Source organism: Lentilactobacillus buchneri (assembly GCF_018314255.1).
Taxonomy (GTDB): Bacteria; Bacillota; Bacilli; order Lactobacillales; family Lactobacillaceae; genus Lentilactobacillus; species Lentilactobacillus buchneri.
The window spans coordinates 1,384,113-1,441,783 of the sequence record NZ_CP073066.1 but is presented as its reverse complement, the minus strand read 5'-3'; the positions used below and the strand labels follow the sequence as shown (position 1 = coordinate 1,441,783).

Annotated in this window: 51 protein-coding genes (2 of these 51 cut by a window edge); 14 read left to right on the top strand and 37 right to left on the bottom strand. The window is 45.4% G+C overall.

Annotated features, from left to right (window positions below):
• The 4 genes from addA to KE627_RS06870 form a co-directional block, all read right to left on the bottom strand.
• Nucleotides 1-943 carry the 5' portion of a helicase-exonuclease AddAB subunit AddA gene (gene addA / locus KE627_RS06885; RefSeq protein WP_146971953.1) on the bottom strand. The gene continues 2,816 nt to the left of window position 1, outside the view, so only the first 943 of its 3,759 coding nucleotides appear in the window; it begins with the start codon at nucleotides 941-943; the stop codon falls past the left edge of the window.
• Nucleotides 933-4,493: a PD-(D/E)XK nuclease family protein gene (locus KE627_RS06880; protein ID WP_056938925.1), complete on the bottom strand. Its 3,561-nt coding sequence runs from the start codon at nucleotides 4,491-4,493 to the stop codon at nucleotides 933-935. Before KE627_RS06880 ends, addA begins: the two co-directional genes overlap by 11 nt.
• A gap of 713 nt (nucleotides 4,494-5,206) precedes the next feature.
• Complete coding sequence (locus tag KE627_RS06875; RefSeq protein ID WP_013728954.1) at nucleotides 5,207-5,560, bottom strand: hypothetical protein; 354 nt, start codon at nucleotides 5,558-5,560, stop codon at nucleotides 5,207-5,209.
• A 1-nt stretch (nucleotide 5,561) separates the two neighbouring features.
• The gene (locus KE627_RS06870) at nucleotides 5,562-6,137 is read right to left on the bottom strand and encodes an SDR family oxidoreductase (RefSeq protein ID WP_013728955.1); all 576 of its coding nucleotides are present in this window, start codon (nucleotides 6,135-6,137) and stop codon (nucleotides 5,562-5,564) included.
• Nucleotides 6,138-6,237: 100 nt separating this feature from the next.
• On the opposite strand from KE627_RS06870, the gene KE627_RS06865 reads away from it, so the two are divergent.
• The 5 genes from KE627_RS06865 to KE627_RS06845 all read left to right on the top strand — a co-directional run bounded on the left by KE627_RS06865 (nucleotide 6,238) and on the right by KE627_RS06845 (nucleotide 11,604).
• Entirely contained in the window at nucleotides 6,238-7,179 is a 942-nt protein-coding gene (locus KE627_RS06865) for an aldo/keto reductase (protein WP_013728956.1), read from the top strand.
• A gap of 185 nt (nucleotides 7,180-7,364) precedes the next feature.
• Nucleotides 7,365-8,105, top strand: a complete 741-nt coding sequence (locus KE627_RS06860; RefSeq protein WP_056938924.1) for a glucose 1-dehydrogenase — start codon at nucleotides 7,365-7,367, stop codon at nucleotides 8,103-8,105.
• Between the two features lie 278 nt (nucleotides 8,106-8,383).
• Nucleotides 8,384-9,694 (top strand): NCS2 family permease, encoded by a 1,311-nt coding sequence (locus tag KE627_RS06855; protein ID WP_013728958.1) that lies wholly within the window; start codon nucleotides 8,384-8,386, stop codon nucleotides 9,692-9,694.
• 163 nt (nucleotides 9,695-9,857) lie between these two features.
• Entirely contained in the window at nucleotides 9,858-10,376 is a 519-nt protein-coding gene (locus KE627_RS06850) for a QueT transporter family protein (protein ID WP_013728959.1), read from the top strand.
• Nucleotides 10,377-10,503: 127 nt separating this feature from the next.
• Nucleotides 10,504-11,604 (top strand): glycerol dehydrogenase, encoded by a 1,101-nt coding sequence (locus tag KE627_RS06845; protein ID WP_056938922.1) that lies wholly within the window; start codon nucleotides 10,504-10,506, stop codon nucleotides 11,602-11,604.
• Nucleotides 11,605-11,723: 119 nt separating this feature from the next.
• Here KE627_RS06845 and KE627_RS06840 read toward each other — a convergent pair whose 3' ends face one another.
• The 12 genes from KE627_RS06840 to KE627_RS06790 form a co-directional block, all read right to left on the bottom strand.
• Complete coding sequence (locus KE627_RS06840) at nucleotides 11,724-12,647, bottom strand: NADP-dependent oxidoreductase (RefSeq protein WP_013728961.1); 924 nt, start codon at nucleotides 12,645-12,647, stop codon at nucleotides 11,724-11,726.
• Between the two features lie 396 nt (nucleotides 12,648-13,043).
• Nucleotides 13,044-13,730 (bottom strand): GTP pyrophosphokinase, encoded by a 687-nt coding sequence (locus KE627_RS06835; protein WP_013728962.1) that lies wholly within the window; start codon nucleotides 13,728-13,730, stop codon nucleotides 13,044-13,046.
• A gap of 29 nt (nucleotides 13,731-13,759) precedes the next feature.
• On the bottom strand, nucleotides 13,760-15,220 hold the full coding sequence (gene cls / locus KE627_RS06830; RefSeq protein WP_013728963.1) for a cardiolipin synthase: 1,461 nt from the start codon (nucleotides 15,218-15,220) through the stop codon (nucleotides 13,760-13,762).
• Between the two features lie 515 nt (nucleotides 15,221-15,735).
• Complete coding sequence (locus KE627_RS06825) at nucleotides 15,736-16,518, bottom strand: AraC family transcriptional regulator (RefSeq protein WP_225427173.1); 783 nt, start codon at nucleotides 16,516-16,518, stop codon at nucleotides 15,736-15,738.
• A 37-nt stretch (nucleotides 16,519-16,555) separates the two neighbouring features.
• On the bottom strand, nucleotides 16,556-16,921 hold the full coding sequence (locus KE627_RS12325) for a hypothetical protein (protein ID WP_249291324.1): 366 nt from the start codon (nucleotides 16,919-16,921) through the stop codon (nucleotides 16,556-16,558).
• Between the two features lie 4 nt (nucleotides 16,922-16,925).
• Nucleotides 16,926-19,571, bottom strand: a complete 2,646-nt coding sequence (locus tag KE627_RS06820) for a family 78 glycoside hydrolase catalytic domain (RefSeq protein WP_056938921.1) — start codon at nucleotides 19,569-19,571, stop codon at nucleotides 16,926-16,928.
• Between the two features lie 52 nt (nucleotides 19,572-19,623).
• Nucleotides 19,624-20,874, bottom strand: a complete 1,251-nt coding sequence (locus tag KE627_RS06815) for an MFS transporter (protein WP_056938920.1) — start codon at nucleotides 20,872-20,874, stop codon at nucleotides 19,624-19,626.
• A 2-nt stretch (nucleotides 20,875-20,876) separates the two neighbouring features.
• Nucleotides 20,877-22,160, bottom strand: a complete 1,284-nt coding sequence (locus KE627_RS06810) for an MFS transporter (RefSeq protein ID WP_249291322.1) — start codon at nucleotides 22,158-22,160, stop codon at nucleotides 20,877-20,879.
• A gap of 284 nt (nucleotides 22,161-22,444) precedes the next feature.
• Nucleotides 22,445-23,176 (bottom strand): class I SAM-dependent methyltransferase, encoded by a 732-nt coding sequence (locus KE627_RS06805; protein WP_013728969.1) that lies wholly within the window; start codon nucleotides 23,174-23,176, stop codon nucleotides 22,445-22,447.
• Nucleotides 23,177-23,190: 14 nt separating this feature from the next.
• Nucleotides 23,191-23,976: a carbon-nitrogen family hydrolase gene (locus tag KE627_RS06800; protein ID WP_013728970.1), complete on the bottom strand. Its 786-nt coding sequence runs from the start codon at nucleotides 23,974-23,976 to the stop codon at nucleotides 23,191-23,193.
• An 80-nt stretch (nucleotides 23,977-24,056) separates the two neighbouring features.
• The gene (locus KE627_RS06795) at nucleotides 24,057-24,368 is read right to left on the bottom strand and encodes a SemiSWEET family transporter (RefSeq protein ID WP_014940727.1); all 312 of its coding nucleotides are present in this window, start codon (nucleotides 24,366-24,368) and stop codon (nucleotides 24,057-24,059) included.
• A gap of 54 nt (nucleotides 24,369-24,422) precedes the next feature.
• Nucleotides 24,423-24,761: an iron chaperone gene (locus tag KE627_RS06790; RefSeq protein WP_013728972.1), complete on the bottom strand. Its 339-nt coding sequence runs from the start codon at nucleotides 24,759-24,761 to the stop codon at nucleotides 24,423-24,425.
• Between the two features lie 522 nt (nucleotides 24,762-25,283).
• On the opposite strand from KE627_RS06790, the gene trpD reads away from it, so the two are divergent.
• The 8 genes from trpD (at nucleotide 25,284) to KE627_RS06750 (ending at nucleotide 31,770) form a co-directional block, all read left to right on the top strand.
• A complete protein-coding gene (trpD, locus tag KE627_RS06785; RefSeq protein ID WP_013728973.1) occupies nucleotides 25,284-26,309 on the top strand; it encodes an anthranilate phosphoribosyltransferase in 1,026 nt (341 codons plus the stop codon).
• The gene (trpC, locus tag KE627_RS06780; RefSeq protein ID WP_056938919.1) at nucleotides 26,306-27,094 is read left to right on the top strand and encodes an indole-3-glycerol phosphate synthase TrpC; all 789 of its coding nucleotides are present in this window, start codon (nucleotides 26,306-26,308) and stop codon (nucleotides 27,092-27,094) included. Before trpD ends, trpC begins: the two co-directional genes overlap by 4 nt.
• An 18-nt stretch (nucleotides 27,095-27,112) precedes the next feature.
• A complete protein-coding gene (locus KE627_RS06775) occupies nucleotides 27,113-27,700 on the top strand; it encodes a phosphoribosylanthranilate isomerase (RefSeq protein WP_056938918.1) in 588 nt (195 codons plus the stop codon).
• The gene (gene trpB, locus KE627_RS06770) at nucleotides 27,697-28,914 is read left to right on the top strand and encodes a tryptophan synthase subunit beta (RefSeq protein ID WP_056938917.1); all 1,218 of its coding nucleotides are present in this window, start codon (nucleotides 27,697-27,699) and stop codon (nucleotides 28,912-28,914) included. Before KE627_RS06775 ends, trpB begins: the two co-directional genes overlap by 4 nt.
• Nucleotides 28,907-29,704 carry a tryptophan synthase subunit alpha gene (trpA, locus tag KE627_RS06765; protein ID WP_013728977.1) on the top strand — a complete coding sequence of 266 codons (798 nt, stop codon included), beginning with the start codon at nucleotides 28,907-28,909 and terminating at the stop codon, nucleotides 29,702-29,704. The genes trpB and trpA overlap by 8 nt, the downstream gene beginning before the upstream one ends.
• A 115-nt stretch (nucleotides 29,705-29,819) precedes the next feature.
• Entirely contained in the window at nucleotides 29,820-30,008 is a 189-nt protein-coding gene (locus tag KE627_RS12475; protein ID WP_081464589.1) for a putative holin-like toxin, read from the top strand.
• Between the two features lie 314 nt (nucleotides 30,009-30,322).
• The gene (locus KE627_RS06755) at nucleotides 30,323-30,907 is read left to right on the top strand and encodes an NADPH-dependent FMN reductase (protein WP_013728979.1); all 585 of its coding nucleotides are present in this window, start codon (nucleotides 30,323-30,325) and stop codon (nucleotides 30,905-30,907) included.
• Nucleotides 30,908-30,921: 14 nt separating this feature from the next.
• Nucleotides 30,922-31,770: a hypothetical protein gene (locus tag KE627_RS06750; RefSeq protein ID WP_056938916.1), complete on the top strand. Its 849-nt coding sequence runs from the start codon at nucleotides 30,922-30,924 to the stop codon at nucleotides 31,768-31,770.
• Nucleotides 31,771-31,838: 68 nt separating this feature from the next.
• Here the strand turns inward: KE627_RS06750 and KE627_RS06745 are convergent, their stop codons facing one another.
• The 7 genes from KE627_RS06745 to KE627_RS06715 form a co-directional block, all read right to left on the bottom strand.
• Entirely contained in the window at nucleotides 31,839-32,285 is a 447-nt protein-coding gene (locus KE627_RS06745) for a helix-turn-helix domain-containing protein (RefSeq protein WP_013728981.1), read from the bottom strand.
• Nucleotide 32,286: 1 nt separating this feature from the next.
• Entirely contained in the window at nucleotides 32,287-32,715 is a 429-nt protein-coding gene (locus tag KE627_RS06740) for a GNAT family N-acetyltransferase (RefSeq protein ID WP_013728982.1), read from the bottom strand.
• Between the two features lie 94 nt (nucleotides 32,716-32,809).
• Nucleotides 32,810-34,417, bottom strand: coding sequence for a putative polysaccharide biosynthesis protein (locus KE627_RS06735; protein ID WP_013728983.1), 1,608 nt, complete (start codon nucleotides 34,415-34,417; stop codon nucleotides 32,810-32,812).
• Nucleotides 34,418-34,727: 310 nt separating this feature from the next.
• Nucleotides 34,728-34,991: a hypothetical protein gene (locus KE627_RS06730; protein WP_013728984.1), complete on the bottom strand. Its 264-nt coding sequence runs from the start codon at nucleotides 34,989-34,991 to the stop codon at nucleotides 34,728-34,730.
• Between the two features lie 214 nt (nucleotides 34,992-35,205).
• The gene (locus tag KE627_RS06725) at nucleotides 35,206-35,673 is read right to left on the bottom strand and encodes a hypothetical protein (RefSeq protein WP_013728985.1); all 468 of its coding nucleotides are present in this window, start codon (nucleotides 35,671-35,673) and stop codon (nucleotides 35,206-35,208) included.
• A 198-nt stretch (nucleotides 35,674-35,871) separates the two neighbouring features.
• Nucleotides 35,872-36,333 carry a hypothetical protein gene (locus KE627_RS06720; RefSeq protein ID WP_013728986.1) on the bottom strand — a complete coding sequence of 154 codons (462 nt, stop codon included), beginning with the start codon at nucleotides 36,331-36,333 and terminating at the stop codon, nucleotides 35,872-35,874.
• A 284-nt stretch (nucleotides 36,334-36,617) separates the two neighbouring features.
• Entirely contained in the window at nucleotides 36,618-37,889 is a 1,272-nt protein-coding gene (locus KE627_RS06715; RefSeq protein WP_056938915.1) for an MFS transporter, read from the bottom strand.
• A gap of 98 nt (nucleotides 37,890-37,987) precedes the next feature.
• Between KE627_RS06715 and KE627_RS06710 the strand changes: the two genes are divergently transcribed.
• Nucleotides 37,988-38,980 (top strand): helix-turn-helix domain-containing protein, encoded by a 993-nt coding sequence (locus tag KE627_RS06710; protein WP_056938914.1) that lies wholly within the window; start codon nucleotides 37,988-37,990, stop codon nucleotides 38,978-38,980.
• A gap of 7 nt (nucleotides 38,981-38,987) precedes the next feature.
• Here the strand turns inward: KE627_RS06710 and KE627_RS06705 are convergent, their stop codons facing one another.
• The 14 genes from KE627_RS06705 to KE627_RS06645 all read right to left on the bottom strand — a co-directional run.
• Complete coding sequence (locus KE627_RS06705; protein WP_013728989.1) at nucleotides 38,988-39,911, bottom strand: glutathione S-transferase C-terminal domain-containing protein; 924 nt, start codon at nucleotides 39,909-39,911, stop codon at nucleotides 38,988-38,990.
• 109 nt (nucleotides 39,912-40,020) lie between these two features.
• Complete coding sequence (locus tag KE627_RS06700) at nucleotides 40,021-41,910, bottom strand: S53 family peptidase (protein ID WP_056938913.1); 1,890 nt, start codon at nucleotides 41,908-41,910, stop codon at nucleotides 40,021-40,023.
• A 482-nt stretch (nucleotides 41,911-42,392) separates the two neighbouring features.
• Nucleotides 42,393-44,192: an oligopeptide ABC transporter substrate-binding protein gene (locus KE627_RS06695; protein WP_056938912.1), complete on the bottom strand. Its 1,800-nt coding sequence runs from the start codon at nucleotides 44,190-44,192 to the stop codon at nucleotides 42,393-42,395.
• A 94-nt stretch (nucleotides 44,193-44,286) separates the two neighbouring features.
• Nucleotides 44,287-45,240 (bottom strand): ABC transporter permease, encoded by a 954-nt coding sequence (locus tag KE627_RS06690; protein WP_013728992.1) that lies wholly within the window; start codon nucleotides 45,238-45,240, stop codon nucleotides 44,287-44,289.
• A 12-nt stretch (nucleotides 45,241-45,252) separates the two neighbouring features.
• On the bottom strand, nucleotides 45,253-46,212 hold the full coding sequence (locus tag KE627_RS06685; protein WP_013728993.1) for an ABC transporter permease: 960 nt from the start codon (nucleotides 46,210-46,212) through the stop codon (nucleotides 45,253-45,255).
• Entirely contained in the window at nucleotides 46,212-47,192 is a 981-nt protein-coding gene (locus KE627_RS06680) for an ATP-binding cassette domain-containing protein (protein ID WP_013728994.1), read from the bottom strand. Before KE627_RS06680 ends, KE627_RS06685 begins: the two co-directional genes overlap by 1 nt.
• Nucleotides 47,179-48,210: an ABC transporter ATP-binding protein gene (locus KE627_RS06675; protein WP_013728995.1), complete on the bottom strand. Its 1,032-nt coding sequence runs from the start codon at nucleotides 48,208-48,210 to the stop codon at nucleotides 47,179-47,181. Before KE627_RS06675 ends, KE627_RS06680 begins: the two co-directional genes overlap by 14 nt.
• Before the next feature lie 415 nt (nucleotides 48,211-48,625).
• A complete protein-coding gene (locus tag KE627_RS12320) occupies nucleotides 48,626-49,318 on the bottom strand; it encodes a glycosyltransferase family 2 protein (protein ID WP_225424184.1) in 693 nt (230 codons plus the stop codon).
• A 3-nt stretch (nucleotides 49,319-49,321) separates the two neighbouring features.
• A complete protein-coding gene (locus KE627_RS12315) occupies nucleotides 49,322-49,975 on the bottom strand; it encodes a glycosyltransferase (RefSeq protein ID WP_225424183.1) in 654 nt (217 codons plus the stop codon).
• A gap of 153 nt (nucleotides 49,976-50,128) precedes the next feature.
• Complete coding sequence (locus KE627_RS06665) at nucleotides 50,129-51,784, bottom strand: Cna B-type domain-containing protein (RefSeq protein WP_013728997.1); 1,656 nt, start codon at nucleotides 51,782-51,784, stop codon at nucleotides 50,129-50,131.
• 353 nt (nucleotides 51,785-52,137) lie between these two features.
• Complete coding sequence (locus tag KE627_RS06660) at nucleotides 52,138-53,742, bottom strand: glycosyltransferase family protein (protein WP_013728998.1); 1,605 nt, start codon at nucleotides 53,740-53,742, stop codon at nucleotides 52,138-52,140.
• A 106-nt stretch (nucleotides 53,743-53,848) separates the two neighbouring features.
• Complete coding sequence (locus KE627_RS06655; protein WP_013728999.1) at nucleotides 53,849-54,499, bottom strand: NAD(P)-dependent oxidoreductase; 651 nt, start codon at nucleotides 54,497-54,499, stop codon at nucleotides 53,849-53,851.
• 185 nt (nucleotides 54,500-54,684) lie between these two features.
• On the bottom strand, nucleotides 54,685-56,943 hold the full coding sequence (locus tag KE627_RS06650; RefSeq protein WP_153108607.1) for a glycoside hydrolase family 65 protein: 2,259 nt from the start codon (nucleotides 56,941-56,943) through the stop codon (nucleotides 54,685-54,687).
• 15 nt (nucleotides 56,944-56,958) lie between these two features.
• Nucleotides 56,959-57,671, bottom strand: partial view of an SLC45 family MFS transporter gene (locus KE627_RS06645; RefSeq protein WP_013729001.1) — the 3' portion only. Its footprint extends 646 nt past the window's final position; the window shows 713 of its 1,359 coding nt (coding positions 647-1,359); its start codon lies off the right edge, out of view — the gene reads right to left on this strand; the stop codon is at nucleotides 56,959-56,961.

Here is a 57,671-nt window from a genome sequence, read left to right as displayed (position 1 = left end):
CTTTTTTGGTTTGTTGATTAATTGCGCGAATTTGGCCATGAAACTGTTTTTGTTCACCCTGCGGTTTGGTTAGCCTTGGCAAATCGGCAAATTCAAAACCAGTCAGTGACTTGCGGACATCGTCAAATGATGTGCAATTTGAAACCGCTTTTTGAAGGGCTTCAATGGCTGCCAGCTGGTCAGTGAAAGCTTTTTCGTCCTTATCCAAGGCACCGCTTTGGGCCAATTTAATCATGTACTGATGATTGATTTTAAGTTTGGTGAATGCTTCAGCAATCTTTGGGGCAACGTTTTGTTGATAGAAATCACTGTCATACAATGGTTTGCCGCCAAGATCATAAAAATCGGTGACCGCATTCAGCCAACCATCCGGATCGTCGGTAACATTTGCGAACTCGTCCAATCGGTAAATCAGGTCGGCTAAGCCGTCGTCACTGCGGTCGTTGGAAAAGTTCTCCGTCAATCGGGCAAATGAGCCATCTTCATCGTTGCCATATAGGTCTTCTCGAACCGCTCCCCAAACTTGATCTTTTAGCAGCTGTTTTTCAGTATCGTCGGCCAAAATGCGGAAGTTGGGATCGATTCCCAAGAGATAGTAGTATCTGCCGACTAATTTCTGACAATAAGCGTCCATCGTCGTAATGTCGGCCACCGCGACTTTTTGGATTTGGGTGAGCAGCCGGCCCTTTTCGGCTTCAGCTGCCTGATTAAATTCTTCTCGGAGGGCTGCCTGTAGTCGTTGGCGCATTTCTTTGGCAGCGGCGTTGGTAAACGTCACCACCAGGAGTTGGTCGATGTCGACGTGCTGATTTTTGACCATGTCAATAATTCGATCGACCAACACCCGGGTCTTCCCGGATCCCGCAGAGGCGGAAACCAGGACATTGCCTGCCGGGCGGTCTTTAATTGCCTTTAGTTGATCAGGCGTGTATTCAAATGCCATCGGACTTTTCCTCCCCTAATTTTTTCTTAATATCCTCAATCGAATCACTGTTAACCGGCCGATACTGGTTACCCGGCAAAATTGGGTCAAAGTTCATGATTGATTTGTACGGGGTAAACTGCATCCCGGTGGTTTGACCCTGCTTAAACGGCCACAGTCGAACGTCACCGGCAAAAATCTTTTCTGCCGCATCGACAATAAGTTTCTCAGTGTGGGTGAGAAACGCATCTAACTGCAGTGGATTAATCAGTGATTTTTTACCCGTGTAGCCTTTGGCGGTCTTTCTAATTGGATAAATCGGTGAGTAGCCGCTATCCAGCTCCTCATCCAAATGATCAATCAAGCCGGACTCGTCAACCAAAATGCCGTTATAGCGATGCTTCTTTAACAAGGCATCGTCAAAGGTCACCTTTTGAAGGTCCTCGGGTTTGAAGACGGCATTATAAATGTGCAGGTACAACGCGCCGGCCAAGGCGACTTCCTTATCATCGGGATTAAGCCGTTCCAGATTGTGCTTTAACACGTCCAGATACGTCAACAGTTGCATCGAAGTTCCGTCATAAGCTGCATTGAAATCAAATTTGCGGTCAGAGGACTTGTAGTCAACGATTCCGAAGTAGCGTTTGTCCTTGGTGGTCATCGAATCAATTCGGTCAATTCTGCCCCGCACTTTAACCTGATGATCATCAGCCAAATCAAAGCTTAGACCATTGAGGGCCTGCTTTTGATTGGGCTGGCCAAAAATCAGTTCAGTATTTTGCGGCCGCATTGGCGTCAGTTTCTGTTGGTCACGCAAGGCTCGGATCATCTGCTGGATGGTTGCGGCTAACTGCATGGAAATATAATGCATCCGATTGGAACTGGTCAGCACAACGTAGTCAAAGTTTTGGGGATCATTGATGATTCGGTCGACGGTTTCTTTGACGAGGTCGCTCACATCTTGATCAGATAAGCTGGCCAAATCAATGTTTTGGGCATGAATCTGCTTAATAATCCGGTCCATGGCGTCATGATAAAAGGTCCCAGTCGATGCCGTCGACAGCTCAAACTTCGGTCGTTCCTGGAGTTTTAGCCCATATTTGAGGAAATATTCATAGGGGTTCTTATAGAAGGTTTCCAGCTGAGAAATCGAAATATTTAGTTCTGAACCGTATAGATCCGTGATGATTTCAGGTGCTAATGACTGCGGAACATTTGTGTAATTAATGCTTTTAAGCAGCTTGGACGTCTGCCGGCTGACTTCCGGATCCTGCTGCAGGTACTGCAAAATCACTGCCCAGCCGGCACTCAAGTCCTGCTGAACATCAAAGTTATTTTGAATGACCTGAATCAAATGGTGAAGTGTCCCGCTCTTGGTGCCCACGTATGGCATCACGTCGTGCTCATCATCGGGGATCGCCGGGTTGTTGACGATTTTGAGGTTAAAGAAATGCTGAATCCGTGAAACATAAGGTGAAAGTTTCACAGCAGATTCGTCGTTTAATTTGTTGGTGTAGGTGAAGATAAGCTTGTCCGAAGCGGTCATGAAGGCCAAATAGTTCAAGTACGGTTCAAAAGCCATTTGGACTTCGGCGGGATCATTTAAGTACTGATCGTCACTGAGGTTGCTTTGGAGTTGGTTGATGTCGTCATCGCCAAAGAGATTTTCATTGACTAGCCGATCCGGCATGTTGTCATCGTTAGCGCCGATCATGAACGTGACTCGATAATCATTCATCTGAACCATGCCGCTTTCAGAGACGCTCACCTGATCCAGCGTGGACGGAATTTGTGAATAGTCCGCTCCTTCAAAGCCGGCATAGATGAGTGACCAAAAATCGCCGGGCACAAACGGTTTGTCCCCCAGAATTTGGACACATTCGTCCAGCAGGGAACAAAATGTCCGCCAAACCTGCTCAATTTGGTTGGAACGATTGATATCGCCCTCGTCTGTTGCCGCATCCCGCCAGTCCTGGAGCCGGTCAACAACGCCGGCATCCACTAGAAACTGGTAGAGAATTTGAGCAGCTTCCTGGTTGGTTTTAGCTTTGAAAAATTGTTTGTAAAAATTGGGCAATAAATCTCGCACCATATGGCGGATGATATTGATCTTGCGGGAAATTTCCCGATCTTGGTCGGTGATCTTTGTGGTCTTCTGTTCTTCGTCGCTGTCCGGCAGCCAAACGTACTGCCAATCAGCCTTTTGCGTCCAGCGGGTGTCGGCGTAATCGTTTTTCAGCACCAAGTTGTCGGTCAAGGACACTGCTTGACGATAATCATCAATGGCCATCGGCTTGCCATCAATCATTGGTAGGACTAATTCAGATTTTAAGAACCGCATCACGTCATCATAGCGATAATTGCGGGTTCGATTTGGGTCGTAGATATCAAATAGCGCTGCTAATAGTTCCACCAGTGGATGGTCAGCCATTGACTGCTGAATATCCTTGAAATAGGGAATCTGCTGGGTGGTAAACACCGGCTCTAAAATATTTTGATAGGCGTCCAAATGGCGGGTCAAAATAAGAAAATCCGAGTATCGGTACTTGCCGGTGGCGACCATTTGATGAATCTTCGTGGCAACTTGGTCCAGTTCGGAGTAAAGGTTGTCAGCTTGATAAATTTGAACCGAGTTTGGGGAAATTTGGTCGGGCAGTTGGTGGTTTCCCAGACTGCTGGACGTAATCCAATAGGCCTCTAATTTTTGCATATCTTCATCAACCCGCGGCTGATCAGCCATGACGGCCTTTAAATAAGGCACCCGGTTGTCAGCGGCAAATCGATAGAGCTGATGGAACAATTTAGCCGGCTGAAAGAAAATATTCGGCTGTTCCGGCAGTTCAGTTGGGTATGGCCGGTCCAACGTCAATGACACCGTCACCGAAGCGGATTGGTTGATCAAGGTTTGCACCAAGCCGCATTCCTGGGCGGTGAATTTTGAAAAACCGTCAATATAGAAGTGATAACCACTTAAATCAATGTCCTGCAGTTTGCTGCTCAGCAGGTTCAAAACGGTGTGGCTGTCAAAATAATTCTCAGAAATGCGTTTGACATACTGGGAATAAATAATGGCAAAATCGTGGAGTTTATCACGCAGATCATTAGTAATCGTGCTGTCAGGCCGCTGCAGCATTTCCAAAAGATCTTCAGGCAAGACATTGCCGGCCTGCATCTCGGCAATTTGGGTAGCAATCTGATCAATAAACCCGGGATTATGAATTTCGTGGTCAAAGAGCACCAATCGATCGGCGTTATCAACAATAATTTGATACAGCAGCATATTGATACCGGCACTGCTGATCCGCTGCTTTTGATATTCCGGTGTGTTGCGCAAAAAGAACCACGCTAATCGGGTGAAGGATAACACCTGAACATCACTTTGAGCAGTGGTCATTTGGTTGGCGTCGCCAAGTTGTTTTAAAATACTGACTTCTGATTCAAACTTAATGTGGTTTGGAACCAAGTAGAAAAATTGGTCGTGGGGATTGTCTGATTTTTGCTGGCGCAGAATGTCGATCATTTTCGATTGATGGTCGACACCTGCTCGACCTAAGACAAACTGAAGGGTCACTGCTCTCACCTCTTTAAAATTACTTTAATTTTACCATAGTATATTCCTCATGTTTGATGAAGATTGACGATGATTTCTTAAGTGGAGGGAAACGCCAATCGCGCGCCCAGCAAGGGATTGGTTGGGTATCAAAATGATTTGTGAATTTCCGGAACATTATCATTGAACATTAACAAAAAGGGTCTATTATGAGGGTTGGATGTATCTTACATCCATCTATTTGACCTAAATGAAAGCTTTATGCTTGCATTGATCTTGTTAGAGAGCCTACCAGTGCATTCCACGATTAAGTATCGGAAGCAAGAATTTACGATCTACCCCCAATATATCTTTCAAGTTCAAATACTGATAGGCCCTACTCCTAATAACGCCCGGTGAAAACTGGGTGTACATAAAGAACAGAGTGCGAAACAAGCCGGTTAGCTTCGGAGCATTAATTTGATAACCAGTTTTGATGCGTATTTCGCATCGAAACTGGTTATCGAATTAAGCGGACGAAGCTGGCTTGTGTAGCACATTTCCACTAAATAAGAGTAAAGCTCCAAACTTTGATGCGCTCTTTGCCTCAAGACTCATTATTAGATAAAGCGAAACAATCTGGCCCGTCGGAACACACCTTTGCCAACTAACAGTCACACACCACAAACCAAAATACATCAAAGGAGGCAGCCAACACGGTTGCCTCCTTTAATAATGGTATCGATGCAAAGAACCTAAGCCCGCACCTTATTTTCTTCCATCACCTTATTGGTATAAAACTCCAAATCATCGACTGCCTGATCATCCTGATCTCCCTGAGCCGTTACAGCGTGGAGATTCTGCTGGGCAACCGCCCAATAAACCAGGTTGGTGGTAATCGGCAGAATGTCCCGAATGACGTGAAAGTCGAAATTATCGCCATTTGTGGATTTCATATTCAAAAAGTTATTCCAGTCGGTCACCATATTGACGCCACTGTGTTCTTTCTTCGAGACCGCAGAAATGATGACGAAGTGGGAATTGCGATTTGCTTCTTCCAACTGATTTTTTAGCTGTTCAATTTGTTCTGCTTCCAGTTTAATTGCCATTTTATCGCCCTCCCATCGGTGTTTGATCAATAATTCCAATTGAATGATTCATTAATTTTTGCTTGATCAGCATTTCATAAGCCAGCTTAGCAACCGCTTTTGGAGATACCGTTTTAGCCGGCATCGGCGTTCCTTCATTAAACAGTTCATAGTCGCTGGCCTGCTGGTCCTTTAATTGACCCATTCTAATTATAGAATACGCAATTTCGGATTCGTCGACAATCTTGATGGCATATCTTTGCTGTTTTATAAATTCTTGGGGGTCTTTCACGCCAGCATAAGTGACCGACTCACTCAACTCGTCATCAACACCGGCGTATGAGAGCATCACAATATCACTGATTGGCGGCTGAACCTCATCGACCGCCTCAAAGAGCGCTTCCACATAAAGGTCGGCGTCGTTGGGACCAACGGCGATGAAAAGCAGGTTGGTATTCGGCAAGGCTTGAGCATAGTCACTTGCTGATTCCAAATTACCCGAATAGACCTCGACAGAAATGTCGGAGCGTTGCTTAAGTAACGCGTTTAGTGGCGGCACCACGGGGCTATTTTGATTAATGATTAATAATTTTTTCAAATCGGTGGCTTCCTAATCTAAATGTTTTTCAAATTGTGCATAATGGACCATAATTAATGTGTACCATAATAACAATGGAAAATCAAAGGAGGACGTAAAAATGTCCCAAAAAGTTAAAATTGGTCAATCAGACGTTGTCAGCACCCCGTTAGGCTTTGGAACCAACGCTGTCGGCGGTCACAACCTGTTTCCTAATTTGGACGAACAGGCCGGCATGAATTCCGTTCGGGCGGCATTGGATAGTGGCATCACCATGCTGGATACCGCATTTGCCTATGGCTTCGGCCGCTCTGAAGAATTAATCGGCAAGGTGCTTAAAGACTATGACCGCTCAAAAGTCGTTGTGGCTACCAAAGGCGCCCAAATTGTGAACGGCGATCAGGTCACCATCAGTAACCGACCCGCTGATCTTGAGAAATTTGTGAAGGACAGCCTCAAACGGTTGAATACCGATTACCTCGACATCTTTTACATTCACTTCCCCGATGATCAAACACCGAAAGCAGAAGCCATCGGCAAGTTAGCCGAGCTGAAAAAGCAAGGACTCATCAAAGCGATTGGCGTTTCCAACTTCTCGCTGGAACAACTCAAAGAAGCTAACCAGAATCACGATGTTGATATTGTGGAAGACCAGTATAGCCTGGTTCATCGCGATGCCGAAAAAGAGCTGTTCCCGTATCTGGAGCAAGAACAGATTTCATTTGTGCCATTCTTCCCGCTGGCATCCGGTCTGCTAACTGGTAAATACGATGGTAGTCCGGTTAATTTTCCTGAAGATGACCTTCGAAGCGGCGACCCCAATTTTTCTGGCAGCCGCTTCCACGCCATCACAGAGTCAGTCAAGAACCTCCAACCAATTGCAGACAACCACGATGCCACGATTGCCCAGGTTGTCTTAGCTTGGTACATCAAGAATCCTGACATCAGCGTCGTCATCCCCGGTGCCAAAACGCCAGAGCAAGTCCGCAGCAATGCCAAAGCAATGAACGTTGCCCTGTCGGATCAGGAATACAATACGATTGATAACGCATTTAGATTCTAATCCACATCTAAACAGACATCGAGGCCACCAATGTTTAGCGCAAATTTCTTTGCAAACCGCTTCAATGGTCAGGCCTTGATATAGAATTTTTTTAAAATGCATTTGTGACCCCCGCTTAACGACAAATGGTATACTCAAGTTGGATCGGAGAGCGCTTACAATTAAGTTATGAGGGGGCCTCCTTTATGAACCGTTTAGATGGAAAAGTTGCAATTATTACTGGTGGTGTTAGTGGCTTTGGTTTGGCAGCTGCCAAATTATTTGTCCAAGAAGGTTCCAAGGTAACCATTACCGATGTCAATGATTCCAAGGCTGAACAAGCTTTAAATGAAATTGGCAAGGACAAGGCGATTTTTGTTCAACAAGATGTTTCCAAAGAAGCCGACTGGGATCCGGTTTTCCAAAAGACGATTGACCAGTTTGGCCCAGTCAATGTTCTGTTGAACAACGCCGGTATCTTAATTTTTGACGATGCTGAAAACGTCGACATGGATCAATGGCACAAGATTTTATCGGTTGACCTGGATGGTGTCATGCTTGGAGTTAAGTATGGCATCAAGTATATGAAGGAAAAAGGCGGATCGATCATCAACCTGGCATCAATTGCCAGCCTGATCGGGATCAGCAACCTTTATTCCTACAATGCAGCCAAAGGTGGTGTTCGACTCATCACGAAGTCGGCTGCGCTATACGCTGCTGAGAAGGATTATCCAATCCGGGTTAACTCGATTCACCCAGGGTATGCCCACACACCAATGGTTGATTCCTACCCTGAACTCAGACAAAAACTCGAGAGCCTTCACCCGATGAAACGACTGGCAGATCCAAAGGAAATTGCCAACATGGCCTTGTATCTGGCTTCGGATGAATCATCATTCTCGACTGGTTCCGAGTTCGTCGTTGACGGTGGTTATACAGCACAATAATTCATCATGGCTTGAGAAGTCCTGACTGGGGCGTGATGATTGGCACTGCTTAATAATCCAACTCAAAATATTGATTTTTATTAACTGCTCACGATGAATGTCGCGAGCAGTTTTTTACTAGGAAATTGGTGTAACCAGTTACATAAACATTCAGGCATAACGGTAAACATTTTATTGCTTTTTATTAATTTAATTCGTTTATTGAACCCTTTTAATGATAATGCTAAAATAAATATGTAATTTTTTATTCATACACGAACGATAGAAGGAGCTATTATATGTTAAATTCAATTGCCAAGTATTTCGAGTTTGATGAACGAAATACGAATTTCCGTAAAGAAATTATCGCCGGAATTACGACGTTTGTTTCAATGGTTTACATCTTGTTCGTTAACCCTAACGTTCTTGGAGTCAGTGGGATGGACAAAGGGGCCGTCTTCACCGCGACTGCCCTTGCTTCCGCATTTGGCTGTTTCATGATGGGCTTCATTGCCAACTACCCAATTGCGATTTCTGCCAGTCTGGGGATCAATGCCTTCTTTGCCTACTCAGTTGTGATTGGCATGAAGGTTTCATGGCAGACTGCTTTAGCCGGGGTCTTCGTTGCCTCAGTTATTTTCATGATTTTGACCGCTTTGAAGCTGCGTGAAAAAATCATCGATTCCATTCCAGCTGACTTGAAAGCTGCCATCGGTGGTGGGATTGGTTTATTCATTGCCTTTATCGGGCTGAGCGACGGTGGCTTGGTCACTGCCAACAAAGACACCTTGGTGAGCCTAGGATCGTTACACGTCGGGACAACTTGGCTGACGATCTTCGGTCTGTTAATCACCGTCGTTTTGATGAGCATGCGGATTCCAGGTGCCATCTTCATCGGAATGGTATTAAATGCCATTCTTGGAATGGTGACCGGGTTGATTCCATTACCACATCAATGGGTTTCTTCGATTCCCAGCTTAAAACCAACTTTTGGTGTTGCCTTGTCACACATTGGTGATATCAACTCGGTTCAGTTAGTCGTGGTCGTCTTAACGTTCCTGCTGGTAACCTTCTTTGATACCGCCGGTACGTTGGTTGGCTTGGCTGAACAAGCCGGATTTATCAAGAATAACAAAATTCCTCGAATCGGTCACGCATTAATTGCTGATTCTTCAACCATGTTAGTTGGATCTGTTCTGGGAACTTCCCCAATGGGCGCATTCGTTGAATCTTCAGCCGGAATCGCCGTTGGTGGTCGAACTGGATTTACTGCCGTCATCGTGGGAATTCTGTTCATTTTAGGTACTTTCTTCTCACCATTATTGACCGTTATCACCAGCCAAGTAACGGCACCAGCCTTGATTATCGTTGGTATTTTGATGGCTCAAGCACTGAAGAGTGTTCACTGGGAACAATTTGAAATTGCCGCCCCAGCATTCATCACACTTGTCGGCATGCCATTAACCTACAGTATCGCCGATGGGATTGCCCTTGGATTTATTACCTACCCAATCACGATGATCGCCGCTCGTCGTGGCAAAGAAGTCAGCGCCATGATGTATGGATTGGCAGTTGTGTTTGTGATCTTCCTTTGGATACTCAACAATTAGAGCGCGACAAGGTCTGAAAGAAACACTTAAAGAATCTGACAAACATATTCTCTTGCGCCAAATTCAACTCTTCGGGCCAAACCCATTTTGACCTCACACCCCAAAAGCGGTAAGGTATAAAGGTTGTTTAACAACTGAATATTTAACAAGGAAGGAATTTGTTATGAATTCTAAGACTAATTTGTTTGGCATCAGCAACGTTCGTGACCTCACGAAAGCCGCTGTTGTATCTGCACTCTACATCGTGATCACGATGGTCTTTGCAGCCTTGAGTTTTGGCCCAATTCAATTCCGCTTTTCAGAAGGTTTGAATAACCTTGCTGTCTTCAATAAGCGTTACGTTGTGGCGATCACGCTGGGATGCTTCATTTCGAATATGATGTCGTCACTCGGACCACTGGATATGGTTGTCGGAACTGGTGAAACGCTGATTGCGCTGTTGACCATCAACATCGTCACCCGGTTCATCAAGTCACTGCCATTGAAGCTGGTTGCATCCGTTTTGATCGGAACCTTTTACATGTTCATCGTGGCTGCAGAAATTGCTTATCTCGGAAACACCGCCTTTTGGCCGACCTTCTGGGGTGCATATCTGACCACTGCCATCGGTGAGTTTGTGACTATGACGATTGGTGCTGTGTTGGTTTACATCATCAGTTTGAGATATGATTTGAATAAGTAAATATGAAAACCGCAATCAGAAATTCTGGTTGCGGTTTTTTAGATAACCGAATCGTTTACCTCCTGTCCAAAATATCTTAAAATATAGTTGTGAATATAATCACAATTTTTATTTAGGAGGTTCCATCATGACAGAATTATTTGCAAGTCCCAACACCTATATCCAAGGTCCCGGCGAGCTGTTCAAGAGCGCCGGATATATTGAAAAGTATGGCAAAAAAGTTCTCTTGCTGTCTGATCCGACAGTGTTAAAAATTGTTGGTAACGACTTTAACGATTATCTTCAAAATAATGGCTTCGACGTCACCCTTGCCCAGTTCGAGGGTGAGGCTTCCGAATCCGAAATTAATCGGGTGACTGAGATTGGTAAATCCAACCAAGACCAGATCATCATTGGTTTAGGCGGTGGGAAGACTGCCGACTCAGCCAAGGCAATTGCCGACAACCTCGACATTGCTGCGATGATCGCCCCAACCATCGCGTCAACAGATGCCCCCTGCTCACGATTGTCAGTTATCTATACCGATGATGGGGCGTTCGACCATTACCGCTTTTACAAGAAGAATCCCGAAATTGTCCTCCTCGACACCAAGGTCATCGCTGGCGGTCCGGTTCACCTACTGATTTCCGGAATCGCCGATGCGTTGGCCACAAACGTTGAAGCCACCGACGTTCGTGCTGCCAATGCCGATAACATGTTGGGCGCCAAGCAAACCATCGTTGCCGGCGCGATTGGCCAAGCCTGTGAGGATAATTTGTTTGAATACGCCGACCTAGCGATTGCCGCTAACAAGGCCCACGTCGCCACGCCAGCTTTGGACCACATCGTTGAGGCCAACACCCTTCTCAGTGGTTTGGGCTTCGAAAGCGGCGGCCTGGCAGCTGCTCACGCCATTCACAACGGCTTCACCGCTTTGACCGGCGACATCCATCACCTCACCCATGGTGAGAAGGTGGCATATGGCACATTGGTCGAATTGATTTTAGACGGCAGTGATCACGCCCGGTTCGAGAAATTCCTGAAATTTGACCTCAAACTTGGCTTGCCGACCACTCTGGCCAATTTGCATTTAGAGTCGGCTTCAGATGAGGACCTGATGAAGGTAGCTACCCAAGCTTGCGATGAGAACGACACGATGAAATGCATGCCAACCGACATTACGCCGGAAGACGTCTTCGCGGCCATCAAGGCAGTCGACGAGTATAGTAAAGACTTTCAGAATCAATAACCAGTTGGTTCAACCCGATTTTTGAACTTATAATGTACGCAAAGACAGCGGCTATCCCATTCTCGGAATAGCCGCTGTCTTTGTTTAAATGGCCCAGATGAGCCAATATTAAGATCGATTTATTTTGTCTCAGTCGTCACAATAATGCGGCCGTCATGCTTTTTGCTCAATAACTCGTGTCCTTGGATGACACCGGCGACGGTAAATGGCAGTTCATAACCAATTCGAATTGAGAGCTTCTTCTCTGCCATCAATTTCAACAGTGCGGTCAAAGCTTCGGCATCCGAAATTGCCTTTGTCGGCATAATCGGCTTGAACTGGAACTGCTTATTGGATAACGGCTCATCCCCGCCAACCGTTGTGATGATGCCATTTTCTTTCACAATCCGGGCATCGCTGTCACTATCGGCACCATTCAAGGCCGAATTGATCACCACGTCTGCCCGGTTGGCGAGAACCAGTGCCGGGTCCTGCTTGTTATATGAGACGTACTCGTCAACTCCCAGCGATTTAACGTAGGCTTCGTTCTTGCTGGCACCGATACCGATGACGGTTGCGCCCAAATTAAGCGCTAACTGCGCAGCCAGCGAACCGACGCCGCCTGAAGCACCGCGAACCACCACCGTTTGGCCGGCCTTGACTTCACCAAAGTAATAAACTGCTTTGTAGGCGGTAATCCCTGGGGTGACAATCCCGGCAGCTTCCGCAAACGAAACCCCATCGGGAATCTTGACGGTTCGAGCAGCGGTGGCATAAGCGTATTCAGCGTAAGCCCCATGGCCATGGGCAACTACTCGATCACCAACTTGGAAGCCATCCACATTGGCACCAAGCTTGGCAACCGTTCCGGCAACATCCCGACCAGGAATTACCTGATGAGTAGTCGCCTTATATTCCCCAGCCCGCATCGATTTTTCAAAATTATTCAGGTTAAAGGCCTTGGTCTGAATCAAAATCTGATCGTCGGAAATTTCCGGGGTCGGCACCTCGTATTCTTCAAAAACGTCCGCAGCCCCGTTATGATCGTATCCAAATGCTTTCATCACTAGCACTCCTATCCCTATATCCCATATTGTTTAATAAAATTGTAAGGGTTATCAATTTGGTTATCAAACAAAAGGCTCTTCTGCGATCAAAACGCCTCGTGCCCCACTCTCAAAAATAGGACCCAACCACCCTCTAGGTGATCGGATCCTATCTGAAACATGTTGTCTGAAAGGCATTCGAACCAATCATTGACCAATTCATGGTCGGTATTCGTATCATTTAAATATCTTCTGCAGGGTGGAACGGCAGACTACTCGGATCTAAGCTCGCTGGCTTAGTACCTACATTATTTTCGGAAATCCCTCGTCTGTCTTGCAGGTGATTAGTTCATTCACCTTTCACCATTATTATATAATTTATAAGTTAGCGGTACAACCAATCCGTCTTCAAAATTATTCCTGCAAGTCGCGGAAGATTTCCTGCATTTTGCTTTCAATGTCGAATAATTCACTGGCATATTCCTTGAGATTACCGGTGTGCTGTTCAACTTTTTCTTCCGGGACATCCGTCTTATAACGTAACTTGTGTTCCAAGCTGGCCCACATATCCATCCCGATCGTTCTTAACTGAACCTCGATTGGAACATCAAACACACCGTTGGATTGAAAGACCGGCACCGACACCACCAAATGCAGGCTGCGATAGCCACTGGGTTTGGGATCCTTGATGTAGTCCTTGCGTTTGATCAAGGTTACATCGGATTGCTGAGTCAGGGCGTCTTCAACCCGATAAACGTCATCGATGTAGTTGGTAATCACCCGAATGCCGCCAACGTCTAAAATTTTGTGATGAATGGTATCCATGTTGAGTGGATAGCCTTTTCGCTGAATTTTACCCACCAAACTGCGGACACTTTTCATCCGTTCTTCCATATGATGAATCGGGTTATGGTCATAATTCATTGAATACTCTTCGTCCAGGTTCTCCAGCTTAGTGCCAATCTCGTTAACCCCCGAGTGCCGCAATTGGTAGATTTGGGCTAATTCTTTGAGATCGCCAATCTCGCTTTTCATGGGCAATTTATCCAACTCTTTCATAATCTGCTTAACATCCATGAAATTACTACGTTCTAGTATCATATTTGATTCCACCTTACACTTTCAAAATGTTACAAAATTGGTGACAGCAGCCTACTAAACGTCTGCTTAAACTTCAGCCACAGCGACTGTTGCTCAAATTTTTCCGGGGTCTGCAATTCACTAACATCAATATCATTTAAGAAGATGTCACGCAAATCGGCCGAGAACTTCTGATCATAAATAAACGCATTGATCTCAAAGTTTAATTTAAAGCTGCGATAATCCAGGTTCGCTGAACCAACCGAAGAAATCTTGTCGTCAATCACCATCGTTTTGGCATGAATGAAGCCATCGCCATAATAGTAAATTTTAACGCCTTCCTCAGCCAGTTGGCGGGCATAATACTGAGTCGCCCGGTAGACAAATGGATGATCGGGCATGCTTGGCACCATAATCCGCACGTCAACGCCGGACATAGCCGCAATCCGCAGGGCATCCATCATACTATCGTCTGGAATCAGGTAGGGAGATTGAATCCAACAGTAATCTTTGGCCATGGTAATCAGCTTAATATAACCCATTTTGATCTGTTGCAAATCCGAATCCGGTCCGCTGGAGACAATCTGCATATTGACATTTCCTTTAGTAGTCGTAACCGGGAAGTATTTGGGTTCAACTTGATCCTCATCGATTTGATCCCGGGGACTGGTGGCGTTCCAATCCAGAATGAACCGGGCTTGTAGTCCGAAGACCCCCGACCCAATAATGCGAATGTGGGTATCCCGCCAATTGCCGAATTTTTTCTTGCGGCCCAAATACTGGTCACCAATGTTGAAGCCACCAGTATAGCCAATAGTTCCGTCAATGACAATAATCTTTCTGTGATCACGGAAGTTAATCCGGAAATCCAAGAGAACTGAGCGGGTGTTCAAGAATGGAAAGGCCTTGCCACCGGCATCAACCAGAGGCTGGAAGAACTTCCGGGTTGTGCCCATCGAGCCCCAGGAATCATAAATCACCCGGACTTCAACGCCTTCATGGGCTTTTTTAACTAACAGGTTTAAAATTTCATTTCCGATCTGATCATTGTAAAAAGTATAGAATTCAATATGAATACTCTTTTTGGCAGCTTCAATGTCACCGATGACTTTATGAAATAAGCTGTTGCCGTCAGTAAAAATATGAACTTTATTTTGACGAGACAAAAAAGCGTGATCGGTTGTCATGAACATATCAACAGCGGTCTTGGCCTCGGTAACGACTTCATCGGCCGGTGTCTTTTCATCATGGCCCAATTGTTTTCGCTGTTCGTTAAGTCGCTCATCTAACTGCATCTGAACGTGTTTATGTAATTTAAACAACCGATTCTTAGGTAATTTTCGACCCAGAAAGGCATAAGCAATAAAGCCGACCAGCGGTAAAAAGACCAGCACTAACAGCCAAGCCCAAATCGCGGCAATATCGCGTTTCTCCCTAAATACCGTGAAGATCGCCAAAATTGCGTTAATGACGACAATTACATTAAATACCATCGACCAATCAATAGTCATTTTTTCCTCCCCGCAGCCACTTTTAGGCTAAAATAAGAATGCATACTGTAAGTATACTAGAAAGAAGCGGAAAAATTATGGATTTATTCAATTTTCTTATTGCGGGCCTCCATGGGGTCCACTCAATTCGTTTTATTCACTTCATCTTCAATGAACAACCGCTCCTTGGCATCGGGCTGATCGTGGCCTTGGTGCTGTATATGATTTATCGTTATATGAACCGATAATACCCATTTGGAAATCCGATTAAGCAATTGCCTTTTAGAGAACGGATTCCCTAATTCATTTATGAAACACAAATAGGCCTAAGCCACGAAGGCTTGGGCCTATTTGACGCATACCTGCTTCAGCACTTGGGGTGTAAGGCGAACGCTGGCACACAGTGACTTAATGCAATAAGGGCGTAACAAAATACTAAGTGATCATGATAACTTTTCAAATTATTTTGAAAGCGGTACCATATCTTTAATATAAACTTCTGGGCAAGCAACCACACTGTTAAAACCAATTTGGTTTTAATGACCTACCCCTTTTTGCCGATATTCGGCCGGCGTCACTCCAAAAATTTTCTTGAAGTTCTTGTAAAAATGACTCACATCGGTGTAGCCAACCTTATCAATAATTTCTTCAATACTCATCTTAGTTGAGATCAGTAACTTTGCTGCCTCACGCATTTTAATATCTCTGAGAAGCTGAGAGAAGGAATACCCAGTTTCCCGTTTGATAAATCGACTGATATAGCCTTCACTCAAATTGAAATGTTGAGCGAGACTTTCCAAGTTCACATCTTTGCGGTTGACACGAATATACTGAATAATGTTTGAAACCGGCTGCTCGTCAATGTTGCCTTCAAGAATTGTGGCATCGTCAGCGTGATTGCGAATAATCTGACCGAACAACAACAGGACGTAACTGTTCAGGATGATTTGAGATCCATGCATGGATGCTTGAGACTCCATGTACAAGCCAAAAATGATGTGTTCAATCTCCTTGTCATTATCACAATGAACCAACACCAACTGAGAGAACTCCCGACGATACAGCATTCTCAAAAAGAAGTTGGAAATATCATTTTGCTCCATTAGCAGAGGAGAAAATGCATCCTCGAACGATGATCGCCGCATAATAATGTTAACCACAATATCGTCGTCAGCATTACAGAAAAACGCCTGTTTGAGGTTTGGGGGAACAATGACCAGGTCTCCCTGTTCCAAATCATAGGTTTTACCGTTCAGGAAAAACTTGCAATGCCCATTGAGGACATAGGAGATTTTTACGAACTCCAAAGTATGTTCCATAATCGGCAGATAACGCAAATGCTTAAAAACAACAATTTCAGAATTTAAATGGGGGTGGATAGATCAGCTTGGAATTGGAATTGCCATTTTGCTCAGGATGAATCACAGTCTGTGAAAAGAATTCACTCTCGAAGAACCGCGGACGAATGTCAGAAAGTGGTTGATCTGGAAATTTCACAGGATTCTTCATCTTTGCTCGATACTGATCCGCAAAAGCTTGCCAAGTTGAAACCGGCTTAAAATTGTCATATGGATTGGCGACATACAACTTCTTATACTCAATTTCAGCGGTTTCAAGTTTCATTAATGAATTTAAACTTGGAGAGTTCAATACTTTCACTTCCTTGACCAGACAAACAATGACCGGTGACAACAGTCCGTCGTCCCAGTCGATCGTTTGCAACTATTTAAGATGCTTGGTAATCAAAACTATTTTCATAGTGTCCATCCCTGAGTTCAACTGTGTCATAGCCTGGAATGTCGACTTTTGCAGTGGCGCCATACGGAACGTCAACGGAAACCGACAGCTTGCCGTCAGTGTAATTCCATTCAACCTTGGCTGTTCCAAATGGGGTTTCGTGTGAAGCCTTGGCAGACGTTAAGTTACCACCCGGACGAGGGGCAACTTCGAACTGGTGCCAAGCCGGGGCAGTCGGCTTAAGACCACCAACCGTTGCATGAATCCAATCCGCAACTGAGCCAAGTGAATAGTGGTTAAACGACGTCATTACACCAGGGTTAACCGAGCCATCGGGCAGCATTGAGTCCCAACGTTCCCAAGTAGTGGTGCCACCCATTTTGACTTGATACATCCAGCTTGGGCATTCTTCAGACAGGAACAATTGATAAGCCTCATCCATATGACCTGTCTCAGTCAATGCAGGCAGGATGTAAGGGGTTCCAGCAAAGCCTGTGCCAATTTTACCATGAGCGCGACGAACAAGTAATGCCAACCTGTGACCGGCAAATTCTTTAATCTCTGGATCGTCATCCACCAACCCAAAGGCAATTGCCAGTGCATAGGCACATTGCGTGTCTGAAGTCATGATACCCTTGTCGTTAAAGAATCGCTTCTTAAATCCAAGATGAACATGCTTGGCTAATTTGGTATATTCATCGGCCTCATCATCCTTACCAAGTTCGTGACCCATTTTAACAAACATGTCACAACTATTGGCATAAAATGCGGTTGCGACTAGATTCTTTTCCGTCATGGCTTTTACTGGATCATCCGCTGGTGCCGTGGGATCCAGCCAGTCACCAAGTTGTCCCAGTGAGTATGCCGGCTTACGGTCCCAAACACCATCCTCTGAAAGGTAACCTTTAACCTCATCGATCCAACCTTTAGCAGTTTCATACTGCTTGGCAAGCATCTCTTTATCACCACTTGCCATGTAAATTGCCCAAGGAACTCGAACAGCAGAATCACCCCAAATGGCAATGCCTTGCGGTTCAGTCCATTCAGCAAATGGAATAAATGGGACATAAAACGGTACTGTTCCCAATCGCTTTTGTTCATGTGAAACATCTTGAAGCCAGCTGCTCAAGAAACCTTCAACGTCGTAGAAATATGCGGCTGTGGGGCTGAACAGTGAGATATCGCCAGTCCAACCTAAACGCTCATCACGTTGCGGGCAGTCAGTCGGCAAGGAAACAAAGTTTGATCGCATTGACCAAAGCGCATTGTCATCAAGCCGGTTCACATTCTCATTAGAGGATTCAAAAGTCCCGGTTTGCAACATATCTGAGAAGTAGACTTTACACTGCATATCATCGGCAGTCAGTTCACCGCGCCAACCACGGATTTCGGCATATCTAAATCCGTGGGTGGCAAAGCGGGCTTCAAAGTGTGCATCCGACCCGTTTGAAATGTATTGATCAATTTGTTGACCTCGACGGAGTGGCCGAGTGGAAAGTGACCCGTCACTTTCCAATACTTCGGCGTGCTGGAGTTCAATCACATCGCCATCCTGCGCGTTGGTAATATGCAGATCAATCCGTTGAGTACAGTTTTGACCAAAGTCGACTTGCCAATCAGCCTTGCCATCATACTCGCGAATTTTTTTGATTGAAATCGGCTTGTTAACCATGTTGGCACGGACTGGTGGCAGGATTGGAAACTCCATCTTCCGTCGATCAAACGGAATTTGGGCAACTGGCAGCCAATCGGCATCATCATATCCTGGTTGGTCAAAACCGTCCTTCTCAAGATGCGAATCATAAGTCTCACCTTCACACAAGTCAGACTGGGTGATTGGCCCCTTGGTCACTTTCCATAATCCATCATGTGAATTAGAGAAAATCTGCTCGCTGGTGCCGTCAGGATAAGTCACTTCCAGCTGCGCGAAGACACCAATCTTGTCTCCATAGACGTTCGCCTTACCGCCTTTGAAACCAATCCGGCCGCGATACCAGCCATCACCCAAGTAAAAGCCAAACGCATTTTGACCGGCTTTCAAGTCGCCCACCAAGTCGTAAGTCCAGCATTCCAGACGATCATCGTAGGCTGTCCAGCCTGGGGTTAAGATGTCTTTGCCAATTTGTTTGCCATTCACATGACCTTCAACCAGACCAAGTGCAGAAAGGTAAAGTCGTGCATATACTGGCGTGTCTTTAAGCGTAAACTCATTGCGAACCAGTGGTAAATGACGATGGTCAGTTTCTGCTTCCGGCCAGCTCGGACCAACAAAGCTTGATTGGAGTTCCCAGTATTCAAGAATTCCTTCATCAAATTTAAGGGTTTGTGACCAGTCCCCTTTGGTATCACCATCAACCAGACGGGCCTTTACTTCAACCTGTTCTCTAGAAACCAATGGATCCAATGGCCAGGCAAACAAAACGTTGTTAACCGGTTCGGTAACAATTGATTCAACTGTCCCAGCTTGACCTGGCATATGCCGGGTAATTTGGAGTTCGACCTCATCTGAATCAGCCACATGGCCATCATACTTCCATGAAATCCGCGGAGTAGCGGTTCTAATGGCTAATACATCGCCGTGATAGTGTTCAACTTGTAAATCATATGGTGCTTTTGCATTAACAATCACAGACATTCTAAAAATCCTTCTCTCTTATCAGATTCTGTTTTGACATTAACTAACTCAATTATTTTTCAATTCCATACTTGCGCTGCAGACGAATCATAATTGCACCAGCAATGAAGCTGACAACGACGACTCCGGCAAAGCACCACATGGTAATTTTGATGACCCCTGGTAAAACGAGGGCTGGGGTAACGAAAGCAAATAGTGCACAAACAACCCGTGATGTTCCGTTGATAATTCCTTGAATTGAAGAACGAACCTCAACCGGGAATGACTCTTGCGTCCAAACTTTATACAAAGCTTCACCAGCCATTGGACTACCAATGTTGTAGAAACCGATCGCAACGATGATTGCGATTAAGCTACCGCCACCCATTGTCATTCCAACCATGGCAAGGAACATAATAACGGCACCAATTACAAACCCCGTATTACGGTATTTGCTTCCGGCAATGGATGAGAAGACAGCACTGACAACTAACGCAATCACGTTTAGAACGATTCCGGCACCGGTTGCCAAACTTTGTGAGGCATTGGCCTTGACCATCATGAAGGTCTGGAATTGACCCCAGGTATTTGCAAGCAGGTTCCAACCAATGTAGAAGATCAAAATTGCAATGAAGAAGTACAAGAACTTTTTGTTTTCGCCAAACAAAATCTTAGTAACTGATTTAGTCGCAACTTCTTTACTGTTCTTGCGATTTTCTTCGTAACGAGCTGTTCCTTCGTCATGGAGTTCTTTGAATTTGCTTGACATCGTCCGCCACAACCAAGTGATGATTGCGAAAATAACCAACAGTCCAAAGACGATTCGAGCCCCGGTGGCACCGGTCAAAACGGCGAAGGCACCAATATATGAAATAAAGATGCCGGCCTGCCAAAAGATTTGCGTTGATGACACCAATTTTGCTGAAGTTTTAGCATCAGGCGAATCTCTTGAAACTACTGTCAAAGAAATCGGTAAGTCGGTTCCTGAGGCAATCCCTGTAATGACGACCCCAATTAATAACGTGATGTAATTCGGGGCAAATACAGCGATTCCAGCACCGATTGCGTAGAACAAATTGATCCAGTTAAAGACTTTAATCAGACCAATTGATTCAGCAATCCGGCCGCCAAACAACGATCCAAAAGCGATGGCAAATGTCAACGCACCGGAAATGATCCCGACTTGACCATTTGTCAATCCCAATCCGGATTGCCACACCGAAATGGTAGCAGCCAACCCCACAATAATGCCTGAACCAAGCATCGAACCAATCCCGGCGGCATACGCCAGGGGACGGTAATATGAAATGTCTTTTGTTTCCATAGTTAATGAGTCTCCTTATTTGCTGCTAAATTTTGATTGTATTTTGGATCCAGTTTGCGAGAACTGTATACTGGATCGGGAATATCATGATGGGCAATAAAGCGCATAACGAGTTCTGCAGATAACCAGCAAATCCCTAGTGACCCAACCAATAGCCAAATTAATAATGTTGGTGAATAGGCCATGATTGCGGGTGTGACGAACGAAAAGACTGCTGTAACTGCGCGAACAATTGAATAGCTAATACCGGTTACGCTTGCCCGAACATGTACTGGATATAATGACTGACTCCAGATTTTGAATAAGGGTTCACCATGAAGCATGTTGGCACAGCAGTAAACAAAATATGAAATGGTGAAAATCCACCAAACACCACCGAACACTGCTGAGAGAACAAATGATAAGATACACAGAATTAGACCGACCCTAGTCATAATGTAACGGTACTTCGTGTCAGCAAACTTCATGTAGATGCCGTAGAGGACAAATGCCCCCAAGATGTTGGCAAAGAATGCACACAAAGTGGAAAATTGCTGGCTGCGACCATCGACGGTCACCAAAAAGTAGTTCAGAAATGATCCCCAGGTGTTAGCCGGAATATTCCAAAAAAGATAGAAACCAGTCAGCCCAATCATTGGCACAAAGTGCCTTGGCATAGCGATGAGTTTTCGGAAAGGAATTTTTTCTGCGGCAACTTCTTCCTCAGTAGAAGCCCGTCTTTCAACTGGGACAACCATTTGAGTCTCCAGATTATGAAACTTCGGTGAAAGGGCACGGATTCCCCAAGTTACTAACGCGACCACTGCCAGCCAGGCAAACAGGATTCTGGAACTCATATAGCCCATGTCAGCTGTCAAGAAGCCCAATCCTTGAGAAAGAACAATTCCGCCCAACCAATAAATTTCGGTTGAAGCAATCACCTTACCGTACTGATCAGGTTCTGTTCGTTCCGAAATAACTGCCAAGGAAGTCGGTAAGTCGGCCCCTGAGGCAACCCCGGCGATAAACAAACCAACCACAATCATTGGCAGATTTGGCGCCAAGGCGACTAATAATGTTCCAAGGGCAACGAATAAAATATCTAGATTGAAGACGGTGACCCGGCCAAACTTATCAGAGAGATAACCCCCAACCGCCGACCCCAAGGCAACAGACAATGTTACCAATGTACTAAGTGCGCCAACCCACCACGCGTTCAAGCCGAACTGGGTTTTCCACATTGCCAGCACAATTCCAGTCGTTACCAAAATGCTTGCGTCAAGATATGAGGCAATACTTGCGTTCATCGTCAACATCCATCCAGATCTTGATCGAGACTTCATAAAATACCTCCATTCTTATAATCAATAATATGTGGAACCGCTTTCGTAAACGTTTACAGGTATTAGGATATGCTCGGGATGACCATTCAACAACGTTTCAACTTATTGGCTTTTTATGACATGCAAATAAAGCCACTCTTCATCCGGATACATACATGTACGCTGGACCTGCATCCTTGAGACAAAAAAACGGAACCAGTCAACGGCAAATGTTTGTCGTTAATTAGTTCCGTTTTTTTAATTGATATTTATTTGAGTGTCGCCGCAATCAGCAGCATCATCGGCCGCCTTAATTCATCACGCATCTCTTGGCTCTCTGCCAACATTTTATGAGTGGGAGTCGGTTCAACGATTTGATCTAAATTAAAGCCTCGGTTCAGCAATGTGTTCAAGTAAGTGGTTAACGTGCGGTGATATTTCTCAACTGGATAGCCGAGAAAATCCGTGGTCCGTTTGGATTCGTCAAAGTAGCGATCCACCGGCCAATACCTTGGCCGGCCATCGTCTCCGAGGATCCATTCCTCGTGACCTTCTGCGGTGAAGATGGGATGTTCAACACTGATGATCAATTTACCGCCGGGAGTCAGCTTATCCTTAATCAAGTCAATCAATCCGGCATAATCCTTGATATAATGAATCGCCAGCGAACTAATCACCACGTCAAAACTGCCGGCAAGCTGATTAATCGCCATCATATCCAATACTTGATAATGAATTTGGGCTTGGTCGGTCATTGATTTGGCTTTTTGAATCATTTTGGTGGATGCATCGATTCCAACGACTTCACTGGCGCCATGATCAGCGGCGTATCGACAGTGCCAACCGTACCCACAGCCCAAGTCGAGCACGCGTTTGCCATGAAAATCCGGGAATAGTTTTCTCAGTTCATGCCACTCGCCGGCTGCATTCAGGCCATCCTTTGACCGGTTCATCTGGCTGTACGCTTGAAAAAATGCTGCATCATCATAAATATCTGACATCGTCAATCTCCTACTTATCGATAAAGTTCCGGCCGCCGATCCTCAAATACCGGCATAAATCCGCGGGCATCGTCAGTTTCTTTGGTGTCAATCGTGAATACTTTTAATTGAGGATGATCGTCTAAAGTCACAATTTCATCCCCCATTGGATTATAAATGCCTGAATGGCCGCCAAATGGATTGTCCGGATCACTGCCGACCCGATTAACAGCAACCACAAAGCTTTGGTTTTCAATTGCCCGAGCTGCCAGTAATCGGCGCCACTGCGGGATTCGTGAAGTCGGCCACTCGGCAGGCACGAACAGAATGCGACTATCGTCAAGACTCAAAGTCCGCAGCCATTCCGGGAACCGAATGTCGTAGCAGATCACACTGGCCGCATCGATCCCTTTGATTTGAAAATGATTTTCTTCAACCCCGGATGCCAAATACTCATCCTCATGCATCAAACCAAAAAGATGAACTTTGTCGTAAGTTGTCAGCAGTTTGCCGTCAAGTCCAAAGATATAAGTTGTATTGTAGAACGCACCATTCTTTTCAGTTGAGACCGAACCGCCATGAATGGTCATTTGATACTTCTTGGCCAATTTCCCCAATAAAGCCTGTGTCCGCTGGCCGTTCTTATCGGCCACCTGACCTAGACGGGTCAAATCGTACCCGGTATTCCACATTTCTGGAAAAACAACAATATCTGCGCTTTGTTCGGCAGCTTTTTGAACATTTGGTTCGATTTGGGCGAAATTTTCGTCTGGATCACCGAATGTAATATCAAGCTGTGCCAATGCAATTTTGATCTTCATGTGACCGTCTCCCTGCATTTTTGAAAATTATACAACAAAAAAGCACATTCACCAATCACTGGCAATGCGCTTTGACGACGTTACATAATTGCGGTGATTGCGGCGATCAATCCAAATATGACACCGGGCACATCTGCCACAATTAAAATCCAATCCCGCTTTGGCTTGACCCAACCGTAGGCAACCCACAATGCCGCGTTAATCGAGGCACAGAAAGGCTGAATAAATGACGTCGGTTGGCCGTTCAAATTTTGCAGGATCTCTCCTATGTATGAGATATACATAATCATATTGGCGATGGTTGCGATATCGCCAATGACTTTCTCCTCACTGAATACATGGTTACTCTCGTGTAGTTGATGACCACCAGGGTGACTCAACTGGTTTTGCACACTAATCCCTCCAATTTCTCTTGGTTCAGTGATACCATACTCACCAAGAGAATGCTAGACGTTGTCGAGATTAAATTGAACAATTTGCGTAATCAGATCTTCTGGCAAGGGCTGGTCGACCGGCAGTTGGATGGCGCCGATACTTGTCTTGTAGCCTTCCAACTGATCTTTAAAGACATTGATGGCCTTTGGGCCGGGATAAATTCCGATGTGATTCTTAAAATTTGCGAAGTGAATAATGTTTTTGTGGTAATGAAACGTCGGCATCCCATATGAAATTTTTTCATCGTAGCCTGCTGGCATTTGTTTTTGGATAATTTCATACAGTTGCAAAAGCTTCTCTTGCCTTGCTGTTGGCTGGTTTTCAATATATTCCCGTACTAATTTTTCCATTGACCTGACCCCCTTGAGAAAAATTGTTTTGATCTTTTTGATTAAAATCTGTTGACATTTACATTATAAGGCTCTAATATACAAAGCAACAATTAATTCGTCCATAAAACCGATGAAGTGGAGATCAAGATCATTGTGCACGCAAAGAGAGTTGCCGCAGCTGAGAGTGCAATCGAACGCAGATGATTAAATGGACCACTGAGGGTTCTTCCGAAAGTTCGCGAGTACGGAGAAACGTGTTGGTATACGTCAGTTGCCGGAGGGATGTTAGTCCCTTGCTAAGAGTGATTAATTGGGGAACTTAACAGATGTTTTTTATCTACCCTGATTAATTGAACTAAGGTGGCACCGCGGAATAATCCGTCCTTAACAATCAACTTTTGTTATGGACGGATTATTTTTTTATCTAAATTGACGGAGGTCACACTTATGAAAATGGAAATTAAACGATGGCAAATCATAGAGTGAATTTCAACTACTTATTTCGAAACTACTATATGAAAATATTCGGAGGAATTTATCATGATAAAACAAGCCATTGAAAAAGTTGTTAACCACGAAGATCTTACATTTGACGAAAGCCAATCCGTTCTCGATGAAATTATGAACGGTGAAACATCCGAAATTGAAACTGCCAGCCTCTTAACTGCATTAACGGCTAAGAATCCGACCATCGACGAAATTGCCGGGGCTGCATCATCCATGCGAAATCACGCTTTGAAGTTCCCCGAAGCCGGTAACGTCTTGGAAATCGTTGGGACTGGCGGCGACAAAGCCAACACCTTCAACATTTCCACCACCAGCGCAATTGTCGTTGCCGCTGCCGGAACCAAAGTCGCCAAACATGGTAACCGGGCCGCATCATCCAAGAGCGGGGCTGCCGACGTCTTCGAAGCACTGGGCTTAGACATCAACGAAGATCCGGCCACCAGTTTCCAAAGCTTGCAGGACAACAACCTCTGCTTCTTATTTGCCCAGGAATACCACAAATCAATGAAGTACGTTGCGCCCGTCCGTAAACAATTAGGGATTCGCACGATCTTCAACATCCTCGGACCGCTGGCCAACCCAGCTCACCCAACCAGCCAACTGTTAGGCGTCTACGATGAAGACCTGCTTGAACCACTGGCCAATGTTTTAAAGAAATTAGGCGTCAAAAACGCCATGGTGATTCACGGCCGGGATGGTCTCGATGAGATGACCGTCGCTGATGAAACGGCCGTCGTTGAATTACGGGACGGCAAATTAACCAAGTACGTTTTGACACCTGAACAATTTGGCTTCACACGAGCAGCCCGAAAGGACTTGGTCGGTGGTACTCCTGAAGAAAATGGCCAAATCACCAAGGATATCTTAGCTGGTAAAAAAGGGCCGAAGCGAGACATTGTTTTACTCAACGCCGGATCGGCACTGCACCTTGCCCACCCGGAATTGACGATTCAAGAAGGCATTAACCTCGCTGCCAAGACCATCGACGAAGGTAAAGCCCAAGCAGAGCTTGACCGACTGATCGCCTTCTCTGACAAACGCAAAGACGTGGTTGCATGATTTTAGATGATTTAGTAACCGCAACCCACAAACGTTTAAAAAAGCACGAAGCTCAAAAACCACTCCAAGAATTAAAAAATGAAGCTGCTCAAATGCCTGCCAGTTTGAAGCCTGATTTTCTGGACGTTTTGAATGAATCTGGGCTGCATGTGATCGCCGAGGTGAAGAAAGCCTCCCCATCTAAAGGAACGATCGTCACTGATTTCCCGTATCTCCAAATCGCCAAAAGTTATGACGCGGCGGGGGCTGATGCCATTTCCGTTCTAACCGAACCGGATTACTTCAATGGTCGCCTCAACTACCTGAAGGAAATTAGCCAGGCAGTTTCCGCGCCAACGCTCCGAAAGGATTTCACGATTGATCCTTACATGATTTACGAAGCGAAAGCCAACGGTGCCTCGATCATCCTTCTGATTGTTGCCATCGTCGATGACCAGCAATTAAGAGCCTACCGAGAATTGGCAGAGCGCCTGGGCATGCAGGCCATCGTTGAAGCCTACACGGCCGATGAAGTGACCCGGGCATTGAAATCCGGTGCCAAAATCATCGGCATCAATAACCGGAATCTCAAGGATTTCCAAGTTGACTTTAAAAACAGTTTGAAATTACGGGCAATGGTTCCAGAAGGCATCCCTGTGATCGCCGAAAGCGGCATCAAGACCCAAGCAGATGTTGAAGCCCTGGCCGATGCCGGCTTCAACGGCATCCTGATGGGTGAAACCCTCATGCGGGCCAACAACAAGCAACAACTGATTAAAGAATTCAAAGCAGCTACCGTCAAATAACCTTCAGGAGGTGTGTCCATGGTTAAAGTCAAAATTTGCGGTTTGATGGAACCGGCAGATATTCAGGCCGTCAATGAAGCGCAGGCTGATTTCGCGGGATTTGTCTTTGCGAAAAGCCGCCACGTCGTTTCCTTAACAACTGCGCTGGCACTGCAGGCCCATTTAAATCCAAACATCCAAAAAATTGGCGTCTTCGTTAATGAATCAATCGCTGACATCTTGGCCATTTACCAAGCTGGCGCCATCGACATTGCCCAGCTCCATGGCAAAAGCACCCCTGAAGAGATTGCCGAACTGCAGCGCGCCGGACTCAAAGTCATTCAAGTCTTCGAACGCCAAGCCATCGATCCAAAGTCGACCGCCGACTATTTGATGGTCGATAGCGGCAAAGGATCCGGCCAAGTTTTGAATTGGCAGGCAGTCCCCCACGTTGATCGAACAATGATCCTGGCTGGCGGATTGACGCCTGACAACATCAATCAAGCGGTTCAAATCGTTCAGCCAGATATTGTCGACGTCTCATCGGGTGTCGAATCCGACGGCAAAAAAGATCCCAATAAAATAATGAATTTCATCAAAAATGCGAAAGAGGAATATGTCCTATGAAAAATTTAACTGAAGCTCAAACAACCAAACGACCAGGAATTTTCGCCGATACATACGGCGGCCAATACATCCCTGAAACCTTAATGACTGAATTGGAAAAAGTCGATAAAGCCTTTCACACTTTGAAAGACGATCCCGACTTCCAAGCCGAATTACACGATTTATTAATCAACTATGCCAACCGGCCATCACTGCTCTATTACGCCAAGAACATGACCGAAGACCTCGGCGGCGCCAAAATCTATCTCAAGCGTGAGGACCTCAACCATACCGGTGCCCATAAGATCAACAACGTTATCGGCCAAGCGTTACTCGCCAAACATTTGGGCAAGAAGCGCCTGATCGCTGAAACCGGTGCCGGCCAACATGGGGTTGCCACCGCAACCATCGCTGCTTTGTTCGGGATGGACTGTGAAATTTTCATGGGTAAAGAAGATACCGACCGCCAAAAATTAAACGTCTACCGAATGGAATTGCTTGGTGCAAAGGTTCACCCGGTCACCACCGGCTCGATGGTCCTCAAGGATGCCATCAACGCCACACTCCAGGAATGGGCTAGTCGTTCCGAAGACACCTTTTACGTCATGGGATCGGCTGTTGGCCCCTACCCATTTCCAGAAATGGTTAAATATTTCCAAAGCGTCATCAGTAAGGAATCCAAGCAGCAACTGAAAGCCAAGGAAAACACCTTGCCTGACATGGTTGTCGCCTGTGTCGGCGGCGGCAGTAACGCTATCGGCAGTTTCGCCGATTACATCGATGACCCAAGAGTCAAATTAGTCGGCGTTGAGGCTGCCGGTAAAGGCGTTAACAGTGATCAGACCGCAGCCACCATTGAACGGGGTACCGTCGGCATCTTCCACGGCATGAAGTCATTATTCCTGCAAAACGAAGACGGCCAGATCAACCCAGTCTACTCAATCTCTGCCGGTTTGGATTATCCTGGTGTCGGTCCGGAACACGCTGCCCTGGCTAAAGAAGGCCGAGCGCAATATGTCGGCATCACCGATGATGAAGCTGTCCAGGCGTTTGAATACATCGCCCGACAAGAAGGCATCGTTGCCGCAATTGAAAGCTGTCACGCAGTTGCTTACGTCGAAAAGATTGCCCCAACCATGTCTAAAGATCAGATTATCGTCTGCACCCTGTCAGGACGCGGCGACAAAGACGTTGCCAGCATCGCCAAATACAAAGGAGTCGATATTGATGAGTAATTTATCCGCAATTTTCAAAAATCATAAAGCCTTTATTCCGTTTGTCGTGGCTGACGATCCGGATTTTGATACCACAGTTGCCAATATCGTCGCCTTAGCAGAAGGCGGCGCTGACATCGTTGAAGTCGGGATTCCCTTCTCCGACCCAATCGCTGACGGCGGCGTGATTCAAGCGGCCGACCTGCGTGCTTTTGACGCCGGTGTCCGCACCAAGACGGTCTTTGAAATCGTTGAGGCAGCCCGTAAACAAACCGATGTGCCGATTGTTTTTCTCACTTATTTAAACATCGTCTTCAAGTATGGTTACGATGCATTCTGTAAAAAGTGTCAGGCCCTCGGCGTTTCTGGCTTGGTCATTCCCGACATGCCCTATGAAAGCCGTGATGACATCGTTCCAACCGCTGATAAATATGGCATCGACATCATCCCGCTGATTGCGCCGACATCTGGCCACCGAGTTGAAAAGATTGCTAAGGCAGCGTCCGGATTCATCTACGTGGTTTCCTCACTGGGCATCACCGGTGAACGAAATGAATTCTTCAATGGTTTGAAGGATCTGGTTGCCGAAATCAAATCGTATACTGACGTTCCTACGGCAATCGGCTTTGGCGTCCACACGCCGGAGCAGGCCAAGACGATGGCCGAGATCGCGGACGGCGTGATTATCGGTAGTGCGATTGTTGACATTGTTGCGAAGCAGAAACAAAATGCCCCTGATGCGGTAAAAAAATTTACTCAATCGATTCGTTCGGCTGTTGATCAAGCTAAAACTAAAGAAGCCAGTGTCTAAAAAAGTCCCCGGTGCGGATAAGCACTCGGGGACTTTTTTTGGATTTATGAACCAGTTTACGTAGTTATTACCAAATAAATCCAGTATAGTTAGAATCTGTGGAGAAGTTAAGGCGGTGGCGCTTCTAAATGGAGATGATGCCTATGGTGTAAACCATCAAATAGGAATTTCAGAAACTCTAGTAAAAGGAGAGCCCTTGGTGTCCGTTTCGGACGCTCTACAATTAATGGTGTCCTTTGGTATCTTTACCATTGGACTAATCACCTTAGTTGTAGAGTTAATCAAAAATTGGCAAAAAAAATAACCGCCCATAACTTTAGCCAGTTTGCGGTTATTTAATAACTAAAAATGCGCTGCCGTCTTAAACGGTTCCACAATGGGAAGTCCTGTTGAATCGGGGCTTCCTTTTTGTGATTTCATTATAACATGGATATGAGACTATCGACAAAACAAATCTCCTAGGTCGAGGTAACCTTTTACGGATTTCTAGTGGGACATTAAAGCAATATTTTGCCCCTCTTATATAAATTATTTCTATAATTTACGTTTCCGGAGAGGATCTGCAAGTCAACCTCCACATGCTATACTAAAATAAATGAACTAGTGGAGGATGATATATTGATAAAAATCGCTGTAATCTTAGGATCTATCCGCAGTAAACTTGGTGAATCCATTTTCAAATATTTACAGGCCAGCTTTCCTGACTCTGATCAAGTGACCTACGATTGGATCCGGCTAGAAGACTTCCCGCTGGAACCCTATCACCATGATGAAACGCCATTATCCAATCCGATTACCGGCTTAAAAGACAACGAGCAAAAGTGGCTCAACCGATTGAAAGCCGATGATGGCTTCGTGATCATGACGCCCGAATATGATCACGCAATTCCTGGCGTTTTAAAAAACGCATTGGACTATGTCGGCCCGGAAGTGGATCACAAACCGGTCCAAATTATTTCGTATTCCTACTATAGTGACGGCGGCATGCTGGCAGCGGAATCCTTCGTGGAAATTTTGCAAATGCTCAAAATGATGGTCCTGCCGACGCCGGTTCTGTTGTGGAATGCCAATGATAATTTCACCCAGGCAGGCGACCTGATCAAAGATGCCGATAACAGTGACCATTTTGAAGCGCGACTGAAAGAAGCTTTTCACGAGATTGCCTTTTACACCCAATTACTGCACGAGCACCCATTTAAATAAATCAGAGGTCAGTCATGCGAGCCATTTTACCCAACAAAACTGAATTCATCCCCCACGCCCCTCAAAATGAGCACGAAATCTTCATGGCGATGCGCACCTATCCCGACAACGTCAAAGTCTACCATCCCCATGGCAGTATTGACGCCACTTCGGTCTTTTGGCATAACAAGCTACACCCAAATGCCTTGAACTTCGCTGTGTATGTCGATCCCAAGGCCACCGAACAAGATGTCTTGTTTCAACGTGTCTATGAGGATATTAAAAAATTAGCCTGGAAGTTCGATGACGACCGCATGATCACACGCGACTATGCTCCTCAGCATCCTTTCAATCAGTGGTTAACGACGAAGCACTTCCGGTTGGTACAAACCGCGTTGACCGCAACAGTGGATTTAGGCGGCCTATCACTAAACGCGCCGACTGCGTCAGGGGCGCTCAAGACGTTCGCTGAAGTATCATCGCAGGATTCACTCTACCAATCCGTGCTGGAACGTAGCATGCGCGAATACGCCGGCAAACCAACTTTTAATCCAGCGATAACGATGCCATTACCAGATTGGTCAGCACTCATCTCACATCGACAAATTTCGACAGCCCCATTCGCGTTAATTCAAGACGATCAGCTGGCCGCCTTCAGTTTCCTATATGACCTTGGTGAACACTCGGTTGAACTTGGCCAAATGAATGCGACTAATGCTCAGGCGCTAAATGAGTTATTGAACCGACAGCTTCAGTGGCTTCAAGACAACTACCAGACCCTGGCTGGTGAATTTGGAATGGCCAACCGGCTGGAGATGAAAATTTTTCAAAGTTTGCCGTTTAAAGATGTTAACAAGTACGAAACTTATATGCGTTTAACGTAAAACAGACTAACCCTTGTAGTGAACCCCAATCCCGTCGGATCTGAATTCACCACAAAGGTTAGTCTGTTTTATAATGCTTTAACAATGTATGAGCGGCCAAACACGGTCATTGCCTTCTGCAGGAGATTTAAACTGACTTTTAAGCTGCCATTTTCAATTTTGGCAAGCTGGCTTTGTTCAATGCCAATCTTTTTGGCCAGCTCAACTTGAGTCATCCCTGCTTGACGGCGTTGGTATTTAATCGTGTAGGCGGCGTCAGCTTCAGCAGGAAGCTGAAGAACTTCATTCAAAGGCTTATTAGCTTGAGCTGCTAAAATTAAGTCGGCAAGTTCTGAATTCGTCAAGCTTCGGCCAATTGCCTGACTGATAAATGATAGTTCTCGGATGCCAATCGTGCCATTGACCAGTTCAGAAAGCCTCGAAGCAGCCTGCTGATAGTCAGCGGAGTCAGCCCGATCATTTTCAATAACAGTGTTCAAATGATCCAACGTATTAATCAGTTCTGTCTTAATCATGTCAGATACCTCTCCACGGACAGTACTTTTCAACGACTAATTTTCTGGCTTGAGTATTGAAAACTATATTTTGTGAAGACAAAAAGTTGCCACCTAAGTGCTTATAAAAGGCCTCTGTCCCATCGGATTTGCTAATTAATTCTACATAGCCTTCAAATCCATCTTGCAAGAAAGAATCCTGCATTACAAGTGACAATAGCGCAGCTCCCAAACCCAAGCCACGATTTTCTTTTTGAATTTCAATCAGAATAACTCGATTAAATAAGCTCTGATAGTCACGAACAAATCCAATTAGCCCGACTAAATTTGAATTAAGAAATGCACCAACTAAAATTTCATTAGGTACTAACTGATGCCAATTAAAGATAAATCCATTCGTATCCAGTGACAAAATTTTTTCAGTCACAACATCAAAAGTAACATCTTTCATTTTCAATTATAACAGAATATTCCAAATTTGAATATTACCAATCTTATTCTGCCTTCTCCTCACCCTTTAGATACGAAGAAAAGTAAACCACTCTCTATTGAAAATGCTTATACCTAAAATACTTATAACCAAGCTTATGATCAAACATCGTCTCCGATAGGCCCGTCCGATTCGCCATAAAAATATAAATCGCAAGAGCCACCAGACCAAAGACGACGCAGTAAAGGAATGCCGGAATCAAACGGCTTGGCATGATCAATTGATGAGTTCCCCAAGTCAGTGCCATCACAATCACAAAGAACAGCAGGTTAACCAGGACACTGACCTTCAATCGTCCAAATGGGACATGGAACTCATACATAATTTCGCCATAACTTAACAGACAAATGAAGCCAAAACCGATGGCGGTGGAAATGATCGCTCCAAATCCTTGAAGCAAAATGACCAATGGAATTTGGAACAGCAATTTGGCAACCAGTCCGACAACCAGATAATACATGGCCTTCTTACTGTAGTGCAGCGCTTGAAGTAGGGTTAGGCCATTAATGGCCAGTCCCAACATTAAACTTTGGAGAATATTGGCTGCCAGATATTTCCCGCCAAGCAGGCTGAATGAGAAGAAGATCCCATTAGTTTCATACGACAGCCCACACAGAATGGTCACGATCGGCAGCAGGACAAACATCAGCATGTTCACATTTTGAAAGATCAAATCTCCGACGTCACCTTTCTTGGAGGCCTGACTGTTTGCCAGCAGCGGCAGGGTCGTCTCGGCCACAGCCAATGCCAGTGAAACGACCACCGTGGTAATTTTGGTTGGATTGGCAGAAAACAGCGTGTAGATGTACTGGGTATATTCGGCCGAAAAATGCTGGACGCCCTGCATAACCTGTTTGAAGAATAACTGATCAATCAACTGACTGAGGGTAATCCCGGAGCCAACAATGACAAAGGGAATCGATTCATAGGCAATCATCGTGAAAATCTTCTTGATACTAGTCAAGTCAAACGGCGCGCTCTTCTTGGCCATTTCAGCGTAATGCGCCGATTGTTTACGATAATACAGCCCCAGGTAAAGGTAACTGGCCAAAGCGCCAACAAAGGCCGCCATGACGCTTAAATACACCGCCTCGATATAACTGCGGTGAAAAACGTCAATCACCAGATACGTTGACACCAGAATAAAGACAATCCGCACGAACTGTTCCCAGAGCTGAGACACGCCGTACGGTTTGAGGTCTTGGTTACCCTGGAACCAGCCACGGACACTGCTCATTGACGGCAAAATCACAATTGCCGGCACCAGCACGCGAATCGAAGTCACAGCACTTTGAGTGGAAACCACCGGACTATTCTTGGCGATTAGCGGCGCAATCACCCAAAGGACTGCCCCACAAACAACTCCGGAGAGAAGCATGACAAAAGAGCCAACTTTGGCAAGTTGACGTGAATTCAAAAATTTATTTTGACCGTTATAAATCGCAACCCGCCGGGCAATTGCGGAGGGAAATCCGGCTGTTCCCAGTGCGATAAAGAGGCCGTATGGATTATAAGAGGCGTTAAATAAAGCCATGGCAACGTTCTTGTGCTCGGGTGACCCAATCATATACAACCACGGAATCAGGTAGAGGATCCCCAGAACCCGGGAAAAGATACTGCCAAATGAAAGCCAGAAGGATCCTGACATAATTTTTTTGTTCATGGCGACATGCACACTTTCTATATTTCAATCATAACCAATATTATAATATCTTTCGCAAAAGTTTGCTATCAAATCAGAAACTTGGTTTGCGTTTTTTGAGAACTTGTTGGTCTTAATAAAAACAGTGTCCAAAACAAAAACAGGAAAATTTTGTTTTGGACACTGTTGGTTTTAATTTGTTTGGTTGCGAAATGTGCTACTCAGCCCAGACCCTAACGTATAAGGCAAAAAGCCGAATCAACCAGCATAGCCCGCTGGTCAATCCGCCTTTTCGCCTTATACACCGGGGCTAACTGGGCTGATCCGCACTCTAGTCTTCCGATACCTGCGCGTTCTTTTGGATATCCGGTGACAGATCGTACATTTTTGCTGCTTCTGTTAACATTGCATGATATGAATAGGCGCCATCCTTATATGGTTCGATGACAACCTCGTCAGCAATCTTTGAAAATGGCTTCTTGCCGTCTTTTACCTGTGCTGAATCCAGATCTGCGACAATTTTCTTCTCCACGTCGGAATAACTGCCCACAATCTGCTTAGTCTCTAAACTGCCTTGTATCGAAATTTTACTCATTAGCAATTCCTCACAATCATCAGTTATATTTAGTGTCATCATACCGCCAAAAGAGAAGCGATATCTCTAGGTACATCATACCAATTTATTGACCCTTATTTCACCAAAAATCGTAAAGAAAGTCAAATTTAATTTTTTAATGTCAAATGAGGTTACCCCAGCAAAAAAGCGCCCAACACAAGTTAATCACTTGTGTCAAACGCCTAAATACAATTTATTGATGATAGAAGTAGCTGGTCTGGGCCTTATGCGTATCACTTGATTTATAATACATCTTCAAAGCCGTCTTGCCGTTATGCTTCACGTGCTTCAAGTACACAGGCTGATTCTGTGACAACAAGGTCAACTTCCAGTAACCGTGACTGTTCGCTTTATTGGCAACCTTGAACAAGTAAGACTTGCTCTTAGTTTGTCGATATTTTTTGATGTTAACGTAATAGGTTCTGGCATCGGCTTTTTCAGATGCCTTCGATGAGCCCTGACGGAATGAATATTTGGTCAGCCGGTACTTAACCGGAACGTTGCCAAACAGGTCATCGTGATACTTACCAAACCAAGTTCCCTGCAGCGTCGTCGGAACGGCGTGGGTCGTGGTCTTGGCGGCAGCCGGCTGCGCTTCGATGGCAATGATGCCAACTCCAAGCGTAACGGCGAGGAATGATAAAGTTTTGCTAAATTTCATCGAACTGTCCTTTCATTTGCAAAAAAGCAATTGGAAGTAGTCTAACAGATAATTCAATTTCATGCAAAATTCCAAACTAGGATACGACCTATTTTGATTATCCTACTAAATTGGCAGTTACCACGGAATACAAAAAGTCAGCTGAAATTGATCATCATCAATTCCAACTGACCCACTTTTCCATTTGGTCCAACATCTTCAACTCCTTAACCGATATTCAAACCATAATCGATCTTCGTATGGTTTGAGGACTTTTTCCAGCTGGTTGCGGACGATATTCACCCGAAGATCCGCGGCCAAAATCAGCCCACAAATCACCAGAATCGAAATTTCAATGGCCACTAAGCCCCAATTCTGCTTGGCGTAAATTACCAGGGCTTGCTGAAGGGCTAGAATCGCCAACATCGTCCCGGTCTTATTGGCCAAAAAATACCAACGATTAATCACTCGGACCTTCTTTTCGGTCAAAGCCCGCGCTTCGGCTGATAAATTAGGCGCGTTTGCCAATGCCAATTTGAGCCCTTTGGCGTCCTTCTTCAGCAGCTCAGAAATATATGTCGAGGTCTTCCCAACATTTTGCTTCGCAAAGAAATCCCCAAACCATAAACTAATCAGAAAAAAACACAAGAAAAAATCTGCTAACTTCAACGTGTCCGTCATCGTAATCCCTCCGTTCTGGCAGCGACTGCGGTTAACCCCCTTGACAAGTTCAACGATGGATAGGTAACTTATCGTTCAATCACTAATTTACTTATCCTGGTACGAGCAGTATATAACGATTAGCTGGGCTTTGGTAATAATCTGCTTGTGAGATTCGGGTCGTGTGTGAGGTAGCCAGATACAAATAAATAGACGATACTCTTTGCTGGTTTCACAAAGAATATCGTCTATTGGCTTGGCAGGAAGCGAAAATATTGGCAATCGCTACCTGCAACACCTCATCCTCAAGCTTCCACAAAGTCCCGACCCATCTTCCGATCACAGACCATCGCGGCAACGGCCAATCCAAATGAGCAGATGCCAAAAATCAGCCAGCTGGCAAACACACCTTGACTCCCCAAGTTGGCGACGGTTAGGAAAAAACCACTGCCAATTGGTGCGCCAATCAGGAGCACCATGTTAATGAACCCCATTGATGCGCCCAGCCGGTCATCGGGAATCAGTTTGATGAACATGGCCGAGACCCGGGGATTGATTTTACCTAAGAGGTAGCCGGTAATCACCGAGACCACCGCAATCAAGATGATGGATATTCCCGTTAGGAATGTTGCTGCCAACAACACCAGCATCCAACTGATGTAGGCTGCCAATCTGACAACGGTTGTGTTTGCCAAAAAGTCATGCTGAATGACGGCGCCAAGAATCATTCCCAAGGACATGCTGATGCTGACCAAGGCAACACTGTTGCCATAGTTGCCCAGCCATAGCGCCTGGTTGTGCAGCAACGACACATTAATCAACCCGGTCATCCCACTGGCGATCGTGTTCATCACAAATGCGAAAGCTAAAATAACCACAACCACCTTTTTGGACATCATGAAATGACCAGTCACGATCAAACTTTTCAGCAAGGATTGTTTGGGCGTGGCTGATTTTGGCTGATTAACGCTGAGCTTCGGATCAATTCCCTTAAAAATTGACCGCCGAGTCCAAATCACGATTGCCGCGATTAGGAAAGTCGCCGCATTGATGGCACCAAACAGCCCGTAGTTATGGTTCAGCCAGACAATCGCAACGGCCCCGACGCCTTGAAAAACCATCTGCAAAGTCGTTTCTGTCGCCATTTCAAATCCCATTGCATCGTTCATTTCTTCGTTGGGGATTAAAAACCGGAAGTACGGTAATTCAAGACTGCCGGAAAATGTTCCCAGACAATCGCTGATCACGTTAATCGCCAACAGGCCCCCAAAGACCAGCGTCGATCCCGGAAGGCCAATCATCAGGGCTAACCCAATAAACAAGGTAAACTGGCTGACTCGGGCAAGGACCATCCACTCGTACTTATGATGGGTATTATCGGCATAATAGCCAAGGACCACGTTAATCATCTCTGGTATGTAGGTTATGAATGAGGCAATACTGACGGCGGCCGTTTTGAATGACAAGCTGACAGCATAAATGATAAACACAATATTGAACAGGCTATTGCCAATCCCGTTGAAAATGGCAGCGTTCATCAATGCCCGGTAGCCTTTACTTCTAAAATATGAGTGCATGTGATCCCTTCTCTCTCAATGCTTGCTTATACATTATCTGAGAATTACACTTAGAGTATTAAAATTCCACTATATGAGAATTAATTTGGGGTGATCAGATGCAAGAACCGGGATGTTTATATCGTCAGTTACGAAAAGAACGCCATTTAACACTTCAGCAGGTAGCTGACAGTGAAAACAGCGTTTCATTTATTAGTAAATTTGAAAAGGGTGGCTCACAGATTAGCTTCAATCGAATGATTCATCTGCTGGGCAAAATTAATTTTTCAGTCGAGGAGTTCCTCTATCTTCAAGGACGCGACACCATCCAGCCAATCAAGTCGACGTTCATGTCGCACCATCCAATTTATCTGACAGCGCCGTTCATGACGCCGATGGTCACGTTACTCAACAGTCTGACGGGCGATTCAGAGACTTCAGCGACGTTGCCCCGGTCGATCGAACAATACGACGCTAAAATCCACCAGCTTGAGGATGCCGGTAACCTGAATTGGCAACACTACTTGGCGATTCTCTACCAAATTCAGCAAGTCTTAATTCAAAACGACGCCTCACCAGCAGGGGATCCGAAGACCGCCTTTGCCAAGCTGCGCCAACTGAGCCGGCCCATCGTGACTTACCTCTATAACATTGACAATTGGAGTACGTTTGAGATTTTGCTCTTTAGTATCAGCCACTTTGCCATGCCGCTTCAAACCGTCCATCGGTTGAGTAAAATCGCCATCAAGCGAACCACCAGTACAGAAACCTTCCCGATGATGCCGCAAATGAGATTCGAACTGCTCTTTGGCCTATTTTCAACCTACATTAATTTCCGCCAAATGGCTTGGGCAAAGGAAGCCCTGGACTCAATTGCCAAATTACTTGAGGAGGATGCCGATAGCAACTTTGCGATCATGCTGCGGTTTTACCGGGGCTGGTACGATTACATCGACTCAAACGGCAGTGTCGGTGAGGAAATGATGACCGATGTCGCTGCCATGTTCAAGCTATTAAATCTGCGCCAACCAGCCGACCTGATTAGCAAAATCATTCCACAGATTAAACGCAATCAGCGTGATCCGGAGAAGTCGATGATCTTTCTGTTTTGAATCAAAATCAATCTTCCCATTTACTCAAATCCGGTCCACCAGGAATGACCCGATCAAACGAAGTCACCGGATCATCGCTCACTTGAAAGAAGTGCTGCTTAATAGCGGTGAAATCAGTATTTTGCTTAAATGCCGGAATCTGGTAGCATTCCTTCGCGTAACGCCAAAGATTAGGGAAATCAACCAACCGTTTTTTATTCAGCTTGCTCTTGAAATAAAACACCACATCAAAGCGAATCAAACTGACCACCAGCCAAAAGTCCGGCAGGGTAATGTGATCGCCCATTAAGAAGCGCTTGTCAGCGAGTCGCCGGTCCAATTGCGCCAATCGATCAAAATACTGATTGAACAACATGTCGTATTCGGCTTGCGAGTCAACGTCGTTAATCTTGCCCGGAATTGACGTGATGTCGGTAATAATGCGCGTGTTCATGGCGTCAATTTCAGCCTTTAAATCGTCTGGATAAACGTCTGGCACATTTTGATCGAAATATCCCCTCCAAGATCCGCCCAATTCAAACATAATATCTCGTGAAGAATCATTGACCACGCCACCGGTAGTTAAATCAATCAATGCCGGAACCGTTGGCCGTGCCGAGAAGTTCGGGACGGCCTTTTTGTAATTCTGCGACAACCGCGTGGTATGGAGCATCGGATCTTCATCGTCAGCGTTCTTGCCAAAGAACCAGTCGTCATCAATGCCAGGATGACGCAAGGGATAGGTCGCAAATTTGGAAATCACCTTGTTCAAACCGGTGTAATCGATCATCATCGCTGCCGGGGTGGCCCAGGGACAGAATTTCGCCCAGACATAGTGATAACGGTTAGGTTCAACCGGCAGTTCACCAGTGGAAAATTTCTTAGTAAAACCCGCGTCATTCTTTTGTGTCGGCAATGCACAAGCATCCCCGCGTTTCACATTTTGACTCATCAACATCGCTCCAATCTCTCATATTTGCCTCTACTGTACACGGATCGACCTTAAATGTCAGTAAGTAAAAACGGAATTACTCGCAATGAGCAATTCCGTTTTTGATTAATTATTGATAACTATCATAAAGTTTCTCAAAGTTCACAGTACCAAGCCCAGTCGCCTGGTTATACAATTTGCCAGGTTGGCCGACATAGTACAGGTTCGAGTTGTTCGAATCACTATCCAGCACCGTAAATGGTGTCTTCTCCGGATCTTGTGCCAGTGCGTAAATTTGTGGATTCCAGAAGCCCATTCGAGTTCCCTTACCACTGTTAATAACCGCAGTCACACCGTTAAATTGGGGTGCAACAGCACTGGTACCACCCACCGTCTTCCAACCAGTTGCCTTGGTGTAGATCTGGTAACCAGTGAAGACGTCGGCATCAGCTGAGACATCAGGATAGTTCCGGCCATATTGGGTGCCGCTGACCAGAACCGGGTTGGGACTCGGCTGCATCAAATTCGAAAGGTATTGACGCGCGTTAAAGGTATTAACCCCGGAAACACCCTGCTGGTAGGCTGGGGTATCATACAGCTTACTGATGCCACCGCCGCCAGCGCTATATAACATTTGCAGTGCACTCAAGTTGGTTTGGAATAACTTTCGGTGCTTAGCGTATGCCTTGTACATATAATCGGCACCCCAGGCCCGTTCCTTATCGACGGAAATCTTCACACCACCGCCAAGATTCTTAGTAAACGGCAGCGTGGTACCGCCAGTCGAAGTAACCCATGGATTGTCTGATGGAAAATCAGCGTAAGTGCTGTAATTAGGAATGTTGATTGGGCCAAACGTGCCGCCAACGCCCATCCCGTAAGCTCCGGTATCACCAGAAGCAACGAAGGTTGAAATGCCTTGGAGAGCCCCCTGAGCCATCAACAAGCTCATTGCCTGACCATATACCGGTGTCAGCAGTTTCTTCTGATTCAAGTAGTGGGTCACGTATTCATTTAAGCCCCAACTCATTGAAAGTGAGCTGGCCTTATTCTCATCGAATGCCGTTGCGTAGGCATTGGTCAACCCGACGTCACTCCAGTTGGCTTGGTAGACGCGGACGTTGGCTTGTGGTGCAATCGCACCCGATTGTTCAACATCCAAGGTGGTTTCAAGCTGACCAGTAGGACCAGTTGAGCTGTAGACGGGTGAAGCAATCTTCTTGACGCTCAAGCGATTTGGTTTCACGTCAAGCCCCTCACCCTTCCAGAAGGTTTCAGCGTCACTCTTCTTAAAGCCGGCAAAAGTAATGATCCCAACAGTTTGACCTTGGCCTTGATAGCCCTTGTCATACAGTGGTTTTAGATTGTAGTGATTGACAAATTTGCTTGGAGAATCCTTCGGGTTCATCTTACCCTTGGGTGTCTTGCTCTTGGCTTTGCTGGAAACCAGGCCGCTGCCGCCCTGATTGAAGGTGGTAACCCCCAAGACCGTCAGCACCTTGTCGGCCAAGTTGGCAGGCATCACTGGCTTTTTGGACGAGAATTGAACCGGATTGGAGTGGTAGGTCGCCGTCTTCAGGTTAGTTGAGAACGCCTTGTTGACATCCTTGGCCTTGCCAGTGACCTTGATGATCAGTCCATTTGAAAAGGTGCTTGATTTGAGATGATATTTGCTCAAAAACGGCTTAAATTGACCGGTCACACTTGCTGGCTGACCAAATTGGTCACGGAAGTGCTGCGGCGTATAGAAATTCTTGAAGTCAGGATTACCCGGTGTGTTGACGGCGTATATCTGATTGGTAATCTGATCTTCATTCTGGGGCTTCAAAACAATGTCCAACTGGACTTGCTTGTTAGGGGACATGGTCTTCTTGGCCATGAGTTTCTTAAGGATCTTCTGAATCCCATAAGGATCTTTCCCAGCCGCTTTCTTCTGTGAAGCTGCTTGAGTCATTGGTGCTGCGGACACAAATAATGCTAAACTGGCCAAACCGACCAGCCAATGATTGATTGTCTTCATTCTTCCCAACCTCTTTCTAACTTTCAATATGATAGTGGTCGAAGTACACCGGTTCTGAATAATCCCCCAATCATCAGGACTGCATAATATATGTAAAAAGGCGCAATCTGCGAGGCGCCGAAAAACATCTCCAACTATTGCGAGAGTACACGTTTCAAGTAAATATGTCAAGAATGTTACAGAATCATTTGGATTGGGTATTTATACACAAAGAAGCATCCTGAAAGTTTAGAGACTTTCGGGATGCTTCTATAGAACTATAGAAAGTTGGAAAATTAACTGCTATGGTAGCTTTCAATCTAGCTTTGATTACCAATGTTATATTGATAAAACGTGCAACGACGGCCGGCTGAAAGCCTGTCTAGCCTACTTGGCGATCGGCTGATCCCGGCCATTTAAGCAAAGAAACGAGTCATTCCAAAAACAGGAATAACTCGTTTCTTCACTTAAATTCTGGGATCAAAACGCCTCGCGTCCCACTCTTATTTTGGATTTGCAGCAGTTAATGAAAGGTTGCTCCAGAATTCATTGTTGGTTGGTGCAACACTGTAGCCCTTAACCCGCTTGTTAACTGGGCTCCATGCCAAACTGAAGCTTTCAGGAGCGTAAGCAGCTTGACTGTTCATGTAACGTTGCCACTTCTTGTACTGTTGAGCACGATACTTTGGATTCCAAGCCTTATCATTGTTCAAGCTCTTCATCAAAGCAGTGTTCTTCTTTGTTGCAAAGTGACCCATGTTGAATGGTGCGTCGACACCATAAATTTGAGTTGGTGTTGGTTCCGTTGAAAGTGACCATGCAGCAAGGAAGACATCAATGGATGTTTGCTTTGGCTTTTGAAGGGTTGCGTAGAAACTATTCATTTCCATTGGCTTACCACCGGTCATCTTGACGTTCAAACCAAGCTTGTGCCATTGTTGCAGATAGAATTGATACTCAGCTTCAGTAGCAGCTGAGCTTTGCATTGCACCCAAATGGATAACCAGCTTTTTACCATTTGGATCAGTCCGCCACTTGCCGCTCTTCTTGTAGCCTGCTTTATCAAGAAGTGATTTGGCTTTCTTCATGTTGTACTTGAAGCCAGGGTTCTTAGCGTCATAGACATCCTTGAATGCAGGTGGAATCAAGGTATTTGCTTGCCATGAAACACCGTTTCCAAATTTCTTCTCAACGGCATTAATATTCGCAGCGTAAATCATTGCTCGACGAAGATCCTTGTTAGCCATCTTGGAATTCTTATCCATGACATTCAATCCGGTCTTAGTGTCCATGTGGCCAACATTAAAGCCAAAGTAGCTGTATCCCATTGAAGGAGTACCGGCAATTCCGTAGTCACTCAACTTCTTGAACTTAGGATATTGACTGGATGGCATAACTGAGTTAGCACCACCGGCAACGAAGTCATATTTCTTAGACTTGAAAGCAGCCAGAATGTTGTTAGATGAAACAACTTGAATGGTAATATGTTTAACTTGTGGCTTCTTGCCATAGTAGTATTTGTTTGGTGACCAACTAGTGGATTCACCCTGAACAACTTTGTCCAGTTTATATGGTCCAACGAAAATTGGGTTTTTACGAACTTTACTTGAAGCAGCCAACTTGGAAATTGGAATGCCTTTGTAGTATTCGTATGGTTCAACAGTTGTCCAGACAAATGAGTTTCCGGCATACTTCATTGAAGGTGACATCTTACTGTAATGGATAACAGTGGTTCGACCATTTTGACCATCAGGGAATGTAATGCCTGAAATAGTCTTGGCTTTCCCTGCATGGTAAGCAGCCATCCCTTTAATGGCAGCATAATCAGCTGAATACTGTTGAGACGTGGTGCTCTTATTACCGATGATTTCATATGGATATTCGACATCTTTGGCGGTTACCTTAGCACCATTTGACCATTTAGCATCCTTACGAAGGGTAATTGTAATGGTCTTGGCTTTACGATCAATCTTCTGGTTGGCAAGGCCGCCATTCACAATCTTATAGTCCTTCGTTACATTGAACATATTGCCCATACCACCAGGTGAAAAGACATCTTGATCTTCTGCGTTACTTGCCAAAGTTGGTGCTGAAATCCCGGCAAATGGGGCATCATTAACTTCAGCAACCTTCAAAGTACTATTATTTCCTGCTGTAGTCGCCTTACCAGGGCCACTATATGTAGCTGACATTGAAACATGCTTGCCGGCGCCTGATTCACTGCTCTTACCATTAGAGCAAGCAGCGAGTGTCATAACTGACAGCATCGCAATTCCGGCTGTGAGCCATTTCTTTTTGCTCATGAAACATCCCTCCAAATCTATATTTGAACTACACTACCAACTAAACCTCACCTCAATATGCAAAAACCGCATCATCTCCTTTAATGCCCAATTTTTACTTTTGATCCTGACCACGCCGTTGAGCAGCGTTGGTGGTTCGACGCATGACTTGGCCAATATAACTGATTGACAGACACAAAACGATAATCTCAATTGCGGCGGGCAACCAAGTCCACCAGTACTGAGTGATATTTTCAGGGTCGTTGGCATTGGCGATCAAAGTTCCTAGTGATGGGGTTCCCATTGGCAGGCCAAAGCCCAAGAATGACAGTCCAGTTTCAACACCAATGTTTTCAGCGAATGACAAAGTAGTATCAACAATGATCAATGACGAAATGTTTGGCATAATTTCTCTAAAAATGATCTTAAAATTACTGGTACCGGAAGTCTTGGAAGCTGCGACGTAATCCTTTTGCGATTCAGCTAACGTTCGCGAACGGATGAGTCGTGAAGTTCCCATCCAATAGAAGATCGACAGGATCAGCGTCAACGTGATGGCATTGTAATGTGGAATAATCGTCACAATCACAATAATTGTCATCAGCATTGGAATAATCATCATGAAGTCATAAACACGCTGCATGGCCAAATCAACCAAGCCGCCGTAGTACCCGGAAACCAGACCCCAGCAGATACCAAAAGTTGATGAGATGATCGTCAAACCAATCGCAATCGAAATTGAGTTACGTGAGCCAACGATTAATTCTTTGGCAATGGAACGGCCACCAGCATCGGCACCCAGCCAGTAATCCGGGGTAAAGGGCTTATTGTAGTAGCCCATGATGTTGGTTTCCATCATTTTGGGAACATCAATGAATTCTGAAGCGATAATCACAAACAGAATAAAGAATACTAATAAGAAGAGGGAAACCATCGCCGGTTTATCAGCCTTAAACTCACCCCACATGATTTTAAGCCGTGACGGGGTGGCTTCTTCATTGGCTTCTTTAGTTAATTTAGCGAGGTCCTCTTTGGAAATGGTCGTTGCGTCTTCAATATCTCGTTTCATCTTCAGCACCCCCTACTCAACCCGAACTCGTGGGTCAACGATGCTCAAGACAATGTCTGAAAGCAAAGTTCCCAGCAAGTTCAGGAAGCCATATAGCAGCACCAACGCGGTAATGACGGTGTAATCCCGGAAGTTGATGGCGTTCAAGAATAAGAGCCCCATACCAGGATAAGAGAAGACCATTTCAGTAAAGATCGACCCACCAAGCAGGCCAGTGATGGAGTATCCGGCAAAAGCGGCGATTGGCAACAGTGAGTTACGGAAGATATGGTGACGATAAATATCCTTCATCGGCACCCCTTTGGAACGAGCGGTGCGGACGTAATCGGAGTGCTTGGCATCAATGACTTCTGAACGCAGGTACTGAACGATGTTGACAGTTCCAAACAACGCTCCTAAAAGCCCGGGTAAAATGATGTGGTCGAGCCGGGACAACACCGTCCCGCCAAGTCCGCTTGCCTGAGCGGAAACTGATCCACTGGTTGGGAACCAGTTCAATGCGTAACCAAAAATCCAAATTCCGATAACTAAAACAACGAAGAATGGAATCGACATTGTGACATATGTATATACACGTACCAAAGTGTCTTGCAGTTTGCCTTCATGATGGGCAGCGTACATCCCAAGCGGCAGACCGATCCCGTAAGTCAAAACCATTGTGAATAATGCGAGCCATAAAGTATTGGCACCCCGCTGTTGAATCAAATCAACAACTGGTTCCTGGTACTCATAACTCATCCCCAGATCGCCGTGGAACAAATGAACAACCCAGTTCCAGTATTGCTGGTACCAGGGATCGTACAATCCATGGATTTCCATTAAATGATGAATTTGAGCAGGATCAGCTCGGGGGTTAATTGACCCGGTAAATGGGTCACCAGGCATGGCCTTGGCCAGCAAGAAAACCAAAATACTCAAGATAATTAATTCCGGAATCATAATTAAGACCCGGCGTAAAATTGTTTTCCACATCAGACGTTTACCCCCTTGTTCTCAGACTGCTGTTCAAATTCCTTAGCTAACTCAGGCGGTAAAGCCACCGAGTGAGTTGGTGAGACTTTGACGAGTGGAAACGCCATGCCGTCTTGATCGTAATAAGTTTTCTGCTGTTCTTGGTAAATTTTCTCAATCTCTAAACGATGCTTGCGGTGCTCCTCTCGATGATTCACGTTGGTTTCAGGAATCGCAGCCAGCAGGCGTTTGGTATAAATGTGCATTGGATTATTGTAGATATCATCCCGGGTCCCAACCTCAACGATTCGGCCGCGGGTCATGATGGCGATGTTCTTGCACATGTGACGAACAACTCCTAAATCATGGGAGATGAAGAGATAGGAAATTCCAAACTGACGTTGAATTTTCTTCATGAAGTTCAGCACCTGGGCTTGAACGGAAAGGTCCAGGGCAGATACCGGTTCGTCTGCGATAATCAATTTTGGATGGGTGGCGACTGCTCTTGCAACGCCAATTCGTTGTCGCTGGCCGCCTGAAAATTGGTGGGGATATTTGTATAGGGCATCAGCGTCCAAGCCGACAATATCCAACAATTGAAGAACCCGGAGCTTTTCTTCTTCTTTATCGAGATGCTCAAAATTGCGCAGTGGTTCCGCGATGACATCTTCGATTCGTTTACGGGGATTTAGACTCGAAAGCGAATCCTGGAAAATCATTTGCACGTCGCGGTTATAATCGAGTTTGCGCCGATTTTCGCCCTTCGTGACGTCTTTTCCTTTGTACATAACGGTTCCGGCGGTTGCTTTTTCCAAGCCGATGATTGCTTTGGCGGTTGTTGATTTACCGGAGCCAGACTCACCAACCAGGCCATAGGTTTCGCCAGCTTCAATATCGAAGGTGACCCCGTCAACCGCTTTGACGTTATCGACGACGCGGTTCCAGAAGCCGCCGCGAATCGGATAATGAACCTTAAGGCCGTTAATTTCAATTAGACTCATGACCGGCGCCCTCCTTTACTTGGTCTGGGAAATAAAAGTCTTTATAGCAGGTGCAGCGGACTAAGTGATTGTCGCCAATGTCGTGCATGGCTGGATGGGCTTCGTGAGCCGAGGCTGGAATCCAAGGAATCCGCGGTGCAAATCGATCGCCATCCTTTGGCATCCGTTGAAGTGACGGTACCATGCCCTTAATCACATAGAGCTCATCATTTTCGTTGTCCCGCTGCGGCATCGATCTAAGCAGTGAGCGGGTATAAGGGTGCTTGGGCTCATTAAAGATTTGAGCGGCAGTTCCCTGTTCGACAATTTGGCCGGCATACATGACAGCAACCCGGTCGGCTGTTTCGGCGACAACCCCGAGATCATGGGTAATCAGAATAATGCCGGCGTGGTTTTCTCTTTGAATATCTCTTAAAACATCCAATATTTGGGCCTGAATCGTGACATCCAAAGCGGTTGTCGGTTCGTCCGCGATGATTAAGTCGGGCTTACAAGCGATTGCAATCGCAATAATAATTCGTTGGCGCATCCCACCGGAAAGTTGATGTGGAAACTGGTGCGCGGTCCGTTCAGGATCTTCGATGCCAACTTGGTTCAGCAATTCAATCACCCGGGCATGACGCTGTTTTTCGGTCATCTTGGTGTGATAAACCATCACTTCTTGAATCTGATCTTCAATTCGTTTTAATGGGTTCAGAGCTGACAGTGGGTCCTGGAAAATCATGCCAATTTTGGCTCCCCGAACCTGGTTATAGCCCTTCTCATCAAGTTTCAATAAATCGGTTCCCTCAAAATCGATTTCCCCGGAAATTTGAGTTTCTTCCGGATCATGCAGCCCCATAATGGTGGTTGCCAAAGTACTCTTCCCACAACCGGACTCCCCCACAATTGCGAGAATTTCATCATGCTTTACTTCAAGGTTGACGTTTGAAACGGCATCATAGTATTGACCATTAATCTTGAATGCGGTGCTGACATTTTTGATGCTCAAGAATTGGTCAGAATTTGTATCAACCACGAGAATATCTCCTTTTGGCAATGTATTTATGTATAAACATTAAAAATTAATGAACGGTATGATTGTTTAATTAGAAAACATTATATTCTCATTGTATTCTCATTTCAAACCATGTTAAGTGTTTTTTGTAAATATTTGTTATTTAAGGATGAACAAGGTGATGAGATATGTGTCTGAAACCCCATTTGAAAGGCGTTAATCGGTTGTTCGCGATTCTAAAATGATTACTGGATTCTTTTAAAATTAAGAATCAACGGCAACGCTCCCGCTAGCTGAAAGAAGAGCGCAAAAAAGCCGAGACAACCCTTAATCCAGTTGTCTCGGCCTACTTCTTAAGACTATTAACTTTGTATGAATCCCTTGATTGGAGAATGTGACAGCTTCTTTTTAAATGAGAGGACCAAAACTCTGTCAGTCATCGTCTCCCTGATCCCTCTTCTGCACCGCTGGTTTTATAGGAACGGCCGTACACCATTCGCTTTGGAATTGCACTTCGAAGTGATTGGCTAGCTCTTCCATGAGCAGTCTTCGCCCAGTCACTGCGCTTGGTCACCAAGCGATAAAAAGAAATAAAGGCAACCGGTGTCAGCATCCATGAGTAAATCAGGTTACCTTCAACCATGACAACCGTATCCCGATAATTAAAGTGATCGCTAGGCTGTCTCATCAATCGATTGGCCAAAAAAATCATCAAATAAGTAATCAGCATCCCTATTAAGATAACCGTGCCAACTACCATCATGGTCTTTCGAGGGAACACGACCAAATGATAGGTCATCACAATGGTTGCCAGCAACGAGCTGAATGTAAACAGCATCGAGAAAAACGGCAGAATCATAAAGATGATTAAATCAGTTTTAAGCTTTGGTGGGATTTTCTTGGAGAAGAAAACCCGCTTGCCGTATCGTTTGAGACACTGCATCCCGCCTTGACACCAGCGGACACGCTGCTTGATTAAGGGTTTGTATTGATTGACGCCTTCTTGAGGCATAAAGGTGTTGGCAAGAAACCCACCATTAAAACCATGCAGCAAACCGTTGATACTAAATTCCAAATCGTCGAGCAGTGAATTATTCCATTTGATTTGGGTGGCCATTTCCAAGGTCATGAACTAGCCGTTGCCGGACGCGATCGCACTCCCCCAGCCCATGCGGATAATCTGCTGTAAGAAGTTGGGAACGCCAAACTCAAATTCCTGCATCAAAGTCAGAAAGTTATGAATGTTGCTGATCGAGATGCCGGTTTGTAATAAATCATAATTGGAATGGGTAAAACCATTGAAAATGTTCAACAAAATCTTGAAGCTGGGTTTTGAATCGCTGTCGATTACGCCGACAACCGTCTGTTTGAAGTCGTGGGTTTGCGTTGTAATCCACTTTAGGCCATCGTTGAGAGCTTTCCCCTTACCTTCTCTGGCATGAGGCAGTTTGCGAGTCAAAATGTGCACCCGGTTATTGCCCACGAATCTTTGTAATTTCACATCCGTGCCGTCGTCTGAACCATCGTTAATGATAATCAAAGTCGTCTTACAGGGAAGTGGACTCATTGCCCGCAACAGCCGGCTAACAGTGGCTTCAATTTCATTCGCTTCATTGAGTGCCGGCATCATAATATACATATGCTTAACTTTTCGCTGAATATCAACCGAATAATGGGCCTCAGCATTTTTATGGCAAAAAATATTGAAGAGATTGAGAATGCCAAATCCCATGGTACTAAACAATGAGATGAATAAGAAGACCCAAATGATAACCCATATGTCCATGTAATCACCTCCGTGCAAACTGATTTGGCGTTGTCATGAATCAAGACGACCGCCAGCCGCTTAAGTAAATCAAGCAATCATCCCCATCAATCAGGAACAATTGCTTGATTTACTTAAGCTCTGGGATTAATCACACCATTCTACAATCTGGTGTTACCATCCCCAGCACGGAATGAAGTGATGATGACGTTTGTTATAAACGTTGATCAAGTTGACATTATTATTGGCGTCTGGTGTTTGCTGACCTGGGGTCTTAGTCTTGTAGCCAAATGGGACGTAGTCTTCAGCGACTGTGTACACAAACTGGTTTCCTTGACTGTCATACTGCGGCAAGTAACGAAAAGTCGTTCGGTAACAATCAAAATAGCTTAATGTTCTAAATCGATATGGAACCCCATTTTGATACAACGTCACATGAACCCGTGGAGTGCACTTCCAAAATGGCACGTTCTTCCAGGTCTTTATGACGTGAACATAGGTGAAGCATTGCGGTTTCTTCTGATAAACATTGGTAAGGGTAACTACGCCATTACTATCGGGTGCCTGCGGCTTGTTACCATCCGGATCACTCTTATAACCCTCCGGCACTGAAGCTTCGTTGACCGTGTAACTGATTGCGTGACCGTCTTTGGCAAATTTGGCCAAGCCGTTAAACTGAGCCTGATATGAATTAGCTTCATTGAGGGTAACCGTCTTGCCGGTATCCTTGCCGTCCGCGTACAACTTAGCAGTAACAGCTGGTGTGGTGACACCATCAGGAACATCCTGCCAGACCTTTTTGACAGTGAGACTCGTGGTGGCGTCGGTGTGATCACCGGTTGCGGAACCTTTACCCATTGTCAGAACCACCGTCTTGGTGTTTGAAGTCGTAACGGGTGTTCCGGCGGCAGCTGTCGTGATGTCACTGGCCGTAATTGAGGCCGTGTTTGGCAAATCCAATTCAGTACCGTAAAGGCTGTATTCATTATCGTTACTGATGTCGGAATGATACATAATATTAATTGCCTTATCCAGTGTGCCATTCCACTGGAAAGTGAATCCAGAATCAGTTGGGGTGATGGTGTAATGGCTGGCAGCGATTGTTTGGCCGCCGGCATTGTCAGTCACCGTTACTGATTTAGGATCAAAGGTTTGTGCGGTTGTATTGCCCAAAGTATCTTCAACTTGGACATTGTTCAACTGGCGGTTATTGGGGTTAACCAAGACCTGCCAGTTTACTTGCGCCAAAGTCCCATTCGGACGGACAGTTTCGTTGATGCCCCAACCATTTTTGGCAAGAAAAACGTTCACTGGATAGCTGGGGGTAAATGCGCGGGTACCGGTGACTGAGAATTCCAATGACCCGTGCCGGTTGGTGTTGTATTTGGCCCAATAAGCCGCGTTACTGAACGTAATTTGCCCAGTCGTGGCCTTTGGATTGGCAACAAATTGGCCAACCGTTTCGTTGGTGTTGCTTGATTTGATATCAAATTTCTCTGGTGTTCGAAATGTTGCACCAGTCGGTAACGTGACTGTGGCAGTATCACCGTTATTAACAGTTGTCCCGTCAGCAATCTTAAAATCATAATCCAGTGTGTGGACCGGACCGGCATACCACTGTTGTGAAACAGCAGGTAACACGGTCGCACCGTCTTCTTTGGCGGACGTGGCAGACAGTCCGGTAATTGTCGAATCAATATCGGCAGCACTTGCACTGTCAGAAACAGCGGCTGCCGAAGCAAACGTGCAAAGAAAGATTGCAATGATACTTAGCAGCTTAAAATGCGCCACAACAAAATTATGCAGCTTATGAAATGAACAACTCATCATATATTCCCCCTAAATATGAAATTTTCCGATTAAGTCGGTATTGCACCGTCATTACACATTAATAATGCCTCGCAACCCGCGTATTCCCAGTACGTTATCGGCATATTTCCCCTTGTGTAACTGCGGTATAGTTAAATCGTAACGCTAGAATCGTATCGTGACAAGGTATTTTGAGAAATGAAATTAATTTCTCAGTAAAATGTCACAATTTTTCGATATATTCAATTAGTTATGTATATCCTCATAATTTTAGTAAGTGACTAAAAAGGACCAACTTTTCTAGTGGAAAGTTGGTCCTTTATTACATTTTGTTTATTTTACTATATTCATGTGTTTAGGATTGACAACACAACTCATGATCTTTCATGCTGATCATTTTTCGAGCCACTGTCATTTTTAACTTGAAAAGTCGGCATCAGATGTCCCATTCCCAGACCACTTAAAATGGTCCATGGAACATAAAATGCAATCTGATATCGGCTTTGCACCTCCACCAGCAGAAAAATAATGGTCAATCCAATCATGATGGTGTCACTCAATAGGACGCCGTTACGTTCACGATTAACTTTGGAGTCAATCCGATAAGCAACAAATTGCGCCAGCAACCCAATGATAACCAGCAATAACATGACCACTTGGTTTCCGGTGACCAGATTTGTCAGGCCGTTAATCATGTGACGTGGCATCACTTGAAATTGATCAGTCTTTTTCCTGGTATTTGAGTAAAACAAGACAGGTCCATAGTCCGGCTTCATCAGGGTTTCGTTTTTGTCATAGAAGAAATGTTTCCAAGTGCCATGGGCTTTGATACCAGCGACATTAGCCTTTAATTGTTTTGAAAGGACCTTTTCAAATCCAGCAAACCGCTGTTCATTTGTGAGCTTCTGATTATGATTATATTTTTCAAGTTTTAGAATCATGTTGTAATTGTAAACGCCGCCAGTCTTGGGGTTGGTTCCCGTCGCCAGCGTGTATTGTTCACCAATTTTGGCATCTGCAATCGGCACCCCAAAATAGAAGCGATCAATTCTTGGCTGGAGTTGATTTAAAGCAAAGAACCCCAACATGACGGCGAGGATGCCGATTCGTGGAACCCAAAAGTCAGCTCTATTTTCTTTGGTGGTCTGTTCACTTAACCTGAACCACACAAAGCAAACATACCCAATGACAAAAACCATCGATAATGGTCGAATGGATTGAGCGAAAAACAACAGGACAATAATCAATCCGATTGTGACCCAAGGATGCCAATCCTTTAACGACCGATATGCCAACAATTTGATCAGAAAATACATACTCAAGAACAGTGCGAGCAACCACGCAGGTTCAGCACCAATCAATGTTGTGTAAAGATACCAGGTTGGCAGGAAAAAGAACGTCAGAGCGGCAAACATCCCGATTGTCCGATTAAAGAAATACGTGACAATCGCTAAAATCAAAAAAGTCGTCAATACACTACAGGCGATATTGAATACCTGAACGACCTTTGGCGAATTGATCGAAATTCTAAACAGCACGTTATACAAATTGGCAATGTGCAAGACATGTGGAAAAATACTGTCCAAGTCCAGGACGCCAACATGATACATCCACGCCCAAGAATCCTGATTAGCGGCGGACCCACCTAAAGCATTGTAACTATACATATCAGATATTGGATTAAGTTTGAAGGCAAATACCAGAATCAGTTTTGGAATCGCCATGATGCTGATAAAAGCCACAAACCATCCGGTAAATCTGCCGGCAAACCACTTGCCAATGTACCACAACAAAACGGCCGCAATCATACTCACAATAACACTGACAGTAAGACCGTTAACACTAGGTGTAAAGGTCTTATAGCTTGCCCGAAAATAACCAGTGACTGTTCCAGCCATTAGCCAAACAACGCAAATAACTGCCAAAATGGTGATACTGAAATAAGCCGCTTTAATCAGCTTGGACTGTTTGATCATCATCGTTCCCCCACCCCATCTTCTGTTTTGCCAACAATTTGATGATACACCAAAACAAAAGCGCGGGTTGAAGAATCCAAATTCGCCCAGGCCAAATTGGAAAATCGGGTTACTTATCTACCGCCGTGAACCGTTCATTATGATGAGCCGGATGCTCAATCTCATCATTAATCACTTTGGCCATTGTGCCGGCAGTAATTTCCGACTTGCCTTCAGCGTTGGTCAGCAGATCATTTTGACCAAGTTCGTAGGCCGTTGCATCCCCAGGTTTAAAAGTGGCACTTGGCGAAACCGCCACCCAATTGACATTGCTGGTATTGGTGAGCAGCTGATACTCTTTGAACTGCTGACGGGGAATCTCAATGAATGATTCACTATTAGGCAGTTTCTCCAACTTTTCCACAAATCGATGACCATTTCCGGTTTCCAAACTGCCGGCCCCCAAAATAAAGAACAGCCGCGGCTTGTCAGTGTCCTTGGCAAATTCGATCAGTCGAGCGGCCAAATCAACGTGTCGGTATGCATGGCTCATGTCGTGCGTGGCGTAGGCGTCTACCAAGACGTCCAAATCTTGGACATCCACCCGTTGAATGTCAAAGGCATCTTTGACAACCAGCTTGACTGCGTCTGGCAGCAGGTCCTTTGCCTTCTCAGCGTTGCGAACAAATCCCGTTACCTCAAACCCGCGGTTGACTGCTTCTTGGGTAATCGCACTACCGGCCATGCCAGTGGCACCGATGATACCAACTTTTAATGTCATGTTAAAACCTCCAATGATTTTGCTTCACTATTTTCGATTGTTTCGAATTAATTATCGGCCGGCTGAGAGAGTCGGTCAACCATTTGGACGGTGAACATTGAACATAAAAGAACCGGGCATTCCAACGATAGGAATACCCGGTTCATTAAGTTAAACGATGAAATCAACACAGATTGATTTCCTGATTATTTTGTCAATTCAACCGCCTTACCGGCGACATCAATCGTAATCGGCTCGCCATCAATTAACTTGAAGTGGGAACCATCCTGATCAACGTCGACTTCAATTAAACGATCACGGAAGACTTGTCTAAATGAGTAGTGTGACCATTTCTTCGGCAGGAATGGTGCATAATGCAACTTGCCATCGCGAACACGCATGCCGGCAAAGCCTTGGACAACGGCAATCCAGCCACCGGTCATGGCCGTAATGTGCAGGCCGTCAACGGTATCGTTATTGTAGTTGTCCAAATCCAGCCGGGCAGTTCGTTCGTAAAGTTCAACCGCTTTGTCTTCATAGTGAAGATCGGCTGCCAATACAGAATAAATCGCAGGTGACAGACTTGACTCATGAACCGTGTATTGTTCATAGAAGTCAAAGTTGGACTTCTTCTGTTCTGGTGTGAAATCATCAACGAAGTCCCAGATTCCTTGAAGCACGTCACCCTGCTTGATGTAAGGTGAACGCAAAATCTTGTCCCATGACCAGTTCTGGTTCAATGGTAATTGATCTGCGGGAATTTCTGAAACCGGCTTGAGGTCCTTGTCGAGGAAGCCGTCGTGTTGAACAAAGATGTTGAGATCCTTGTCATAAGGCAGATACATATTGTCGACAATGTCTTGCCAATGTTTCTTTTCATCTTCACTGACATTTAATTGTTTGGCTTGTTCGGGAGAAACTTCCTTGAGAATTTCCAAGGTGTATTTTAACGTCCACTGAGCCAACAGATTGGTATACCAGTTGTTGTCAACGTTGTTCTCATACTCGTCGGGGCCAGTCACACCATGAATCATGTAATTCTGGTTCCGTTGACTGTAGTGAACCCGATCGGCCCAGAAACGAGAAATCTCGGTCAAAACTTTTGAGCCTTCATGGAGAACATACGACGTATCGCCAGTGTAGCGGGTGTAATTATAGATGGCAAAGGCGATATCACCATTTCGGTGAATTTCTTCAAAAGTAATTTCCCATTCGTTATGACACTCGATCCCATCGAAAGTCACCATTGGGAACAAGGCGCCCTTCAACCCCTGTTGCTTGGCGTTATGGTACGCACCGTCCAATTGCTTGTAACGATACATCAAGAGGTTGCGGGTTACTTTGGGATCGGTAATGCCCAAGTAGACGGGCACTGCGAAAGCCTCGGTATCCCAGTAGGTCGCACCACCGTACTTCTCACCAGTGAAGCCTTTCGGGCCGATGTTCAAGCGTGAATCTTCGCCATAATAGGTTGAGAACAGTTGGAATAAGTTGAACCGAATTCCTTGCTGGGCTTCGGTATCACCATCAATGACGATATCGGATTTGTTCCAGCGGTCGGCCCAGACCTGCTCGTGAGCAGCGAGCAAATCATCGTATGATTGGCCGGCAACTTGGTCACTTAATTGATGCATGGCATCGGTTAAAGCGGCTTGAGTGTCGTAATCCCGTGAGGTCACAACGATGACGCGTTTTTCAAGTTGAGCGGATTCGTTGGGCGCTAAAGCACCGGAGAATTCGTTGACCACTTCTTTTTCACCAGGTTGAGCCACTTTTTCAGCAGTCAAGTCAGTGACGTTGCGCATTTCCATTCCTGAAGTGAACCGCGGCGTCCCAAATGGATTAGGGGTCGTTTCGGCTAAGACGTTGCCCGAATCAGTTCCCTGCTCAGTTGAGAGCACTTCCCAAAAACGTTCGTCGTAGTTGGCATCCTCGTTCTTAACGTCGCCATCGATCGCTGAATCGATCACGAGGTCCACTTTAGTTGAGCCAACATTTTGAACAGTCACCCGCTGAACGGACAGTTCCTGCTGGGCAACACTCAAGAAACGTTCAAATTTGACTGCCACTTTGGCATCACCTTTGGTCACCGTAAATGAGCGGGTTAACAGAGCCTTTTTCATATCGAGATTGAGTTCGAAATCGCTAAACTGATCTTTCGCCAAGTCAATGACTTCACCATTAATCTTAACGTGCATTTTAATGAAATTGACGGCGTTGACAACTTTGCCGAAGTAATCAGGATAACCGTTCTTCCACCAGCCAACCCGGGTCTTGTCCGGATACCAGACACCACCGAGGTAAATCCCGTTGAGAGTGTCACCGCTGTAATCTTCTTCGAAGAAGCCACGCATCCCCATGTATCCATTTCCCAAGCTGGTCATGGATTCCTGGAGTCGTTTGTCTTCCGGGTCAAAGTCGTGGGTCACAATATTCCAAGGAGCGACTTCAAAAGTTCTTTTCATAAGTTAACGTCCTTTCTAAGCTTTGTAAGTTTCTTTAATGAATCCAACTGAGGCTGCACCGAGGGCCATGATGATCCCGGCTAACAGGAACATGTTAGGCTGTGCGTTACCCAATAATGGGAATAAGCCGAAGCTGGCAAGTGAGGCAACAATTTGTGGCAGGCAGATTGAACCGTTGAATAATCCAAGATAAGTCCCCATATGTTCACCAGACAAGGCGTTGGTAACCATGGTTAATGGGTAGGTATTCATCGATGCCCAAGCCATTCCAACTAAGATGAATGACAGAATCAAAATGTATTGAGTGTGAATGAAGAATACGGAGATAAATCCAACTGCACCAAGGGCCAAACTGATTGAGTAGCCCAACTTGTGGTGATTGTTTGGCATTTTGGCCAAGACATATGACCAGATAACCGCAGCGATTGATTGAACGGCAGCTAAGACACCGTACCAGTTACCGGCAGCTTGGTAGCCTGCGGAAGCGGCATTAGTGGTGTTCCAAACGTTGCTGGCAATCGCACCGGCTGAGTAGGTCCAGAGGTATTGAAAGGCAATCCAGCAGAAGAATTGAACTAAGGTAACAGTCCAAAAGACTTTAGGGGCCTTTTTCAGCAATGACCACCAGTTACCACCGGTTGTGTTGGCTTCTTCAGTAATTCCGTGATATTTGGCGTAAGTCTTAGGATCATATTCATGAACCTTGAAAATCGTCAGCAAACTTGTCA

Excerpts from the sequence above, each read along its gene's own strand:
- KE627_RS06875 (WP_013728954.1), bottom strand. The coding sequence starts at position 5,560 with ATGGCAATTAAACTGGAAGCAGAACAAATTGAACAGCTAAAAAATCAG.
- KE627_RS06865 (WP_013728956.1), top strand. The coding sequence starts at position 6,238 with ATGTCCCAAAAAGTTAAAATTGGTCAATCAGACGTTGTCAGCACCCCG.
- KE627_RS06860 (WP_056938924.1), top strand. The coding sequence starts at position 7,365 with ATGAACCGTTTAGATGGAAAAGTTGCAATTATTACTGGTGGTGTTAGT.
- KE627_RS06855 (WP_013728958.1), top strand. The coding sequence starts at position 8,384 with ATGTTAAATTCAATTGCCAAGTATTTCGAGTTTGATGAACGAAATACG.
- KE627_RS06850 (WP_013728959.1), top strand. The coding sequence starts at position 9,858 with ATGAATTCTAAGACTAATTTGTTTGGCATCAGCAACGTTCGTGACCTC.
- KE627_RS06845 (WP_056938922.1), top strand. The coding sequence starts at position 10,504 with ATGACAGAATTATTTGCAAGTCCCAACACCTATATCCAAGGTCCCGGC.
- KE627_RS06840 (WP_013728961.1), bottom strand. The coding sequence starts at position 12,647 with ATGAAAGCATTTGGATACGATCATAACGGGGCTGCGGACGTTTTTGAA.
- KE627_RS06835 (WP_013728962.1), bottom strand. The coding sequence starts at position 13,730 with ATGATACTAGAACGTAGTAATTTCATGGATGTTAAGCAGATTATGAAA.
- cls (WP_013728963.1), bottom strand. The coding sequence starts at position 15,220 with ATGACTATTGATTGGTCGATGGTATTTAATGTAATTGTCGTCATTAAC.
- KE627_RS06825 (WP_225427173.1), bottom strand. The coding sequence starts at position 16,518 with ATGGAACATACTTTGGAGTTCGTAAAAATCTCCTATGTCCTCAATGGG.
- KE627_RS06820 (WP_056938921.1), bottom strand. The coding sequence starts at position 19,571 with ATGTCTGTGATTGTTAATGCAAAAGCACCATATGATTTACAAGTTGAA.
- KE627_RS06815 (WP_056938920.1), bottom strand. The coding sequence starts at position 20,874 with ATGGAAACAAAAGACATTTCATATTACCGTCCCCTGGCGTATGCCGCC.
- KE627_RS06810 (WP_249291322.1), bottom strand. The coding sequence starts at position 22,160 with ATGAACGCAAGTATTGCCTCATATCTTGACGCAAGCATTTTGGTAACG.
- KE627_RS06805 (WP_013728969.1), bottom strand. The coding sequence starts at position 23,176 with ATGTCAGATATTTATGATGATGCAGCATTTTTTCAAGCGTACAGCCAG.
- KE627_RS06800 (WP_013728970.1), bottom strand. The coding sequence starts at position 23,976 with ATGAAGATCAAAATTGCATTGGCACAGCTTGATATTACATTCGGTGAT.
- KE627_RS06790 (WP_013728972.1), bottom strand. The coding sequence starts at position 24,761 with ATGGAAAAATTAGTACGGGAATATATTGAAAACCAGCCAACAGCAAGG.
- trpD (WP_013728973.1), top strand. The coding sequence starts at position 25,284 with ATGATAAAACAAGCCATTGAAAAAGTTGTTAACCACGAAGATCTTACA.
- trpC (WP_056938919.1), top strand. The coding sequence starts at position 26,306 with ATGATTTTAGATGATTTAGTAACCGCAACCCACAAACGTTTAAAAAAG.
- KE627_RS06775 (WP_056938918.1), top strand. The coding sequence starts at position 27,113 with ATGGTTAAAGTCAAAATTTGCGGTTTGATGGAACCGGCAGATATTCAG.
- trpB (WP_056938917.1), top strand. The coding sequence starts at position 27,697 with ATGAAAAATTTAACTGAAGCTCAAACAACCAAACGACCAGGAATTTTC.
- trpA (WP_013728977.1), top strand. The coding sequence starts at position 28,907 with ATGAGTAATTTATCCGCAATTTTCAAAAATCATAAAGCCTTTATTCCG.
- KE627_RS06750 (WP_056938916.1), top strand. The coding sequence starts at position 30,922 with ATGCGAGCCATTTTACCCAACAAAACTGAATTCATCCCCCACGCCCCT.
- KE627_RS06745 (WP_013728981.1), bottom strand. The coding sequence starts at position 32,285 with ATGATTAAGACAGAACTGATTAATACGTTGGATCATTTGAACACTGTT.
- KE627_RS06740 (WP_013728982.1), bottom strand. The coding sequence starts at position 32,715 with ATGAAAGATGTTACTTTTGATGTTGTGACTGAAAAAATTTTGTCACTG.
- KE627_RS06735 (WP_013728983.1), bottom strand. The coding sequence starts at position 34,417 with ATGAACAAAAAAATTATGTCAGGATCCTTCTGGCTTTCATTTGGCAGT.
- KE627_RS06730 (WP_013728984.1), bottom strand. The coding sequence starts at position 34,991 with ATGAGTAAAATTTCGATACAAGGCAGTTTAGAGACTAAGCAGATTGTG.
- KE627_RS06725 (WP_013728985.1), bottom strand. The coding sequence starts at position 35,673 with ATGAAATTTAGCAAAACTTTATCATTCCTCGCCGTTACGCTTGGAGTT.
- KE627_RS06720 (WP_013728986.1), bottom strand. The coding sequence starts at position 36,333 with ATGACGGACACGTTGAAGTTAGCAGATTTTTTCTTGTGTTTTTTTCTG.
- KE627_RS06715 (WP_056938915.1), bottom strand. The coding sequence starts at position 37,889 with ATGCACTCATATTTTAGAAGTAAAGGCTACCGGGCATTGATGAACGCT.
- KE627_RS06710 (WP_056938914.1), top strand. The coding sequence starts at position 37,988 with ATGCAAGAACCGGGATGTTTATATCGTCAGTTACGAAAAGAACGCCAT.
- KE627_RS06705 (WP_013728989.1), bottom strand. The coding sequence starts at position 39,911 with ATGAGTCAAAATGTGAAACGCGGGGATGCTTGTGCATTGCCGACACAA.
- KE627_RS06700 (WP_056938913.1), bottom strand. The coding sequence starts at position 41,910 with ATGAAGACAATCAATCATTGGCTGGTCGGTTTGGCCAGTTTAGCATTA.
- KE627_RS06695 (WP_056938912.1), bottom strand. The coding sequence starts at position 44,192 with ATGAGCAAAAAGAAATGGCTCACAGCCGGAATTGCGATGCTGTCAGTT.
- KE627_RS06690 (WP_013728992.1), bottom strand. The coding sequence starts at position 45,240 with ATGAAACGAGATATTGAAGACGCAACGACCATTTCCAAAGAGGACCTC.
- KE627_RS06685 (WP_013728993.1), bottom strand. The coding sequence starts at position 46,212 with ATGTGGAAAACAATTTTACGCCGGGTCTTAATTATGATTCCGGAATTA.
- KE627_RS06680 (WP_013728994.1), bottom strand. The coding sequence starts at position 47,192 with ATGAGTCTAATTGAAATTAACGGCCTTAAGGTTCATTATCCGATTCGC.
- KE627_RS12320 (WP_225424184.1), bottom strand. The coding sequence starts at position 49,318 with ATGACCTTGGAAATGGCCACCCAAATCAAATGGAATAATTCACTGCTC.
- KE627_RS12315 (WP_225424183.1), bottom strand. The coding sequence starts at position 49,975 with ATGGACATATGGGTTATCATTTGGGTCTTCTTATTCATCTCATTGTTT.
- KE627_RS06665 (WP_013728997.1), bottom strand. The coding sequence starts at position 51,784 with ATGATGAGTTGTTCATTTCATAAGCTGCATAATTTTGTTGTGGCGCAT.
- KE627_RS06660 (WP_013728998.1), bottom strand. The coding sequence starts at position 53,742 with ATGATGATCAAACAGTCCAAGCTGATTAAAGCGGCTTATTTCAGTATC.
- KE627_RS06655 (WP_013728999.1), bottom strand. The coding sequence starts at position 54,499 with ATGACATTAAAAGTTGGTATCATCGGTGCCACTGGCATGGCCGGTAGT.
- KE627_RS06650 (WP_153108607.1), bottom strand. The coding sequence starts at position 56,943 with ATGAAAAGAACTTTTGAAGTCGCTCCTTGGAATATTGTGACCCACGAC.